Below are 57,671 nucleotides of genomic sequence, written 5' to 3' on the forward strand. Positions count from 1 at the left end.
CATAATGCTGAAGACCAATTACGAGGAGAAGCAGCAACGTTATCGTTTTTTTCTAAGGGCCAGTATCAAAACCCGATGGTGCTTCGAATTGCTTCTCTTGCTTATCAAAAAGGATTTGGCGGCCACTTTCATAATGATAATTCAATAGCGGTGTTACGTGATTTGCCCGGGGTGATCGTAGCATGCCCTTCTAATGGGGTAGCGGCGGCCAAACTATTACGAACTTGTATGCGACTTGCACACCTAGAAGGTCGAGTGGTGGTGTTTCTTGAACCAATAGCGCTTTATATGACGAAAGATTTACATGCGCCAGGCGATAATGAATGGCTTGGCTATTACCCTGCTTTGGACGAAGAAATTGCTTTAGGCGAAATAAGCGTGTATGGCAAAGGGCAAACGGTCATTTTAACTTATGGAAATGGGTATTATTTATCTCGTCAAGCTGAAAAAATTTTAAAAGAGAACTATAAAATTTCAGTAAAAATAGTTGATTTGCAATGGCTTCACCCTTTCCCTAAAGCGTCCATTTTGAAAGAACTTGTTCATGCAAAGCATGTGCTAATTGTCGATGAAGGCCGGCGTAGCGGTTCGCTTAGTGAAGGTTTAATGACCATGCTTATTGAAGAGGCTCCAACGTTGAAACTAAAACGATTAACGGGAGAAGATTCGTTTATTCCCCTTGGGAATTCGTGGCGATACTTATTACCTAGCCGCGAAGCGATTATAGCGACTGTGAGAGAATTACAGACGGACGGTACAAGGAAAAAAGACGCTGCAAAAGCTTATCCAAATTCAAGCGCCAATAGATAATTAACGTGAGTTCGACAGAAAAGTCATTTATGACTTTTGTGGCGCTAAACGAACGTTATCCCGTAAAAAAGCGAAGCTTTTTGTACAGGATCCATTAAAAATAAGCCAGTTCGATATCAGAAAAATTTGGATTTTTCTGATATCGAACTTACGTTAATTAACTGGAAAGGAGAATGTTCGTGGATGATTTACTGTTTCTTGATGAACAATTGCAAGACGATGAGCGAATGATAAGAGATAGCGTTGCGCGATTTGTTAAGAGGGACGTGATTCCTTTAATGCCCGAGGCATTTGAGCGAGCAGAATTTCCTAAAGTGCTCATTAAAAAATCCGCTGAACTTGGATTATTAGGTCTAACGTTGCCAGCAGAATATGGCGGTTCGGAAGCTTCGTATGTTGCTTATGGTTTAGTCTGTCAGGAACTTGAACGAGGCGATAGTGGTTTACGAAGCTTTGTTTCGGTACAAAGTTCACTTTGCATGTATCCTATTTTCCGCTATGGCAGTGAAGAACAGAAAAAACGCTTTTTAAAGCCTATGGCAGAGGGTGATTTGATAGGGTGTTTTGGTTTAACCGAGCCTGACTCTGGTTCTGATCCGGCCAGTATGAGGACCACGGCTGAAAAAGTCGATGGGGGGTGGCGATTAAATGGGGCAAAGATGTGGATTACCAACGCATCCATTGCTGATCTCGCTATTGTTTGGGCCAAGACGAGCGATGGGATCCGCGGTTTTATCGTTGAAAAAGAGTTTGATGGGTTTAAGCGGCATGAAATTAAATTAAAAATGTCTTTGCGGGCTTCTAAAACCGGTGAGCTGGTATTTGAAAATGTATTTGTACCCGATGAAAATCTTTTGCCTGGTAGTGATGGGCTTAAAGCAGCATTAAGTTGCTTAAGTCAAGCTCGATACGGTATTTGTTGGGGCGCTATGGGTGCTGCCATGGCTTGTTTTGATATTACACGCGATTATCTTTTAGAACGAAAACAATTCGATAAGCCGTTAGCTTCGTTTCAGTTAATACAAGAAGATCTAGCCGAAATGTACACCGAGATTGTCAAAGCTCAATGGATTAACTTACAAATTGGCCGATTAAAAGACCAAGGACGTGAAACACCAACCATGATTTCATTAGCTAAAGGGAACGCTTGCAGAGAAGCATTAAACATAGCAAGAACTTGTCGGAATTTATTGGGCGGTAATGGTATTAGCCTGGAATATCATGTTATTCGACACATGCTCAATTTGGAGTCCGTGTTTACTTATGAGGGAACGGACAATGTGCATAAGTTAGTCTTAGGTCGCCATATTACGGGAATTAATGCATTTGGATAAATTTTATCTTAAATTCTCTTGCATTTTTGAAAATGTGACATATAGTTAAAACCATGTCCCGATAGCAGACCTCGTTCTAGTTTTCGAATGGTATTTCTCGGGGGATTAATCACCATTCAACACGACAAGGATTGGACTGCTGATTTGGACAACCAAATAGAATAATTACATGGAGAAGTGAAGATGAAACAATGGAACAGTGTTATATTCCTCAAAACAAAAGGTTCTTGGACAGATACTGAGAACGTAGCCAAATGGCCTGGTGTGAACCAAATCTGGTCAACTTCGGGTGATTGGGACTGGTGCATCAAATTAGATAAAGATCATTCAACTCCAGAAAAAACCGAAGAATTCGTATCTAAACTTCGCCAAGCCGATTGGGTTGCAAACACTGAAAGCAGCTGGTGGAGAGAGGTTTACAGCAAATAATAACCATTTACTGAGGGCTTGGCTATCCAGGCCCTTTCCTACCCTTAATTTTCCCTAAAACCGTCATTGACTATACTTAAAGAGTTTAAACTAAAAGTGGAGCAACTGATGGTAAAACTTACTCCCGAACCAGATACAGAGTTAACTCCTGAAGAAAAATTATTAGAAGATTTGAAGCAAGAAGGCTCTTCCAATGACTTGCTGCATAATTCGTTTATTAGTTCTGATGAAGTAGATTCGCTAGAGGATGGTGTTCCTGGTTATGAGACCACAGGAGAAGAAGTTCTAGTGGGTGAAGGCATTCCAGGATTTGAAACCACTGGCGAAGTGAGGCCAATGGATGAGACAGAAAACCAACTGGAAGAAGAACATTTTGAAGAAGAAAGCTCTGAGGAAGAAAGCAACATTCCTAGACCATAATCCTCAATTGAGATTGTGTTCTAACCTCAAACTTGCTATTATTCGCTCCAATCGGGGCGTGGCGCAGCTTGGTAGCGTACTAGCATGGGGCGCTAGGGGTCGCAGGTTCAAATCCTGCCGTCCCGACCAGTTAAAACCTTTATAAATCAACAAATTATCTTTTTATATTTAATCCAAATTTGGGTCTTTCGGGTCTTTCCCATTTGCCTGAATCTTCAGCTTAATTGGTGTAGTCCGAGCCTTTATGATTCGGGACTGCCTCTATATACTTTCCCGTTTTGATATACTCAAAATCTTTCTTAAGTTTAATCTATTTTGACAAATTATTTTGCGGTGCTTCTCATAAGAAATGCTGAAAGTGTGCTGATGGTATTACGAATAGGAATAATTTTTAGCAAGGGAGGCTTGACTTCTCAGAGTATTATTCATAATTCCTTGGCGATGAGTGTAATTTTTTAGTGAAGTTATGTTCAGCAAGTAATAATTAGCATATTCTTTAGGACAATTGTTTGCTCTCGTTTCGAATTCCTAAGGGTTTACCTTTATTTTGAAATGGATGGTATATCAAATCTACGGACGTTGTATGTTGAAATAAATTTTTTTAAAAAAAATTATAGGGATATCATGATATTGCGTCTTTTTTGGCTAATTATTTTATTAGGGATTCATCTTAATGGGTATGCGAATGTATCTACAATCAATGAATCTACCTTACAAGGGAAATGGTATTTAAGTCCTAGTTTAGGTGCTTCTATTTTGAATGTCACCAAAGAGCATTCTCTTTCTACAGGCGAGGGATGGCCTAATGATCTTTATACCAATCACAAAATAGCTACGGCTCCCCTCGTTGCAATTTCTGGAGGATATTCTTGGTCAACCCTTCAAACGTTTCTTCCTTTTTTGATGATGGGTCTAAGTTATACTTATTACGCTCCTGCGACGGTTAAAGGAACGATTACACAATACTCCTTGCCGCAGTTTGAAAATTATAACTATCAGTATAAAGTTGAGCGTCAAACGGTATTCGCTCTATTCAAAGCAAGTTTATTTCACTATCGTCATGTTATGCCTTACTTGTCTCTAGGAGTTGGTCAAACATTTAATTCCATCAGCCGTTATAATGAGTCGCCCATCTCTTCAAGTATTGTTCCGCGATTATCTCCTTTTTTTCAAAACAATAGAAATGCTCAGCTTAGTTATATCCTGAATGCAGGAATTGATTTTGTGAAAAATCAACATACATGGTTTGGATTAGAATATCACTACGGCTATTTTGGTCATGCCCAATCTGGTTTTGGTATGAATGGTTATAGTTCAGACTATTTGAAAACGAAGTTAACAGATAATGCCCTCGCGGTTAGTATAACTTATTTTTTTAACGGCAAGTCCACAGGAGAACGCACGAAATGAAGCGCATTATTGTTTGTTTTATAGCGTGCTTTTGTGGCTTGATTCAGACTGGATTAGCAGGATCTCCCTTAGAGTTAGGAGTTAATCCGATTTATCCTAGGCTGACATCAAACACCTCGATTCCATCCATGACCTCTCTTGGTGGGGTATATTTAGTCACGTACACCGTCACCTCCAATTTACCTTTTACCATGCCAAATGGCTTTAATAATTCATACGCTGTCTCAGCCCCATATGATGAGTTTACAATCACGGACAATTGCCAAGGATTACTCTTAGCCCCTGGACAATCCTGTGAGATTTCAATTGGTTTAAATGCACAGACCACCGGTCAGAAATCTGCCACCGTCTTGTTAACTTTTGGAAAAAATACGGTTCCAATTTCAATTTTGACAGTAACGAGCTCGGCTCTTTTGAATCGTAATTGGGTAGGATTAATCGGAATTGATTATCAGCCTAATCATTATCCACAAGGAAATGCATTCAATGGTCATGATGTTTTTTATGCTGGAACGATTAATAATAGCCCCATTACGAATGTCTACGCCGAACTATCTCAACTTAAAGCGGCAGGTTTTACAACGGTTAGAAGCTATCAAACCGTAGAATACTCCTGGATTGATATAATCAACCAAGCCAATGCCTTGAATATGAAGGTAGTTTATGAAGCCGTCATTCCCCAGAATGGAAATCAAGCCAATATTACGGCGGCTGTAAATTTACTAAATCATGTTATTGACACCGTTGGGGTATCCACCTTTAAAAATACCGTGACACTCGTATTTGCTGGACATGAAAACTACAGCAATTCGGATATCAACTACTTAACCTCTGCCGTATCCCAATTGATTTCCGCTTTAAAAGCAAAAGGAATCACCAATGTAGAGGTGGGATCAGCGCTCGTGAGTGGCGATCTAGTTACCCCAAGCCCTGCAATTGCAGCAGATATGACCGCATTAGGAAATAGCTACTCGGCAGGGGCACCCTGGGCTTTTGATCCCTATCCCTTTCAATGGGGAGTGACTCCACCAAATCAAGCTGTTTCAAACCCGACTCTTATCAATTCAATTGCTTGGGATTATGCAAAAGTTAATAGCCAGGCTTTTTTTCAGGCCGACAAAAAAACGATTTTGATGGCAGAAACGGGTTGGGCAACGAGTGGAGTAGGTACCTATGCGGGATATTTTTGCGCAACTTCTATGTCTAACCCTTGTCAGCCTAGTGTTGCAAACGCTGGAACGTATCTTACAGCACTTTATGCTTATGTGAAAAACACAGGGAATAACAGTGGTGCTTTAGTGTTTGAAGCTTATGATGAGCCCGCCAAAGATCCAGTCAACGTAGATAATGCTGAAAATTTTTATGGAGTTTTTGATACGAATTGTGGCCTAAAGGATGTTTCTTTACTTCCTAATACTAGTTTTGCCATTGCTTCAAATCCTGCTTGCAAAGGATTTATTAATGCAGCGTTGTTATCTGTAGTCGGTGGCTCGGTTATAAATCAACCCCAATTTTCTGTGCAAATAACGCAAACAAATCCTGGCAGCATGGCTGATGCAAACATGACAGTTCCTGTAGCTACTATGAATAGAACCGATGCAAATATTAATCCTTGGCCATATTTTCTTGTATTCAATCAGGCGGTGGTGAGTATGACAGGGACAGGAACTGGCAATACATGTAACGTAACGGTAAGTGTTGCAGGAGGTGTTATTACAGGATTCTCTGCGGTCTCGTGTACAGGCGCCAATGTTGTGAATTGTAATGTTGGGGATTCAGCTTGTTTTCTTCCTGCTAATTTTTAGAACAAAAAATCAAATCTCTACGGGCGTCATTAAGCGATAAAGGAGTTTAAATATGACATTTAAGCTCAATTTTTCCATAATGGATTTGTATACACCTTAGTGGACAAACGAACAGGGAGGTTAGATGAGTCACGCCAAAAAAATACTTCTAGGGCTATGTATTTGCATCATTGTATGTACTTTTTTATATACCTATCTTCATTCTCAAACATCCCACTCAGCGTATTCTCCCACGAGCTTATTCATCGATGATGAAACGTTTTTTTCTAACTTAGAAATCATAAAAAACTGGCTGCCTCCCGGTGTAAAATTGCTCGCTGTGATGAAGTCAGATGCTTATGGTTATGGAATTGCAAACCTAGTTAAAGCGGTTCGTAAAGCGAATATTGAGTATTTTGGTATAGTCGATAACAAGGATATTTTGGCTTTAAGACAAGGAGGCATTCTAGGCCAGTTTGTTCGATTGCGCCAAGCAACGATTCAGGAAGTAGAAGATGTGTTGCAGCATCCGGATTTTTATGGAAAACCCCAAGAAATGATTGGTAACCTAGAATTAGCCAAAGCCATGAATAAAATTGCTATTAAATATCATCAGATAATTCCCTTTCATCTTAATTTAAACGCAGCTCATATGGGTCGTAATGGCATTGACTTATCGACTGAAGAAGGTAAAGCAGACGTCAGAAACATATTAAAGCTTAGCAATCTAAAAATAGTTGGGATTATGTCTCATTTTCCCGATCTCGAAAATCCAGATTTAACTGGAAGTAAAATGGCATTGGAAACCTTTAAAGATCAGGCTAATTGGGTTATCAACGAAGGGCAATTAAATCGAGATGATCTTATACTCCATATGGCATCTAGCTTAGGGGCTTTGAAAATTCCTGAGTCACATTTTGATATGGTAAGAATTGGAGCGATGCTTTATGGAGAGCATACCGAGATTGGCGCCCCAAAGGCACTAAACCCTATTATCAAACTTAAAACACACGTTTCTGCAAAAATGAAATATGTAAAAGGAGAAAGTGTCGGATATGGTCGAAACGTTATCTTAGAGCGGGATTCTATTTTAGCCAATATTCCCTTGGGTAAAGTTAATGGTGTTCCTTTTAATTTAAAGCAAGTCTTAATCAAAGGATTACGCTTTAATTGCGTGGGGGCTATGTCCATGAATACAACAATGATTGATATTACAGACCATGCCGATGACATTCATATAAACGACGAAGTAGTGATTGTAGGGAGGCAGTGTGGGCTTTTAGGGGAGGATGAAATTACTCCTTTAGAAATAAGAAAACTTGCCGGCATGAATAATTTTGTGATGAATAATTATTTTATTGCATTATTAAATAGCGCTAAGTAATTCACAGATTTTTTAAATGTTTTAAAAAAATCAATTTAGTAAAAACAAAAGTTGTTTCGCTCTAATTTCATTTACTTATTTGAGTAAATATTGTACACTTAGTATTAGTGGTACATGTGAAGGTACCAATACTCGAGTCCTTAAAGGATGTTATAACATGGAGGTTTTATCATGAAAGCTTTAATTCTAAGTTTAGTAAGTTGTTCTTTTTTTATAGCAAGTTTTTCAGCTTCTGCAGATAGCCTAATAACCATTACAGGAGAACCGATTTCTATACACCAGGAAGGTGATGTTTATGTTCCTGCTACTACTGTGGTTGCCGAAAAAGATTATTACTATTTTACTGTAGATGGAGCTAAAAGGGTTTGTTACCATGAAGTTCAACCAAACCTTGCGGATCTCACTGTACACCCCTTCCAAGTACGTCTTGGAGGCGATGTAGTTACATTGCAGTGCTATGACTACAGTCCACAATATTTTGTCGTTCATTAATTTAACGTTAACTTATAAGAACTGAAACCTGTCGAAACCCTTGCTCTCACAAAGAGTGGTGCGATAGGTTTCTTTATGGGCTAAATTATTTTTTAAATCGATTAAGTTTGATTCATGAACCAAGAACCCTTTAAACAGCTTACCCAATTTGGAAAGAATGCGCTTTCTGATTCACATAATCAATTAAAACAAGTTTTAAATACTCTTGAACAAGACACGACGTCTGATGCAATGCAAGTTTTAACCCTGCTATTGCAATATCGCCTCGATACCCAAGATGCCCTAATTGCTTTAATCCACTTAGATAATAGCGTGCTACATAGTTTAGGAATTGATGCACATCATTCAAGTGCGGTTAATTTGGAGAGGATACGTTTTGCTCTAGGACAAGATGATCTAAACTCGGTCTTAAAGGTGTTATGTCAATTGGTGGAGAAATTATTGAGCGCTGCAGATCGTTCAAATAAAAATCGCTCCTCCAAAGCGTTTCAATATCAATCGAATTCTAAACATAGTGGGATAACAAAGTCGTTGAATGCGGCTTTATCTTCACAAAAGCAATTCATTGCTGCAATGAATGATTTGCAGCATGCCCTGATTAAATTGACAAAACACGCTGCAATTGGCCCTCTGCTGGACCATGTGAGTGCTCTAAGAGGGCCAATTTCTCAATTTTATCAAGCTTTACAACACGGTCTTGGTTTATCACAAGAAATCTATAAAAAGATCAATAACATCTTAATGATAGATAAATCATTACGTTTGGCTTTACAACAAATTGAAGCCGTAAGCCTATCAAATCAGCCTTTGCATCAAAACCAAAGGTTATTTAAATTATCCAAGCCATTCTCATCTGAACAATTGGAGCAACGTGCAGAGAGAAAGCGGATGGGTCATTTTTTTAGATATTAGAGACATCAGCGATTATGAAAAAGAACTTATCAGATCAAATCATTCAATATGAGAAATGGCTTATAGCTAAAAAAAAGCCGGTATTAGTATTGCAACAGCTCATTGATGATGACTTTATGGAAATGGGACAAAGTGGACAGATTTATAATAAAAATGAAGTGGTCGCATGGCTTAATCGTCAAAGTCAATCGCTGCGCGAGGGGTTTCAGTTTCAAGTCAAGCAAATTTCTGAAGAGGTTTTACTCTTAACGTATCTCAGTCGCATTAAAACTCAAGGTGCTGATGAAGCAAAGCATGCGTTTCGCTCTTCAATTTGGCGAAATCAGGGTGAGCAGTGGAGAATGGTTTTTCATCAAGCAACGCCAATTCCTGCACTGACTTAATCAGTATTCAATGGCATAAGTCCGTTTGATGTGTAAGGTTTTTTCGATTTCAGCGACCGCATTTCCATCTTCATCGATGACGGTAATTAAAAAAATGGGCTCATATTTTTCTTGTTGATCAACCTGTTTTTTAATGGCTTGTACTTCTTCAGAGGTTAAAGAAAATTTGGCATACACCGTTTTTCTGCCAGGTTTCTTATAGCGAATTTTTGCAGATTTATCCCAGACAACATACCCTTTCCCCAGTTGTTTAATGAGCATCAACATATAAAAAGGGTCGGTCATGGTATATAAAGATCCTCCAAAATGAGCACCAACGTAATTTTGGTTCCAAAATCGTAGCTTCATTTCTACCAGAATAAATGAATAATCCTTTTTAAAATCCTTTACGCGTATACCCGCACCCAGGAAAGGAGGCCAAAAACGCATTAATCTTAATAGCCATTTTGCGCTCATGATAATACTCCTTTGTGGTTTTTTATCAGCATCTTATCCTTAGGCAACCATAACACTAAAAAACAACAGACTAATAAGGAGATAACTAGAATTCCGAATGCAAACTGATAATCATGAACCGAAAATAAAGGGGTGCCAAACTCTGTTTTGGCCCCGTTCCATTTATATTCTAGTGCATAACCAATCAATGGCTGGTACAGTCCTGCTCCTATTGTCACAATAAAATTTGCCATGGCTGTTGCCATGCCCGTTGCCAAGGGTGGACTCAATTCTTTAGCTATGGCAAAGACAAGAATTTGCGGTGCAGCAAAGACCCCAATTAAAAATAATAAAACATACGCCACGGAAATGGATATCCCAGGCAAATAAATCAAAATGTACGAGCTTAATAGGCAACCAATACTGCCAATAAATAAAGGAATTTTACGGCTTGTTATTTTATTTGATAAATGGCCAACAAGGGGGGAGGCGATAGCGAAGCCTAAAAAGACTAACGAAGTGGCCGAGGCAGCTTCCGCACTTAAAATATGATATTTTCTTGCGATAAAATCAACTCCCCAAAGCGAAGCGAAGACCGATATTGGCAAAAATAGGAACAAACCTACCACCCCATTTAACCAGGTATAAAATGAGCGTGATAAAAGGCCAAAACGTTGCCAAATGTTCCCCCATGAGTGATATTCTTCCGGAGTTTTGGCTAATAAAGCTTTGGGTCTTTTTTTAATGAAGAGGAATAAAAAAATGGATAAAATAAATCCAGCAAGCCCAGTTAAATAAACGGCATGCTTCCATCCAAAATCATAAACCATATAAGATAATACATTATCTGCTGTAACAGCACCGAGTGTACCAATTGTTGAAGTGAGGCCTGCAAAGAGCGCAAATCGATTCTCAGGTAACCAGATGGCGGCAAGTTTTAATGCACCCACAAAGGCAAATGCAGAGCCTATCCCCATCAGTGCTCGTGCGAAGCAACCGATGAAATAAGAATGCGTAAAAGCAAAGAGTACGGCCCCTATAGCGCAAATCAAGCAAGAAAGGGTTAGAACGTTACGCGGACTGTATTTATCCACCACGACGCCAGCGGGCAGTTGTAAAGGAGTATACGTGTAGTAGTAAAAAGCCGATAAAAGCCCAATTTGACCAGCATTAACACCATAACTGCTCATTAACGGGTGAATCATAATGCTTGGCATAATGCGCAATAAAAAATCATAAAAGTAAAAAATCGTGGCAAGTAAGCAAATGAACCATGGAACGATTGTGGTATTAAAAATTGGTGATTTAAGAGGTTTTCTTCGTATCATGTTAAATCCATTTTACCGTCAATATAAGTTGATTTCGAACCCATTCTGAACTAATATCGCCCATCTTTTTCCCCAAGTTGCTTTGCAATATCATCACGATTAACTTGATTTAGTTAGGAATAGTATGCCAATTAAAGCCTGGTTTTATTATAAACGCGGAACTCGACGTCTTAAGCAACAACTGTGGAATGAAGCTCAAGCTGATCTTGAAGAAGCACTTCGTCTCAGTCCAACCTATGTAAAAGCCCATTACAGGCTGGCGTTACTATATTTTGAAACTTGTCGTTATGATAGAGCACTTGACTCTTGTCATAAAGCAATGACGTACTTTTCAAAACCCTTACCTAAGGCGTTTGAATTAAAACGAAAAATTGACGAAAAGAAATCGAACCAAAGCAAAGAACAAGAAGCGGCTATTCAAGAGTTTGAGCAATGTAAATTTGCTCAAGGGGCTGCAAGAGTTGATGAATTAATTAAGCGTATTAAAAGTACTAATAATCAATCTAACACATTTAGGTTTAGCACGATTAATCAATCCTCTCTCAATTTACAACGTGCTCATCCTGGTGTGATTACAGCCATCGAAGTTTTGCCTAATCAACGCGTTGCCACCGCTTCAAGTAATAAAACCATTACCATTTGGCATATGAAAGGATTATATGAAGTAAGCACGCTTTTTGGACATCAAGATGAAATTCTTTCTATTTCTTCCTTGCCAAACAATAGGTTAGTAAGTCTTTCTAAAGATAATTCAGTAAAATTATGGGATTTAAGCTCAGGAGATTGTATATCGACCATTAAACTTCCTTATATGTTTGTAACTTCGTTTGGGGTACTTTCAGGAGGTCAGATCGTTACTTTTGGTTGTTCTTTTATTAAAAAACGGGAGTCAAATGGTCTTCATATTTGGGATGTAAATACTGGTGATTGCTTAGCATCCTCTTGGGCTTTCTCGTCCGATGATTCGTTATGGGTAGTTAATGGTCAAATTTTTACAGCATTCTCGAGTATTTTTACAGCATTCTCGAGTAGAGTTTCTATCTGGACTTTTAGTGAACACAATAAATTAACTCGTTCTTCTACGTTTGACATTGGGACGAGAGTTACTGAAATTTTTCAACTGCAAGAGGGAAGAGTCGCTGTGGTCGGTTGGGATAAAACCGTTATTTTGAATCCTCAAACAGCGGAAACTCTGGTAACGTTTGAGCGCCGAGGGCATGTTTACTCGATGGCTGAATTCGCAAATGTTTGGGTTTTTATAAGGGGATCTGATGCGCTCCAAGTTTGGGAGCGATCGTCTGGAAAATTAATTTTTACATTAAAAATTGCATATGGGGGTCCCATGGCTATGCTTAATTCTCGCTGTGAGTTTGTCTGTGCGATGGGAAGAGATTTATCCTTATGGGGAGCTGCCCCCGTTGCGTTCAATAAAACGGATGAAAATAGATTAATCCATGCAATTCATCAATTTCCTAATACTATTTTGGATATTGAATGGCCACCAGAGGAAGGGTATCAAAAGATTCGCAAAAAGGTAGAGCCAATACTTAGGCAGCATAGACAAGCTCAACATGATAGAAATCGCCTTGGTGGCCTTTTAAAAATAGGAAGATTTGGTTTTCTAAGAGGTCATTATAGTGATGCTAAAATGCATTTAGAAAAAGCGTTGGCGCTAGATGCTAATAATCAAGAAGCTTGGTTTCTTTTAGGACAAACGCATCAAGCGTTAGGAAACAAGACCGAAGCACTAAACGCTTATGAACATGTGCTTGAGTCAGACTCAAATTATAAACAATCCATAGAGTTTAGTTTGGCTTTAGCGCTTGAACTTGAATCTTGGGAAAAAGTTAATGCATTCGTTGTACGTCTATTAAAAATTGACCCAAAGCATCAAGAAGCCCTCAAAATGAAACCCGTAGTAGAAGGTTACATGTTGGTATTAGGAGGTTGGTATGATCTTGCTATTGGGGAGTTCGATAGACTCATTGCACGTAACGATTCGTTACGTCCATATGCCGAAAAAGGTCGTAAAAAGGCAATCGAAGGCAAAGTTTTAAAGAATATAGCGCATGAAGAAGCACACGAAAATGCTTTATTAAATGACAATTTAAAACAACTAAAAAAGCAAGTCGATGATGATTCAACTCATTTGGGGAGACTTATCCGCTCCATTGAACCGCTTGAATCCAAAGCAATTCAGCTTAAAAATGAAGAATATTTTCGATTAACCACAAGAGTTTTCATAAAACTTGCAAATAAAGAAATCGACGCTCAACAAAAATCTATTTTTTTCCGGTCCGCATTACGCAGTGTTAACATTGCGCTATCTATTAATCCGACATCACAAGCATTAGCTAAAAAAAAGGCCGAGATTGAAGAAAAAATCAAAAAATTACCAAAACACGTTAACCCACAAACTACTTCACCCAATGAAGAACAAACGTTAAGCGCTGATGATCGAGCAAGAATTGAAGCCAAGAAAGAGGAATTACGAAAAAAGAGAAGCCCTACGCCAAAACCATCAACATCCAGGAGAGCGTCGTTTGTTGTTGATTTTAGCCAGATGAATATTCTCGATACTGGCAGAACGTCAATACAAACCCGAGGCAGTGCGCTTAGTCTATTCCAGCCTGAACAAGGAGCTTGGAACTCTCAATCGGGCACGAGAGGTAGAGCGCCCAATCCTTAAATTATCTACGTTAATCCTGATACCGGAGTATTTATGTTTTCAATAGCGCACAGTCAATCTGAGGTGGCAGAAGCTCGCATGCAGCTCACTAAAGCACAAAATGAGGTCAGTCGTTTACATGAACAATTAAATCGCTTAGAAAAAAACTTACAAACCACCCAAACTAAGTTACACAAAGCCCGTACTAAATTTATCGCAAAGCGCGTAGAGCGTGAGGTAAAAGAAGGGGAACTAAAACAACAAAAGAACGAAAAAGCTAGAATATCGAATCAATTAAACCAAGCACAAGATGAATTAAGTTCGTTTGAGGATCAAAAAGCAAGTAAAAAAAACTTACTTAGCTCTTATGAAAAGCAAATCGAAGAAGCGACCCATGAAATAAAGCGTCTGGAAAATGAAATTAAGGAATGTGAACGCATTATCGATATTCCGATTCCCGAGCCAAGGCATGAACAAAAAGCATATCCTATATTTGAACCCTTTACTGGAGAACTGGCTGGGTGGAGCACGACACATGTTATCACGAATCAAGAAGAACGCACAAAAGCTCAAAAACAAAAAGAAGACGCACAAATCCGACTTCTTAAACTAAAATCAGCTAAAAACAGTGAAAGTGGTAAACAGCAGGGATTAAAATATAAACGTGATAATCTTGAGAGAGAAATTGAAGGGTTGCCTTTAAAACGAAAACAACTAGAACAACGAATTGAGCATTTAAAAGAATCACTTCAAACGCATGATGAGAAAGTGGCTGATAAAGAGACTGAACTAAGCGAATTAAAAAGTAAGGAAGAAGAATTAAACCAAGAAGTAAAAAAAGTTGAAGCAGAAGAGCAGCAACTAGAAAGCCAGATCCCACAGAAAAAACAAGCGCTATTTTCAGCCGAAAAAGCGGTTACCAGCGCAGAATTTATATTAGAACAACGGCTTATCCAACAACGAGCGGTTGAAGACATGGAGAGAAAATTTCCCAAACCCGCGGCAGCTGAGCGCCATCCCCTGAGTGAAGAGGATATTGAACGGATTGCACAAGAGGAGCTTGAACGAGAAGAATCCAAATCAGATTCCCTAGACTCTATCATCTCAAGTTTTAGAGCGTTAAGAAGCCGAGGAACAAGTCATTTTAATGAAGCAAGTAAGACAGTTAAACGTTGGCCACATCCTGCAGGGCTAAGAGCAATGGATAGCTTATATAAAGACAGAATGGGCAAGCTAAGGGAGGAATTGAATTCATTGTCCAAGTAACTTTAATCGCCCAAAAATGACGTAAAGTGCATGAAGTTTAGGGTTCAAAAGCATACTTCTCTGTGAAATTTATTTACATTTTGCCTATACTTTATAATGCAAGTGTTTCAAAGGAATGAACATGACCTCGCAGATTAGTATTAAAATGATCGCTTTATTAGCTATGCTTTGGCTCTCTTTCTTAATTTGTACTACGGCAAATGCTCATAAAGGCTACCTCTTGGTTGAGGAGATTGAACTTGCGCCATGTGATAATAACGTTGCTTATGTGTATAAAGTCTCACCCTGTCGTTATCGTTATTGGACAAAATGGAATCCGATTAATCCTTATTGCCTTAAACGATGTCTTGTGGATAGTTGGCACTACGTAATTCAGTGCGAAACTCGCTGTTCATAGGTTTTTTATTTGTATGCTTGATCAAAAATAGTGCTTATGGTTTAATTAAAGGCTATTTTTCCCTGATCTAAGTATTATTTATGAAAAAACTGAGTGTTGCTTTCCTATTTTTAACTACGTCCTGTCCGCTGTTTGCTAATCAATCCATCGAATTATCAATGACACTCTCTCCAGAAGATACCTATCAAGTTTCTTTGGATAATTTACAGGTTAATGTGCCTTATACCATTTCATGTCACGTTATCACGACTGATGATTCTTCTGCCCGCCTCTTGCTTGAGCCCCATTTACTGGCTTCAAGTGCTTATGGAAATGTTATGCTGAATAATCAATCGCTTCCTAGTAATTCGGATTATTTGCGTCGCGGCGATAATGAGTTGACGTTTCGAGTCTTGGTTGGAAAAGAAGATTTTGAAAAATATAATTCCTTCAAGTTAAGCAATCCTTTAAATACTTCTTATCAAGTATCCCAATGTGTCGCCAAAGAAGAATCACCGAAACCCCAAGTCTTACAAGAGAACCGTCCCTCAAACATCAACGGCGGTTTTTTCTTTGCTTACAATGAAACAGATTATAAGGTCACGATTGGGATTGGTAACTTTTTCCCCGAGAATTATAAAATTGAACCCCACAGCTGGAGAACAATTTGGGTTTCAACCGATAATCAAGATATTCGAATTAAACGAATTAGCGCTTAAACCCTGCAGATTGAAATTCGTCAGCTTGTAATTTGGCGGCAAGCTCTTCATCGGTTAGGGTTTGCCCCACCTCTTCTTTACTAAGTGCGGCATTTGCTTTGGCTAGGATATCATCGCGTTGACTTAATAACGTAGCAAGCTCAAGTTTATACGGTATGGATTTAGATTGTTTAGCAAAAAACTTAAGGGTTGATTTGTAAACCTTTTTTTCTTGTTGGGAAAAGATGGATTCTAGTTCTTTAAGTTGCTGCTTTTCTGAAAGTGCTTCACTGACCGGATGAAAGAAATCAGCAATGGGTTGTTGAGCTTCTAATTGACTGGATAAAGATTGGAATGTTTTTCGGAGTTGATTTCCTTTATTCCCCTGTTCGTCAAGCACTTGTACTAGCGATGCATTATAGTGGCCAAAATTACCCAGTTGATTTTTTTTCTTATGACTATAAGCACAAGTAAAATCCCCACAGGCATAGCCATCCGTCTGCGGAATTAAAGGACCTGAAAACTGAACGGTTACTTGAGAGGGTTGCAGTCCACAAGCAGTAAGCATTTGATCGGCGAATGGTTTAATAGCACGTGCCCCTATTGGACCGTAAGGATCAAATAATTCTAAACTAAAATTTTTTCCTATTTCCTTGGGTTTACTCAAATAAAATCCTCTCCAATGACCAGGACCAATCGCCATAAAAATATGCTCAATGGCTGGATTCGCTAGAGCTTGTTTTAAGCCTTCTACTACAGGTGAGATAGGGCTCATTCGATTTACTGGCGCTAATACATCAATATTTCCTTCTGATTGAGGCATAAAACGCGTGATGTCATGATCTTGCATTTGATCTCTTAGCGAGCGACGATGGATCCCAAGTTGAGAATAATGACCTTGTTGCTGATGTTGTCTTTGGATAAGCTTAGTTTCTTTCAATAATGCTTGATTAATTTCGTCAACAATCACACCGGTTGCAATATCTAAATCAGGGGCAACCTGTAGTTCAGTGATTCGTTTAAAGAATAGACCCAAAACTTTTTCGCTTTGAGAGGCAAGAGGGCAGTCTTCTGCGGCCATTTTAAGGTTAACTTTACGAATTAGTTCTTTAGCTAAAGGACTTAATTCACCACCTCTTTGAAGCAGTGTTTCTAAATTAGCGTTTATTACCCTGGGTGATAACATGTTATTCTCTTTGGATTCTTAAAAAATAGAATATGGTTATAGTTTATTAAAAAAAGATTAAGAGAAGATTAAGATACAGTCTCTACTGTCATACTAAAAACTTGCAAAGCCGATCAGTTCATTTCATGTTATCCTGATTAAAGAATTTTATTTAAAATGATTCGGTCTATGATGCATCGTTCAACACCCTTATTACTGCTGGGTTTTATGTCTGCCTTTTCGTTGCTGACGTTTGATTTATACCAGCCAGCATTACCAACAATAATTACCTATTTCAATACCTCCTACAGTCTAGGGCAGCTGACGTTTAGTTTATATTTATTCGCGTTTGGATTGGGTCAATTGATTTGGGGGCCTTTAATTGATCATTACGGTAGAAGGCTTATGCTTCCTCTAAGCATAAGCTTATTTTTATTAGCTACTGTAGTGTGTATTTTTGCACACCATATTTTTGTGCTGATTATCGCACGAGGAATACAAGGTCTATCGGCTTGTTGTGCTGGAGTGGTTTCTATTTCTACTACAAGAGATTGTGTAGACAGTACGGAACGAGCGAAGGCTATTTCTCATATCTCCATGATTGTCGCTGCGTCCCCTATTTTTGCACCCTTACTCGGTTCGGTTATTTTGCTTTATTTTCCATGGCAGGCAAATTTTGTCATGATGGGGTTGATAGGTGTGGTCTTATTGAGTTTGAGCTACTTTTTTTTAAACGAATCACCCAACTGGCATTACTCTGGTTACTCGTTGCAATGGATTAATTCATTGAAATCCTATCAGTCCATTCTAAGGCATAGGCATCTATGGATAGGAGCGAGCTCTATTTCTTTTTCTTTTTCAATGCTCATGATTGTAGTTATTAATGCGTCCTACCTATTAATCAGCCAATTACAGTATTCTCCGATGAAATTTGGAATTTTGTTTGGAATCAATGGCGCGATGCTAATTTTAGGAAATTATATTGGAATTAAGTTACGAGAATACTATTCTTTGCTTTGGAACATTCGCTTAGGCGCGCTCTTCTTACTTGGGGGAGCATCTTTAATACTTCTTGGATATCTTATTTGGGGCCTTAGTTTGTTCATGTTGGCGCCTTGTTTATTAGTGAGTTTAGGAAACAGTTTTCTAAATCCTCCAACGCTTTCGATAACCTTGGCTAAGTATGAACAAAACCCTGCTACAGCAACGGCTATTATCAATACCATTCGTATGTCGGTTTCTGCTTTATTGGCGGGATTAATTGGCAGTTTGATGGTTCATCATTTGATATTTCTGCCATTAAGCCTACTCATCTGTGCATCGATGGTGGTGTATATCAGTACGCTTTTTCAAAGCAATTAGTTCAATTCGCTTATCTTCGGTTGGGGAAAAAATTTTTCATCAAATGGTTTATTTTGATTACAAAACATGGTTTTTGCAGCCAGAGCATTCATTGTTTTAAATAAGCCATATGTGCTTAGGCCCCCAGCAACGGTGCATGTCGAAATCGTGATGGCTGCTAAACCACTTGAAAGAAGAGATGCGGCCAAAACAAGTCCAACTAAGGAAGATAGGCTGACCAATAAAGCTACTCCTATCAGGCTATAAAATAATAAAGTCTGGTATCGTGCCAATACAGAGCGGGTTTTTCTGGCTTCAATATGAAATTTAGCATTATCCATCACGCGTCCTGGGAGCGTAATTCCTATTGGTAAAATGCTTGGAACAAAAAAACCTAAGCAAAAATAGTTTAGGCTGAAAGGGGCGGAAAAGGCGCGTGGGTCAGGAATGTTGGCAAATTTCTTCAAAAACCATTGGGTTGCATCCGCGCAGTTATTTTTGGTCAATTCTGGATATACTTTACGATAGCAGTATTGGTACCACCCATCAATGATCTCCTTAGGATTTGCTTCAATCGAAAACGAATAAATCGAATTCGCACTGTTTATAAGCTTTAAGTATTTTTCTGAAGAATAAGAAAAAATGAGTTCAGGCCGTCTTCTCCAACCGTTTATTCGAAAATAAGTATAAGGATTAGAGGAAGTATTCTCTAATACAACCTCAAGATGAGAAAACAAGACGTAATGCCAGTTTAATAAATAGACATTTATAATCGCCATTATACGGTGAAATGGTAAATTTGGAATTAATGGTACCTAAAAGAATAACCATATAAAACCTAAATGGCTTATTTGTTTAAAATTTATCCAATTGCGCTATAATTTAAAAGAACATGGATTTTCAAAGGAATGAATTATGGGCACTCGTACTATTTTTAAATCATTATTTGGGTTTCCTGTCGCAGCGTTGTTAGCCGCGTTTCTTGGAACAAGTTATTCTCCTTTAGTACAAGCCAACTCTAATTTAGAGGTAACTTCTGAGCAAAAACCGGTTGAGCTAGCCTTTTGGTGGGTTCATCGTGATCGATATTACACCTACGGCGCCCCAGGTTATTATTATCGTTACTGGACGGATTGGAGACAAGTTAGCCCTCGTTGTCAAAGAAGTTGTTTGGTCAATCACCGTGGGTATGTGATTCGTTGTGTACGACGTTGCTATTGATGCGACAAGAGTCTGCTTTTATCGCGAAACTCAAGGTTGGTTTCGCGATTCTTTCTAAGGGTGCAAGCACCAGAGCATTATATTTGTTTTATATTCTCTCAAATCGTGCACTATTAAGTAATCCTTAATCTTTTCTTGTTAAACTTATTATTTTATTGTCCGTAGCCATTTTCAAAATGAAAGTAATTTTAGTTTATGCCAATTGTGTTAAGGCAGGAGCAAAAGGAGATTTTGTATTAGCGGGAAATATTGCGAGAGATCTAGCGATTGAATTACGCCATAACGGTCGGGATATCGATGTCGTTTTGACTAGCACTCTGGAAGGCATTGAGCGATTTAAAAGTCTTTATGACTCAATAGATGGGATGTTTTTATCCATTGAAGGCCTGCAAATTCAGTTGGTAGCACTCGAAGAGTTTGATGCGCATCATTATGAAGTGGTAGCTTTTATTGAAGCCAATCGCTGCAAGCATGCTCCTGCTGAGTTGATAAAAAACATTCTTTCTCCTCATAGCGAGCTTTTTATTCTGAATGCAGCGGACCGTGAAATTAGGCCTAGAGAACATTATATAGAAAATATCAACCATTTTCAGCCTGGCTTATATACTTATTTTCCTGATGTGCATATTCTTTATACCGGTCTAGGTGTAGGCCGAATTGGACTTCCAAGCATTCCTGCCTCATCCGACTTGCCCTCACTTAACGCAGAAGAAGAAGTTAAAATCCCAAAGCACCCATTCGGATTAATGTATCTTTCTGGTGATCCAGAATACTGTGGAAGCGTGATTGCGCAATATATGCAAATGACAAATCTACCAGAATACGTTTTGGTGGGAGGGTTGGTTCACAACAAAGCTAAAGTAGAAGCTACCATCATGGAACGATTATTACTTAACAACCCAGAATCGTTATGCATTACTTATCATCAAACCTTAAGCAATGTAACCATGCGCCACATGGCAGCTCAATCACATCGCGTGGTGGTATCCATGGGAGTGATGAGCACTTTAGAAGCTTTTCGCGATGATAAATTACCTTTTTATCATTTTAATTCTAATATTACGTTCGCTAAATCGTATTTATTAGCCGTGCAATCTCTTTGTAGGGCTATGGATGCTTCTGAAAATAAAATGTCGCAATTGATTTTCTCATTAGCAGGTTATTTATTTTCTATAAAACCTTTGAAACCTTCGCAATTAAATCAGCTTAGAAGCTTACTAGCCATTGAGCCTGTTTCTGAGGGATTGGTGCGAGTTAATCAACAAATACTTGAACAAGCGAACGGAAAAGTAGCACGTCATTTACTAGGTTTTATGAGTAATCCTGCCAAATCCTCAACGCATCAACAATGCATCTCAATTTGTCTTACATTACGTACGAAGGGGGAAGTCGCATTAACCTTTGATGAAGCGTTAAGACGGGCGGCTGAAAAAGGAATGATATTTGAATTAAAAGTATTACTGACAAAACTCTCAATTAATCAAATCAATAAATCCGATCGTTTAAAACGAACCGCATTGCATTATGCCGTTTTACAACAAAAACATGATTGTATCCGTCTATTAATTAAACATGGAGCTATATTAGACGTTCAAGATCACTTCAAAAAAACACCTCTAGATTACGCGATAATACAAGATGATGAACGTTCAATAGAAATACTTAGTGGCGCTAAACTTACATCTTCTGATGGTGAAAAGGACTTATCCGACTCAAGTTCAGATCCCATACTGATTGATGTGGCCAATTCTTTTCCAAATCTTTCATTGATATGATAGATAATAGAATTCGCTTACAGGAATAAGAAGCTTCGAATATGAATGTATTTTCTCACTAGATAAGTGCTAATCCCATTTCTTATAATGATGATTATTATCGTAGCCATTGCTGTTCCGCTAATACCAAAATAAATGGTTGCTGGTGGAACAAAAAGGCATAATGCCAATAATTCGGCTATATTTAATCTAAAATTAAATCGTTCATATCCTTTATAGAGTAATAAAATATTACTAAAATTAATAAGACTAGAAAGACAAATGCCGACGCTTAGAATAATTACACAATTTTGTGCGGCATCATAAGATGGGCCAAAATGGGATAACAAACTTGATGAAAAATAAATAATTATGCTCGTTAAAACAATAAAGATGGAAGCCACCGCTATATTGGTTGTATCTAATTTATGTTGCAGTAATCTAGAGCCCTCGGGTGTTTTCAGTAGAGATACCATGTGTGGTTTTACTGCTTGATACAAGTTGTTTGGTAACCACAAAACGCCGGTAATGCTTAAGGCAGCGGCATAATGCCCGACTTCTTTTTCCGAGGTTGCAAACACCTCTACAATAATTAAATCAATAATAGAAATAATCAAAAAAATCATAGCGGTTGAAATAAATGAGGCAGATTTAGGAAGCCATTCTTTATGGTATACATCAATTTTTTTTAATTGTTTAATAGCCCCCCTCATCATAAATAATATGTTTTCGTTTAGTGTGAGCGTGCTTAAGATAGCTAAAATTAAAAAAGAAACAAATAAACCGATTGTTAATGAAACATTATCTAAAGTGGTTCCCAAAAACAAAACTGCAATTGCGAAGATAACGAATTGAATGAAATAGCTAAATATGCTTGAAATCGCAACGGAAAAATAAACTTGTTCAGCACTGAGAAAATAGTTACTAATAAGTTTGACAAATGCAGCTATCGGTGCGATCCAAAATATAAATACCGCTAAATGGTAATCATCGTAATCATGAATACCAAGATAGTCTAATAAAAGTATCATGCTATTCGAAAAAAAAGCGATAAAAATACAAAGTAAAGATGTAATCCAGATTAATTTAAGATTCCAAGCAATGTAATGCTTTGCTACTTCTGTAGCGTCCGTTCGTAAGTAATTAGACAGGAATCGTTGGGAGCTAACATTCGTTCCAAATAAAATAAGACTAATTAAAATATTTAAAAATTTAATTGCAACACTAAAATCCCCATAAAGGTGAACCTCTAGATTACGAGCCAAAAATACATTAAGTCCATATTTAATGACATAACCAACTAAGCCCAATAAAAACAGAATATAAGTATATTTCAGTTCTTCTTTCATAAGAAACTGGATTGTAGACATTATGTTTTACTTTATTCTTTATTTTATTGGTTTTCAAATGGGTTGATTTTTAATGGATAAAAAATAATCAAAACAACCGTAGACAAGTGCTTAAATAATTATCAAAATAGGCGGCTTTTATTGTTATGGGTTTAAAGTTAAGTCATGAAAAGATTCGTTCCATATTTTTTTATGCTGTCTATTTGGGCTAGCATGAATGTTTGTTTTGCAGCAAACACTCATGCTGCACCATTGCCTGATGTAGAATACCAACAGCAAGTTTTATTTTATGTGAATCAGTATCGAATAAAGCATCATCGAGTACCATTAAAATTAATTCCAACGATATCAAAAACTGCAGAAACGCATAGTATCGCAATGGCAAAAAAACGCGTTCCCTTCGGGCATCAAAATTTTAATCAACGAATAAATTCCTTATACAAGCAGATTAAAAACTGCCAAGGTGGTGCGGAGAATGTAGCGTATTACAAGTATGGACCCAAGAAGCTTGTGGATGCATGGATAGCTAGTCCTGGTCATCGTAGAAATATTCTAGGAGATTATAACTTAACCGGAATTGGAATTGCTCATGATAGTAAAGGGTGGGGGTATTACACTCAACTCTTTTTGAAAAGCCCGATGGCAATCAGTTAATGAATCAAATGGACGGTAAGTATTTATTCTAAACCATGTGCCTTGTAGAGGAATCGGTTACATCAATTTCGGTTAAGTCGGTTTCAGTTGGATCCTCATCTCCTGTAGAAGCGCTGGGTAGGATCTCTCCTTGAGAGATCAGGTGTTGTAATCGCGCTGCTCTTTGTTGTTCGCCTTTTGATTTAAAAAAACGACTCATGGAATAAAGACAAGTCCCGCCAATTGCACCTGCGACCATGGTGGCTATTTGTTGAGAATTGATGCTATTGGCAGGATCATTCTCTTTGCTGATGGTAACGCCATAAGCAACACCCATTCGAATGTTGGCTATGAAGGTCAAATTTAAAAACTCTAAGGATGGGTTACATTCAAATTTAGTTTTTTCTGGTAGCGCAGTGGGAACAATATTCTCACTTATAGCAGACTTCAGATCAGGTTTGCATTCAAGCCCTGGAATTTGAAAAAATTGTATTGGGTAAGTTCTGCTCTCTTCCTTAGAGAGTGTTGACATCGGTTTATTCATACCCTCTTTGTTTTGCATCATGGTCCCATTGGATGGGTAACCGTATTCCCAATTGATGGGTCTAAAATGAAAATGAAGAACGAAGCTTGTGACACTTGCGCTGATTGCAGCTGTTGCCGGAGCGCTTACCATCCCTCGTAGAGCTTGAGTTCCATATTCTTGCCAGGATGGGGGTTGATATAATGTATCGCCTAAGACTATGTGATCTTTTTTTCCTTGAACCCATAGATGGAGCATGTTGCCAAAGATTTTTAACACCATGCCATTTGACAGGGCTATCATACTAATGAGTCGGACGTAGTCCCTAGTTAAAAAATCATTTAAACTAACGGCCGTGTTGCCAATGTATTTTTCTTCAATATGATCGTTTGTTCGAGTATACGTTTGACTCCAATCATTCAATACAGAAATGGTTGTGGAATTGGCTTCAATGCCGCCATTCCCATAATAAGTGATTCGAGCTCCGAAATCTAAGTAGTGTGAACCTGCAAAAGACATTCCTGAAAACACACTGCTTAACGTGCCAAGCGTTGATAAAAGATCGGCAGTTGTGTCAATGACATAAAGAATCGTTGATCGTATTCCCTTTTTTAGCCTATTTAATGAGTACATAGGGTTACCAATTAGTGACTAAGCTTCTTAACCAGAACAATGATGAGTTAAGGCCTGATACAGCTAACGGCGGTTGTTTCTATAGGATCATTTACTCCACTGATTAGAAACCGAAGCCTAGGATAAAAAGTTTATATCCTTCTCTAAAGCTTTAAATCCTGTTCTAAACTAAAATAACTGAAGAAAAAATACAAGAATTAATCTAATAAGTGAAAGTAACGCGTACAAATGGTTTCCAGATGACTTAATGATTCACATCGGTTCATTTCGAGAATAAATTCTGCTCTTTGCGGTAAGCCACGCGCATAATATTTGGCGAATTTTCTGGCTTGTATCACTGCAAATTTATCGCTATTTAAGAGCTTGGCAAGTTCGGTGATGTGTTCAAGAAACAACGCGCTTATTTGCGGAAATTCTGGTTTGGAAAAGGGTTGGTTAAAATATGCTGAAATCAGTTGTCCTATTAGCCAAGGTTGGCCAACGCCTGCACGAGCGATCATTACCCCAGCACAGCCTGTTGCAAACATTTTTTTCAACGAATCAATACACGCTATATCACCATTGCCAATAACTGGGATTTTAAGTTCTTGCACAAAAAATTGAATTTGATCAGTGTTGCAGGGGGTTTCATAGTGTTCAGTCCAATGGCGGCCATGGACTATTAAGTAATCCGTACCCGCTTCTTCTACGACTTTGGCGATTTCTTTATTGAATTGATCAGAACTATGACCATCGATACGAATTTTCACAGAGACTGGCACATGAGTATTGGCTTTCATGGCTTTTATGGCTTCATATAAATTCAAAGGATCCGACAAATGTTTTGAGCCTGCACCTCGGGAACGAATCTTATTGACCGGGCAGCCACAATTTAAATCGATTAAATCTGCGCCACAATCAGTGACGATCTTAGTGGCCTCGGCAATTTTATTAGGCTCTCTTCCAGACAATTGAAAGCAAACTGGGCCCTCATCTAAACTTTTGGCGACAAAGCGATGCCTATTTTTCGAGCTATTGATGAGTGTTTCACAAGAGATCATTTCGGTGAAGGTAAACGCAGGATGACCAAATTTCCAAAATAAGCGTCGAAAGGGGGCAGAGCTAATGCCAGCAAGCGGTCCTTGGATGATATTTACAGGAAAAGATCGATCTCTAAGCGTTAATTCTTTAATCAAAATGTACTCGTTGCGAATGAACAAAAAAACAATTTTAATGCAAAAAGCGCAAAATAAGAACCCTTGGGCGGGGGAGAGTGTTAGATGCCCCGGACAAGCCGTGGCAAGTAGAGGGAAAGACAAGCTGTGGCAAGTAGGGGGAAAGACAAGCCGTAGCAAGTAGTTGTCTTTTGATCACATCTTGGCCTACGCCGCGCGGCTTGACCGCGTGGTCCAGTGTTTTAGCACAGCACTCCTGGATTCCTTGGACAAGCTACGGAACATCGAGAGTAGAGCTGGACTGAGTTTTCAAAGATGGGTAGAAGACATAGGGTCAATAGGGGGTAAAGATAAGCCGAGTTGTCTTTTGATCACATCTTGGCCTACGCCGCGCGGCTTGACCGCGTGGTCCAGTGTTTTAGCACAGTACTCCTGGATTCCTTGGACAAGCTACGGAACATCGAGAGTAGAGCTGGACTGGGTTTTCAGAGATGTGTAGAAGATACAGGGTCAGTAGGGGAAAGGCAAAGACTGGCAGGAAAAATATATGCTTATTAAGCATAGCTCCATGTAAAGAGAGCATCCTAAGCGATGGAAGCTGCCGTCAAAACCCTTAAAACTCCGAACTGGGGTTTAACAAGTTGTTGGGCTTAAATGGCTATTTTTTCCTTGACGTTTGATAACATCAGCTTCTTCGCAGTGGCATAATCTTTTTTGCCACTTGCAAGCTTTGGAATTCCCTCAAGGTTAATCAACTTGTTAGGGAGCATGAGTCTTGGGATATTAGACGTTTTTAACTGTGACATAATATATTCAGGAGCTTGTTTGCCGCTGTAGATAAGCCCGATGCATTCGCCTTTTTTCGCATCAGGAAGAGAAACAGCAATGACTTCTAAGTCTGGATCATTAAACAAATGACTAAATTGCTCCTCGACTTGGCCTAGGCTAATCATTTCTCCACCAATTTTGGCAAACCTTGAATAGCGATCCACGATGGTTAAATACCCTTCTTCATCGAGTCGACCTTTGTCGCCTGTTTTGTACCAAACAATGTCTCCGTCTTGAATGAGAACGTCTTCGGTTTTTTCGACGTCGTTGAGATAACCACGCATCACTTGAGTGCCTCCAATGAGGATAAGCCCTTCTTCTCCTATGGGTAGGTCTTTTAACGTGTTCGGATCAACGATTCGAAAAGCGCTGCCAGGTAGAGCTAGGCCGACCGTTCCCGGTTTATTGCCTTGATGAATGTGCCAATCGGATGGGGAGATGACGTCTGGAAGATTGCAACTGGCAACGGGAGCCACTTCAGTTGCTCCATACCCTTCATAAATGTCATGATTGAACTTATTTTTAAATTCTTCGCGCACCGTAGGGGATAATTTTTCCGCCCCCGAAATGACTAATCGCAGTGATTTTAATAATAAAGGATGAATCTTAGGATTACGATTGTATAAGCTCAAAAAAGTCGAGGTTGCACAAAACATGGTAATTCGGTGACTGTATATTAGACGCGCAATGGCGAGAGCATTGGTTGGATCAGGATAACAAACCATGGTTAAGCCTTGGATTAAAGGCACTAAGGTTGTCATGGTTAAGCCAAAGGCATGAAATAAAGGTAACGAATTAAGCATTACATCGTCTTCTTGAATAGCAAATACGCTTGTGACTTGTTTGATGTTACTAAGCAGATTACGATGAGTTAGTTCAACTCCTTTAGGTTTACCTTCACTCCCGCTGCTAAACAAGATGGCGGCAACACTATTGACGTCTGATTGCTTGATAAAATAATGTTTCAATAAAAATGCAGGTAAGAATTTCACAGCGAGGAGATTTCTTGCAATGCTTACTTTCGCTGTTTTCTTTTTTAAATCCTCTAAGTGAACGAGATGGGTGGTGTGGACCAGATGTTTTAGATTAAATCCTTTATCGTTTAATTTATCAAGAAAAACATGAGAAGTAATGATTGTTTTAATGTTGGCCTGTTCAATGGCTGAGCGCAAGGCCTGATCACCTGCGGTATAATTTAAGTTCACAACGGTTTTACCGCGACAAAGTATCGCTAAATTTGCAATAACTCCCGCAGCACTGGCAGGTAAAATGATACCAATATTGGACTGGCCATTCATTTTAGGAGCGAGCTTTTTGGCAAAATAAATGACTGCTGCAAGCAGTTTATGAGCTGAGAATCGGCTGCCACTGGAATCAATAACAGAAATCGCATTGCCTTGGTGCTTGGCCATTCGAAACCATTCTAATTGGATGGAATCCATTTCATTGGTGAAATATTTCCAGGACTTAATCGATAGCTCACGAACGGTTTGCCGAACCTCAAGTGCGGATGCATGATTTGCCATGGGCTCGCCATAGATAACGCTCACCCGCCGATTATTCATTTTGGCTAAATCTTTATAGTGTTCTGTAGCGTAAGAAGTTTTAGCTCCCCATAAGCCATGGAGATAAAACGGAACGATAACGGCATTTGTTTCTTCTGCGGCTCGTTCAAAACCTGAATGAAAGGCTCCTACTTGACCATTTCGACTCAAACGCCCTTCAGGAAAAAGCGCAATAACTTCACCTTGATTTAATGCAGCATGGATTTCTCTCAGTGCATCTTTACTGGCTGAACTACCAATAGGGATGATCTTAAATTGCTTTAAGAGCCATTTTAAGTACCACTTTTCGTAGATTGACCGCTCCATCACAAATCGGATTGGGCGAGGACAAGCAATTTGTAATACGGCCCAATCAATAAAGCTTGTATGATTTCCTAGTAATAAAACGCCTCCTGTGGAAGGCAAATGATTTAATTGATACACGCTAACAGAGTAAAATTTAGAAACCACACAATATAATAAATACCGAATAAGTGATTGTGGCAGAGCAAACAAGGCGTAAATTGAACCAGCTAAGGCAACCGCACCTAAAGCATAAAGAAAATAAATGCTTTGCAAGCCCAATAAGCTAACTAAAGCGGTTAGGGCTAAAAAACCAAACATAACACAGGTTTGTACAAAATTATTAGCAGATAAGATCTTGCCCAATTCTTTTTTAGGGGCATTGAATTGAATTAAGGCGTTTAACGGAACAATCAACATGCCACCCCAAAATCCATAGGTTAAAAAGAGCGCAAGGATGGCAAAGGGATTAGACAGTGTGGGAAGGATAAATAGGGCAATCGCAGCACCGATGGTTGCGACGGGAATAATACCTGTTTCGATAAATCCTTTTGAAAGTTTACCTGCGTATAAAGCCCCTAAAACGATGCCTATTCCTCCGAAAGCAAGTGAACCTTGGGCAAAAACAACGCTCGTGTTGCTTATATGATCTTTCAAAAATGCACCATAGGTGGCCAATAAAACTTGATTGACACCCCAAAAAATCGCTAAACCAACGATGCAAGTCATAATAATTGGATTGTTGGTTGTTTTTTTTATGTAAGAAGCTAGATACTGACCTTTGAAATACTGTTTCGCTTTATAATTCGATTCAGGATCCGCTGCTAGCTTTTTAGGAAGTCGAAAGGTTAAGAGGCTTTCTAATAGTGAACATGCAATCAATAACAAGCCAGCAGGTGCAAAAGCCTTGAGCACTAATGAGCGCTCGGTGGCTTTAAGTAAGCTTAAGGCATTCAGGTAATGACTAAATATTAACGTGAATACAAAGGTACTGCCTAAAATGGCTGCAATGGTTAATGTTTGAACGAATGCATTGGCTTGTGAAATATGCTCTTTACCAAAGAGTTCTTTAATATAACCGTATTTTGCAGGGGAATTAATCGCACTTTGTACCGCTAAAAGAAAGGTTAACGCAAACGCTCCCCAGAAATAACCTTGATAATAACAAAACGTTATCAGAATAGTTAAAGGGATAACAGCCACCGCCGTTAGTTTTAATGTGGAGGCTTTTGGAAATTTATCAGCCAGAAAGCCTGATGGAGTAAATAATAAAATATAAGGTAATAAAATCAATCCATTTACAATGGCCGACAAAATTGTAAACCCCTCGCCACTCGTGGTTTGATAAAGGGTATCTTGCATTAGAATTTTATGGCCGATATCAACGAACGTATTTAGAAATACGACCAGCATAAAGGGATAACATCCTCGAATACTAAATAGCTTCATACTGAACTCCATGGAAGCAGGGAATTGCTATAGGAATAAACCTCTTAGCAAGAACAATCTATGTGTGCTTTCAAAAGCGGCGAAAATAACAAATAAGCCATTTTCTGTCACGTGTTAATTGCGGGTATCTTAATACAACTGAGCATATTCATTGTGCAAGAATTGAATTTTTGGCTCATAATTACCTATATATAAATCAAGATGATAGCAAAGTACCCATGTTTTCTAAGCCCAAGACGTTTTATAGATTTGCTAATCCCCCTCTATGGCCAAATGGTTTTACCGTTTTGGAAATGCTTATCGTGCTTGGTTTATTATCCACACTGATTTTTATAGCCGTTGAGGCTTATGATACTTCTCGCCAAAAAGCCAATATTGAACAAGCAATCTCAGACATTAAGGATATGGAAATTGCTATTGAAAACTACTACATGGAAAATGGTTATAAATATCCTCCTGATTTAGCCGCAGTCGGTATGCAAAATCGCAAAGACCCTTGGGGGAATTCTTATCATTATTTAAACATCGCAGCGTTACCAGATAAAGGTGCTGATCCTCAAGCCAGGAAAGATCAAAACTTATTCCCTCTAAACTCGGATTTTGATTTATACAGTATGGGAGAGGACGGCAAAACAAAAATTTCGCTGACTGAAAGTGAGAGCAAGGATGATGTTATTCGAGCAAATAATGGTAGTTTTATCGGGCTGGGTTCAGATTATTAAGCAAGGCGACCTATGAAGATAGATTGGAACTTTTTTCAAAGCAAGGTGGCGCGCCGTGTTTTTTTGTTATTCATTCTTTCTGCTTTGATCCCGGTTATTTTTTTGGCCATCTTTCAAATAACCCAAATCTCTCGCCAGTTGAATGAAACAAGTCAACAACATGTTCGACAAAGTGTTAAAACCATCGGAATGGACTTAATTGGCCGTTTATTCCATCTGGAAAATCAAATTAGTCTTTTGGGAAAAGCAATTATCGCACTTCCTCAGGATGATTATGTAACACAATCAGAACAATTATCAGGCTTGGCACCCGATTTTGTGTCTTTAACCTTAATGGATAAGGAAAAAACGTCTCTTGTTTTAAAAGGAAAAAAGCTTGTGCTACCTATGGATATGAAAGCGCTATCCGTTGGCCAAACGGCGATTGCCGTGCGCCCTCCTCAAACAGGGGGTTCAGGAAGTCATGTCATGATGATCCATCGATTAGATCCTCATCGATATTTATTGGGAAGAGTAAAAAACATTTGGATGTTTGATATTCATAGCAATGCGCTGTTTTGGGTGATTGGCCCTAAAAATCAACTCATTTATACCAATACAGCTTCTTCTGTTCCAGAAAACGTATTTAGCTTAAAAATGAAGCAAGATTCAGATGTCTTTCCATGGCAAACGCAACAAGAAGAATATTTTGTTGGTTATTGGAGCCTTTTTTTAAAACAGCGCCTAAAAAGCGAAAACTGGACCGTAGTTTTGGCTGAGCCTATGGCAAGTGTTTTATCTCAAGCTAAAAGTTTATATTCTATTTTTATACCAACCGTGTTGGTGGCAATATTTTTAACGATGTTTTTAACCCAAGCACAAATCCGGCGCGTATTAACCCCATTAGAAAAATTAAGGAAAGCGACAAAGCGAATTGCAAAAAGAGATTTCACAACGCCTGTCAACGTGACGAGTCATGATGAATTCGAAGAATTGGGCGAGGCGTTTAATGCCATGGCCTCGCAATTAAATCGCCAGTTTAAAACCCTGTCTATTTTATCGATGCTTGATAAAAGTATTTTAACAAACAAAGACGGCGAGGCCATTTTAAATATCATTTTTGATCGTTTAAAAGAAGCAGTGAACTATGATGTTTTAGTGCTTGGGATGATCCGTCATGAGGACAAAACCCGAATATCTTTAACCATAGATGATGCTGATCGCCTCCAAATCGAGATAGCAGAAACTGAATTATCAAAACAAGACCTTCTCCTATTACAACAAAATCAAGATAGAGCAATCGATTTAAAAAAGGACGGACTTCCTGATTATCTAGCAAGTTTAACCCATCATCGAATGAACTATTTTATATTATTTCCCATTCTTCATCGGGGTATCCCTACGGCCATTATGGGCATGGGGTTTAAAGAAAAAGAAACCCTGAAAGAATTTAACACCAATGAGCTGCGAGATATTTTTTATCGGGCATCCATCGCATTCACTCATGCAGAATGGGAAGAACAATTGTATCGGCAAGCGCATTATGATGATTTAACCCACTTACCCAACCGATTAATGTTGCGCGATGCGATGAACGATGCACTAGAGCGCGCCGTTAAAGAAGAGACCTATTGTGTTTTGATGTTCTTAGATTTAGATAATTTTAAAGACGTGAATGATACATTAGGTCATAGCATAGGAGATCGTTTTTTAGCCTTAGTCGCCAAACGAATGCACCAGCAACTAGGAAATCAAGGGCTATTAGCTCGGATTGGGGGGGATGAATTCACCATACTTCTTTCTGACATACCCAGTGTTCATATCGCAAAAAAACAAGCAGAGGAAGTTGCCGAGCGATTATTAAAGGCATTTGATGAACCTTTTTTATTAGAAGATATGGAGTATTTTGCAACCGCAAGTATTGGTATTGCAATTTATCCAAAAGACTGCAAAACAAGCGACGAACTTCTGAAGTATGCCGATATGTCGATGTATTTGGCGAAAGCTCGCGGAAAAAATGATTATGAATTTTTCTCCAGTGAATTAGAGGTAGAAGTCATTGAGCGAAATGAGCTCTTACAAGAATTGCATAGTGCTTTGCAAGAAAAACAATTTTTAATTTATTACCAGCCAAAGATTGACTCTTTGAATAATACGCTAATTGGGGCTGAAGCCTTAATTCGCTGGCAACATCCGACAAGAGGGCTATTATTGCCTGATTTATTTCTCAATTTAGCCGAAGAATCCAATTTAATTTTTGCTATAGGTGATCTGGTGATCAAAAATACGTGCCAACAATTAAAAGATTGGCAAAACGAAGGCTACCTAATTCCACCGATTGCAATCAATATTGCAGCGAGGCAATTTAGCCAAAAAGATCTAAGCCAACGAATTGCAAGCGTTATTAAAAAATCTGGCGTCAATCCGACTTTCATTGAGTTTGAAGTCACTGAAAGTGCTTTTATCGAAAATTTCGATGAAACCGTCGTTATATTAAACCAATTAAAAGAGCTTGGTTGTAAGTTGACCATCGATGATTTTGGAACAGGTTATTCGTCGATGCATTATTTAATGAAGCTTCCAGTGGATACGATGAAAATCGATCGTATTTTCATTCATGGTATCCCTCAGAATGAGAAAAATATCAGCATCATTAAAGCGATTAAAACGTTAGCGCTTAATCTAGGTATGCAGGTTGTGGCAGAAGGAATTGAAACGAAAGAACAATCCGATTTATTAAAGGATTTAGGATGTGAATATCAGCAAGGCTATTATTTTAGTCGCCCACTTTCGCCGGATGAATTTGCTCGAAATTACTTGAAGAAGATAGGAAAAAAATAAATCCCGCAGACGCTTTATGCAGGATTTATTGAGTCAGAAGTTACCAAGGTACGCCGCTACAACAGCTGGTTCCTTGGTAATTAAATACGTAATTGCTTCCACCACATAAATTGCTGCATCCACCCCATCCGCATCCGGTTAGTTGAATGCTCGTTAATATTATAAAAAAAGAAAGAAGGATTGTTTTTTTCATAGCCTAGTCCTTGGCGTGTTATCTTACAAATAATATTACAACAAGATTTAAAAAAATACAAAAAGAATAAATAATATTCTGTTTATTGGTCGTGGATGTCTTGTATTCGCATTGAAAAATGATGGAACCCAATCTTGGCAAGAGTCAATTATTAAGCTAAACTTTTATTGTGCATTGCAATAAAAATGGATAAAAAAATGGCAAATAAACGTTTGAAAAAGGATGCCAATCTCTTTACGTTTTCTGAAAAAATTCAGGTCCTTGAAGACCATTTTAATACCTCTATGACAAGGCTAAGCAAAGGGATGAAAACCTTTGAAAACGCCATGCTCCAAGAAGATAAGGCAAAAAGAGCTGAATTTTTAGACCGTATTTTTCATGCCCAACTCGGTCAAATGACAACAGGCTTATCACCCGCTGCAATTTTAATCGCTTATACAGACTGGTGGGCTCATACTGTAATTGCACCAAACCGCTGTTTACAATTGATGGAAAGTGCTTTTGATAAAATGATTGATTTTTATCAAAATTTGATTGAATACGCTGCGAATAAAAACACAAACTGTTTCGATACAGAAGATAAACGTTTTCATGAACGATTTAAAGATGAAGGATGGCACGAATGGCCATACTGTGCCGTTGCAAATGGTTTCATGCTTTGGGAAGACTGGTGGCAAGAAGCTTCTCAAATTCGAGGGGTAGCAAAAGATCATCGTGAATTGATCTCGTTTTTTCGTTATCAATGGCTTAATGCACTTTCTCCAGAAAATAATCCAATTCTAAACCCAGTCGTTTTAGAAAAGACGCTGGAAACTTCTGGGAAAAATTTAATCGATGGCTGGCAAAATGCTCAGGAAGATTTTTGGCGTCATCTTAAAGGAGATCGACCCGTCGGGGCGGAAGAATTTGTAGTTGGGAAAGATATAGCGGTGACTCAAGGAAAAGTGGTTTATCGCAATGATTTGATTGAATTAATTCAATATGCTCCCCAAACCGAAACGGTTTATCCAGAGCCTGTTTTAATTATTCCAGCCTGGATTATGAAGTATTATATTTTGGATTTATCGCCCCATAATTCAATGGTTAATTATTTGGTCAAACAAGGGCATACTGTCTTTATGATCTCTTGGAAAAATCCAGATGCAAGTTATCGAAATTACGGGATGCAAGACTATTTAAAAAAGGGTGTTTTAGAAGCCATCAATGCTACTCAAAGTATTACTGGTCAAAAGAATATTCATGCTACAGGTTATTGCATTGGGGGCACGTTGCTATCCATGGCCGCATCTTACATGGCGCGACACTATGATGATCGCTTAAAAACCGTTACTCTTTTCGCCGCCCAAACCGATTTTGAGGAGGCAGGAGAGCTCATGACGTTTATTGATGAAAATCAGCTTTCTTATCTTGAGGATATTATGTTTTCGCAAGGGTATTTAAGGGGCGATCAAATGTCTGCTACCTTTGAGCTACTACGGCCTAAAGAATTAATTTGGTCTAAAGCGGTACAAAGGTACTTACTCGGTGAGCGGCCACCCTTAAATGATTTAATGGCATGGAATTCGGATACCACACGACTGCCCTACAAGATGCAAAAAGAATATCTGCGCAATTTTCATTTAAACAATGACTTAGCCGAAGGCGATTATCTAATTGATGGTGAACCGGTGGCATTAGAAGACATTAAGTCGCCCTTGTTTGTCGTTTCCACGGAAAAAGATCATATTGCACCTTGGAAATCAGTTTATAAAATTCATCTTTATGCTAATGGCTCTGAAATTACCTTCGTTCTTGCTAACCGAGGACATAATGGGGGAATTGTTTCTGAGCCTGGCCATAAAGGTCGAAGCTATCGCATAGGAAAATCCGCAGCCAATGCACCTTACATTGCTCCAGAAAAGTGGCATCATGAGCATAAAAGCCATAAAGGCTCTTGGTGGCCTAAATGGCATCGTTGGTTAGCGAAACATTCTGGAAAGAAAATTGCTCCGCCAGGTATTGGTGCTCCAGAAAAAGGGTTTCAAATTTTAGAGGATGCTCCTGGCCATTATGTATTGGAGAAATGAGTTTACTCTTCTAATACAGCATCCATGATGATTTTGGCATTCATTAATTTAGAGACTGGGCAACCGTTTTTTGCGTTTTCAGCTGCTTTATCAAATGTGGCATGCGTGGCATTTGGCACTCGAGCGGTGACGGATAAATGAATACTAGGGATCTCAAAGCCGTCTTCAGATTTCTCAAGCGTTACCGTGGCTTTAGTTTTTATATAGTCTGCGACTAAATCAAACGTTGCCAACTGGCCAGATAAGGCCATTGAAAAGCATCCTGCATGGGCTGCTGCAATAAGTTCTTCTGGGTTGGTATTTTTACCTTCTTCAAATCGATCTTTAAACGAATAAACTGTTTCCGAAAGAATTTTGCTATCGGTTGTTAATTGACCCTTTCCATCTTTCAGCCCACCTTCCCATATAGCCGTTGCACTTCGTTTCATTTGGTTCTCCATTATGAGTATGTTCTTGAAGATTAGACTATTTTTTAAAAAAATGTATAGGAATGTTACCATCTAAAGCATAGAAGCGGCTGCAGGACTTGATAGAATGGGTATATAATAGCTAGATTCGTTACCCAAGACTTTGAAAAACATGCAAGATTTCTCCAATAAAAATATTGTGTTAGGTGTTTGCGGTGGCATCGCTGCTTACAAATCTGTTTATCTTGTGCGCGAGTTAACCCGATTAGGCGCAAATGTTCGCGTTGTTATGACCGATTCCGCGCAAGAATTTATTACGCCTATGACCATGCAAGCGGTGTCTGGCCATGAAGTTCGCACCACTTTGTTTGACTCCCAAGCTGAACGAGCTATGGGGCACATTGAATTGGCTCGCTGGGCTGATTATTTAGTCATTGCACCGCTATCTGCCAATTGCATGGCGAAATTAGCTATTGGTTTGGCCGATGACTTACTCTCAACGCTTTACTTGGTAACGGAAACGCCGGTTATCATTTGCCCGGCTATGAATCGTAGCATGTGGGCTCATCCAGCGACAAAAACACACTGTGAAACGCTTGTAAAGCGGGGAGTGGTCGTAGTGGGTCCTGAGGAAGGCATGCAAGCTTGTGGTGAACAAGGTTATGGTCGCATGAGTGAGGTTGCAGACATGATTGATGCATTACGCCTTATCGAGGTGAAGCCATGGTTAAAGGGTAAAGAAGTATTGATTACCGCAGGTCCTACCCGAGAAGCCATTGATCCAGTACGCTATTTGAGCAATAGGAGCTCAGGGAAGATGGGTTATGCGTTAGCTAAAGCCCTCTACAGGGCTGGTGCGAATGTAACGCTTATTAGTGGCCCAACGGTTTTAAAAAAGCCTGAAGGAGTTTTTCTTGTTCCTGTTGAAACCGCCGAAGAGATGCTTAATGCAGTAAAGCGTTTTTTAAAAAAAGGAGCTATTTTTATTGGAGCGGCAGCAGTGGCTGATTATCACATAAAGACGGTGTCTGAAGAAAAAATTAAAAAAAATAACCAAAAATCGTTAACGCTCGAACTAAAAGAAAATCCAGATATTTTATCCTTTGCCGTTCAAAGTGGTAAGCCTTCTTTCGTGGTGGGATTTGCAGCTGAAACTTCTCATATTATTGAATATGCTCACAATAAGTTGATAAAGAAAAAACTCGATTTAATCATTGCCAATGAAGTGGGTAAAAATAAAGGATTTGACGAAGATGTAAATCAAGTTTCCGTGATTTCAAAAGAAAACCAAGTGGATCTCGCTTCCAATCATAAAGTTCGATTGGCAGGCCAAATTGTTGCAATCATTGCCTCAACCCTTCAAAATAGTAGCAAACTAAAGGGTTAATTTGGTATTACCACATATCCACCGCTCTGAGCATTCAGAGAAAATGCGACAAGAATACATTAATGAAATTGTACTGGTTATTTAAGGAAAAAGATGGAAAAAGCAATCCAATTAAAAATTCTCGATCCTCGTCTGGGGGATCAGTTTCCTTTGCCCTCTTATGCAACGCCTGGTTCTGCAGGTCTAGATTTAAGGGTTTGCCTTAATGAGCCTTTACAAATTGCTGGGGGTGAGACCGTTTTATTACCCACGGGTTTAGCAATTTATATAGCTGATCCCAATTTGGCGGCGGTGATTTTACCGCGCTCTGGCTTAGGTCATAAACACGGGATTGTCCTAGGTAATTTAGTTGGTTTGATTGATTCTGATTATCAAGGGGAACTTAAAATCTCTTGTTGGAATCGCACGAAAGAACATTTTACTGTGAATCCAGGGGATCGTATTGCTCAACTTGTTTTTTTACCCGTAGTGCAAGCGGATTTTACTATCGTTGAATCCTTTGATGAGAGCGCACGAGGTGTTGGCGGATTTGGCAGCTCGGGGAGGCAATAAGTGAACCATCGTTCTTATCAGCAAAAGCCTGTCTCCCGCAGTGTGTTTAGAGCGTATGATATTCGCGGCATTATTGGTGAACGCCTGGATGAAGATGCTTTTTATAGTATTGGTAAGGCGATTAGTTGTCGTTTGCAGGGTTTAAACCGCACCGGTCTTTTTTTAGGTCGTGATGGTCGTTTAACGAGTGATTCATTGGCGAAAGCATTAACCCAGGGATTACTAGATAGCGGTATGAATGTGTTTGATTTAGGCGTTGTTGCAACGCCTATGATGTATTTTGCGACTCATATTCATGAAATGGATTGTGGACTAATGGTTACAGGTAGTCACAATCCAGCTGATTATAACGGCATTAAAATGGTTTTAGCCGGCAAGACACTCTTAAATTCAGATATTGATCATCTCTATGAGTTAAATCAAACGTTGAGATCCATTGAAGGCCAAGGGCAATGCCATTCGTTTGAGATTACTTCTGATTATATCCAGCGTATTGTTGCGGATATCAAATTGCAAAGGCCTTTAAAAGTTGTTATTGATAGTGGTAATGGTATGGCAGGCCCTATTGCTCCATTAATTCTTAAGCAGTTAGGCTGTGATGTGATTGAAATGTATTGTGATGTTGATGGTCGATTTCCTAACCACCATCCTGATCCAACCATTGAATCGAATTTAATTGATTTAAAAGCGGCAGTCCTTCAGCATAATGCTGATATCGGCTTGGCATTTGATGGGGATGCCGATCGTTTGGGCGTGATTACCAATAAAGGTGAGCTCATTTGGCCTGATCGTTTAATGATGCTCTATGCCAAAGATGTGTTAAGTCGGAATCCTGGCGCATCGGTCGTGTTTGATGTGAAATGTTCTAGCCATCTTATGCAATTTATAGAGCAAGCAGGAGGCGTTGCACGCATGTGCCCAACTGGACATTCTATTGTGAAATCCGTTATGCGAGAAGAAAACGCGGTGCTTGCAGGTGAGATGAGTGGCCATCTCTTTTTTAAAGAGCGATGGTATGGTTTTGATGATGCCATTTACAGTGCTTGCCGTCTTTTAGAAATTTTAAGTCATTCGACGAAATCTGTTAGTGATCAATTCAAGGATATTCCAAACAGCGTAAATACTCCTGAAATTAAAATCCCTATTTCGGATGAACTTAAGTTTTTATTTATGCAGCGTCTTAGTGAGCAAGCAAAATTTCCTGATGCGCGCTTAATTGCAATCGATGGCTTAAGAGTGGAGTTTACCCATGGCTGGGGTCTTATTCGAGCTTCAAATACAACTCCTTGTCTTGTGGCCCGCTTTGAGGCACAAGATGAATTAAGTTTGGCAAGCATTCAATCTTTATTTAAAGCCGAGCTTCATGCTCTAGATAGTAGTTTGGATATTCCTTTTTAAAATATCAGTTTGGAGTTTAAACTAAATAATCTCAAAGGATCATAATTCTCGATGTCTATTCGAATAATTTCATTTTTTTGTCTGATTGTATTGGCAACGAAATTATTCGCAGTACGGTCGTTAACCGGTACATGGGATGGAATGACGTTTACTTTTGATGAAAATAAGCCTTTTTTTTATTATCTTGAAGCGGAAGGGCGTTTTTACAATCGTTCAGAAGTGGATGCAGCATTAGCTCGGGTTGCTGTAGGACATACTATAAAGCATTTCAAGCTTTGGTTAGGATATGATTATTTTCAATCATTGGATAGTAGAAGAAGAACGATTCAAGCAGTATGGCAACAACTATTCATTACTTTAGTGAACTCCAATTCTTTAGAGTGGACATATTATTCTCGTTTTGAAGAACGTTTTTTTTCATTAGAACCTGGTACGGCCTATCGAAATCGAAACCAAAGCACGCTTATTCTAAAAAACTTTTTTCCAAATCAGATCTCTCCTCTGTTGACAGGCGAGCTATTTGTAAATGTAAATCACCCTACCTGGGTCTCTAGAAAAACAATCAGCCAAACGAGATATTTCATCGGAGTGCAAAAGCCAATCACTGAATCGGTCATGCTGGCATTGGGATATTTGAATGTCAATGTGTTTCGAAACCATGAAACGGTCCGTGAAAACATAGCGCGGATCCGGTTTGCTGTAAACTTTGAGTGAGCCTTTCTACGGTGGGTTTAAGGTATGTTGGGCAACGTATAGCATGATGCTCAACGGTTCATTATCTTGTTTTCGTCCCGTGATTTTTTCCTGTCGTATGAGGTTTAAATTCAATTCCTTACAAAGGGAATGAATATAATCAGAACTATGGCTAAAGCGCGCTGACGGTTGTAATTTCCAAGCCTTATCATCGGAAATCTCTGAACTAAACACAAATAACCCATTGGGAGTGAGTCGCTTGCAAAGTGCAGAAAAAAACGGTTTTAAATCGCCAAAATAGGGTACGAGATCCGCTGCCACAGCTAAATCAAAGTGTTTTCGTGTGGTTTCTAAAAATGTGATCACATCGGATTCAATTAACTCATCATACAATCCTTTTTCTTTAGCTTGCACAAGCATTTTGGTTGACAGGTCAACGCCAGTTAAATGCTGGCTAATTTCTCGTAGAACCACGCCACTTAACCCAGTTCCACAACCTAAATCTAAAGTATCTTGCACTTGAATGACAGGCAATTGATGCAAGATTTTTGCAATATGCTCTGGGAGTGCATAATTTAAAACGCCTTTCATATGTTGATCGTAATAAAGTGCATAATTATTAAATAAATTGCTGATGTATTCGAGGCTCACGGAGGTTTCTGTCTCATCTTGATTGAGAGCATGAAGCATAAATTTCGTTGCAGAATCATTGGGCTTAACTTTGAGTGCTTTATTTAAATATTTAATGGCTTCTTCTCGCTCTTCCAATCGGATATAAATTGCTGCCAGGTTGTTAAGCGCTGCAAAATGATTGGGTTCAAGGAATAATAATTTTTCAAAGAGATTTAAAGCCTCTGGTAAATGACCCAAAGCCATTTGGGCAACACCACTATTATAAAGATACTCGATATGATTTGGGTCTTTCTTCAATAATACATCGTAATGCATGAGGGCATTTTCAAATCGGTCGTAGTGCATGAAGGTCGCGGCTAAATTATTGCGCGCTTCAGTGTGGTCATTATCATACGCTAAGGCTTTGGTGAAATAATCAATCGCGCCTTGTCCTTGATCTTCTTTTAATGCAATCACACCAAGATTAGTCAAGGCTTCAACGTGCTCGTTATTGAGTCTAAGAACTTCTTGAAATGCATTTTTTGCGGCTTCTAGCTGATTATTATTTAAGTACAAAACGCCGAGATAAAAATGAGCTTCCAAATGGTCAGGATTTAATGCCAAAACGTTTTTAAACTGAGTTTCAGCGGCCTTTAAATTTTTAAGCTGCAATAGCAACAAGCCAAGATTATGATGTATGGGTGCAGAATCGGGTTGAGCGTGGATGGCTTTATGATAGTATTGCAAGGCTTTTTGATGCTCGCCTTGGATGGCATACACTGCGGCGAGATTATTGTGTGCTTGAGCATAGCTAGGATTAAGATCAATCGCGGCTTGATAGGCTTCAATAGCGCGCTCATATTCTTTAGAATATTTGTAGGCATTCGCTAGATTATTATACAAACTCGCTTCTTTAGGCTTAATTTCTATCGCTTGATTAAAATAATAAATCGCTTGTTTCATATCGCCAAGTTGTGCGTAACAAAGCCCCATAAAATGCAGCGCATCGGCGTAGTTGGGCTTTATCCTCAAGACTTCCTGATATAATTTAATCGCCTCAGCCAGTTGATTTTGCTGTTGTTTTTTATAGGCTTCATCGAATAATTGGTGATGGTTTTTTTTCATTTGATAAACGTCGTTACTGATAATCAAGCATTCCTTGCAACAATGCATTTAACGCCTGTGCCCGATGACTAATTTGATTTTTTATGTCTTTTGAAAGTTCTGCAACCGTTGCCCCATAGCTAGGTAAGAAAAAAATGGGATCGTATCCAAACCCACTAGAGCCTTTCGGCTCATCCAAGATGACTCCTTCAAGTTTTCCTGTAGCAACGATAGGAGTTGGATCATCTGCATGTTCTACTAATACCATAGCACAATAAAAGTAAGCCTGGCGTTCGTACTCTGGAACGTGTTTTAACTTATTCAGCAGCATTTGGACATTATCCTCATCGCTTGCATTAGGACCAGCGAAGCGTGCTGAGTATATACCAGGCTCCCCATTAAGCGCGGGTACTACTAATCCGGAATCATCAGCTAAAGAGGGTTTGCCTGTTTGACGGCTGGCATGTCGCGCTTTGAGAATTGCGTTTTCGATAAAACTTAATCCAGTTTCTTCGGCCTCTGAAATGCCTAAGGAGTGCTGAGGAATACACTGAATAGGCGCCAACAACGCTTCTAATTCTTTAATTTTTCCAGAATTGTTCGTGGCAAGAATAATTTCTTTCATATGAGCCTCTTTTTTTAATTTGATTGTACCGTTATTTAATCTTTCCTGCCTTAGTAAAGGTGAGTTCTATAAGTCATAAATGACTTTTCTGTCGAACTTACGTTAGATAGATTGAGAGCGATTAAGTTTTTGTAACTCTAGGATAGCTTTGGTGCTGCTTATTCTTCCATTCGCTAAATCGTCATAAATTTGATCGGCTATTCTTCGTCGTTGCAGGCCTTTATAGATATCGAACACCCTCGTTATTGCAGATTTTAATGCCGCTCGCCAATGTGTTTTTGACTCAGTTTGGATTTGTTGTTTAATTTCATTCATGGAGTGTTCAAGCCTAGCTAAAATCGCTGTAATTTTCATTTGATACCATTCCTTTTGAGCAATAGGTCTTTCTTTCAAATTTTTTAAAGTGCCGTGAACGTACTCGTCGCAAAGCAGGTTAAACTCATCAAACTCACTTAATATGTCTAGACCCTCTTTAATTAAGGCTGCATTTTTTTGCTTCGTTTTTTCACACGCCTCATAGCACGTTTCCCACGTCAGCCAATCTCTCACCACTTCAAGCCCAGGTCCTTTTATATTTTGAATTCCAACAATCGTATTTTTATAGCCGGGCGGAGTTAATTGCTGAATTTCAAAATGAATGTAATCTCCGCTGGCATCCAAGCGCTCAATGATGAAAATCTTATTAAAAAACCATTCGCGCATAAGGTTTTTAAACGTTTGGTTTAAAGTTTTATGCTCGCTTTTATTGGCATGGTTTACTTTATCTAGAAATGATTCAAATTGGTGATAATGATTTAAGTTTCGTTGATGCGTTTTTAAAATGGCATCATGCCAAGGCTTAAAATCCGATTCGTTTAGTACCTGGCTTAATTGCTCTATAGAATCCCATGATTTGAGAAATATGGTATACTTGGCGTTAGGATTTATCCCGTTTAACATGGCTTGTAGTCGTTTTTTTACCGTTTCTTTTTCATAAGCGATGCGCATTCTTTTGGCGTATTGAATCGCGTATTCTTCAGCGGATTGGGTCGTCTTATCTGGCCATAAATTGATATTTGATTCATAATCGTTCCAAGCTTTATCAAGATATCCTTGTAAGCCACGAATATTGGATCCTACTAAGATATGTTGATCAACGTTTAAATCTTCAACTATCATTTCAGCAAAAACTTGCGAGCGATTGACCCTGTCCGCGCGGTTATTCACTAAGGTTGTTAACCATTCATCCGGGTGTTGGTAAGGATCGTGTTGATGAAGATTTAATTTCTCCCAACTCTTTAAACAGCCATACCGCTCATTTGCAGACATGGCATTCACAAAGATTAAAGTGCGCGAATCCATTGGAGCCGGTGGAAAGACTTTGAAAGCACCAATATCTGGATGCAGACGATCGGTAAAGGCTTTTAATGCAAACGAGGGTTCAATACCAAGAATTTCTCCCAGTTTAAGAACCAAAGCAACATTGACAGGATGTTCTTCATAAGGAAAGCGTTCGAGAATGTCGGGTGTTACGAAGCCTGCATTTATCCAGTCCACGGTAATTAAATCGGTATTTAATTGTTTCGCGCCTTCAGCCAGTATGGGCAACATTTCTTGTTCGCTGGTAATGAGTTTCGAGCCTGGGTTAATGAAATAGGTCATGGATTCGGCAACATTAATGCCCGCTGGTCCTTGAATATCTTCATGGTCTGGATAAGTATTCGTAATAGTTGAGAGATCATCTTTGGTCCATTGTCGCTGCAAAATTTCGATATACGTCGGAGTGAGACCCATGCATTCCCAGAGAAAAATATCAACATCCATTTTTCTGGCGAGGGTTAAGAGTTTGACTTGCTCCCAAATGGAGGCTTTTTCGTAAGGACGAAACAGGTTAAATTCATGGGTTCGGCTTAGAACGGAGCCATGTAAAAACATGGCTTCCGATCCCGTTGTTTTACTCAGCACATTGTATCCTAAGGCGCTAAGCATTGCGGCTTTCATTCGCTCAACGCCAGATTTACCACGCGTACCATACCCCCCAATGATTAAAGGAATATTTTTTCGAAAGCGATGGACTCGCCAGTTCGTATAAAAAAGGCGCCCAATAAAGTAAGTTAAAACTACTAAAGAAAAGAGAAATAATTCGGTGAGCGTATTGCTGTAGGCTGTAAAAAAATAGTTTTGAAACTCATCCCATTGATTCAGTATGGGAGTAAAAGATACTCCGGTGAAAAAACGGGTGACGGTTTCGTCTGATGATTTTCCCTTATACGCTTTAAACTTGATTTTAAATCCCAAAAGTCGAAAAGCTGCTAAATAACGCTTCGGTCCAAAAGAGCTCGATTCTTGCCAATTTCTGAAACGAGCGAATTGCGAAAATTTAAGATTCAATTGCCATGCTGCCCAAAGGCGTTTTAATGGATTTTTAGGCGGTCTAATTTCCGTAATGCCTTCGCTGGTGAAGAGTTTAATTAGTTTGTCCTGCTCCAGACTGCTTAAAATATCATCCATTAAAGGCAAATAAGGACGATAGCCGCCTTCTTCATCAATGACTAAAGGTTCACCTGGTACGTTAGTTTTAGTAACTTCAGCAAGAATAGCAGAAGGCGCTCGAATCGTTCCTCTGGAGATTCGAGCACTCGTGTAGGGAAATCCTTGCCGCTTATTAGACGAGGGGTGAGATAATTCATACAACAATCGCCAAAGACGAAATCCAAATAAAGACCCTCGAGTTAATTTAATACGAAATCGTCTAGGTTCTAAATAGAGTCCAAAATCGGTTATAGACATCACGGCCATGACTCGTCCGAGAAGATCAAGGTCCGTTTCTTTGAGTAAGGATTTGGGAAGCGTTGTTGTTTGGCCTGGCTTAAGCTTCTCAATAATATTTTTTAATCGCTCTCCAAGTACTTGCGCTCCCTGGCACTGTTGATACCAAAGAACTTCCATGGCTTGTGCAGCCCAACGACGTAGTTTGATAGATTGAGCCTCTAAGTGCTTTTTGTTTAGGCAAGGATTAAACTGGTCGAACCAAGTTTGAGCGGAATCAGAAGTTACTTTGATTAAGCGCTCATGAGCGTTCACAATGACTTTAAATGTGACTCTCAGTACAAATTCGTCTTCTTCACGACTAAAAACATTTTTGAGTAGCCTTACCAAGGGGGAAAATAAGTCTCGATTCGATACCAAGTCTAAACTATTAAAAATCGCCATGGCACGAACCGTAGCCATGTCGTCCTTTAAAGCAAGTTGATTTAAAAGTCTGATAAGGATCTCATTGGGCAATTGAGTATAATGTTTTGCCAAGGTTTGTCGCACATAAGGGCTTTTATCCTTTAACACTACAGGGATTAATTCATTGAGTGTTTCACCAGAAGCATTGCGACACAAAAGACTCACGGCATGACTACGAACAAAAAAGTCATCCCCTGCGTTAGGATGGTTAAGACGCTTGCCAATTAAATCCAATAACGCTTTAGGTGAGCTGTATTCTATCAAACTCATGGCCTCACATTGAACCCAAGTGCCTTTCTCAGGATCAAATGCAGCCCGCAAAATTGAAAACCGCATGGCGTGTGAGATAAATGTTTCACGGTAAGAAGAGGGCAAACAGGCCATAATGTTTTTAATGGCTTGTAATGCATTCACCACAACACGTTCATTCCCATCATATCTTAATAACGTACTAAGTGTTTCACTCAAATTTACTTCTGGCCAATGGTTGGCGAATTTTTTTTCGTGGAGCGATTGCAAAAGCGCTTTGGTGAGTGGTTCTAATCTTTGTAGGCAAAGAATGATTTGTAGCTCTAGTTTGGAGCGTTGTTTTTTATAACGCTCCACCATGGCTTCTTTATCCAGCCATCGCCCTAAGGCTTGGCGATCGTTTTTAAGATCTTTATCTGAAGCGCCTAGTTTTCGAGAAAAATTTAAGAGTAATAATTTTTTTTCTTCATCCGTCACCGCTTTTTGGTAAAGCAATTCAAATTGATCATGTGTACGACTTAGGATAGTGATTTTGTTTAAAGAGGTTTTGATCTGAGTGATAAAAAAGCTCAGTAAACTTGAATCCCAGTTTATTAATTGTCGTTCATCCGAGGGTAATTGGCTGAGTCGCTTGTTTTCCTTTTTTAAGAATGCCTCAATCATGGGTTGAAGCCTTTGCTTATCGATTTTAGATAAATAAGGACTCTTAGAGTGTTCCATTCGTTCCATGAGTTCTTTTTGCATCGGTTCAATCCACTTTAATTGTATTGTTTGGCCAACTTGGAATTTCTCGCTGGCGTATGTCTCTAAACTGAAAGGGTTCGGGAGCAAAGTCTCGGAAACCTCGGCCGTTGCTGTTTCGCCAAGTGAATACCAGAAATCCCGTGGTAGCGGGAGCATCGATGTCTTGTTGAATCTGAAATTTTATTTCATACCAATTTAAACTATCGCACCATTTTTGCCAAAGAAGATCAAATCCATAGGTTCTTCTTAAAAAATCTTCAGGATAATATTTGGCGTATTGATATGAGAAACCGGCTTGAAATGGTCCAAGAAGCTGCTGCCAACCGAGATTTATTTTGCTGTATAAAATATTCAGTTTTTCATTATTGGCAACATCACCACCAGCATAGGCTATCGAGTCAAGCCATGGCCTATGGTACAAGGTATCAGAAAATTCAAAAATTTGACGGTGATCGGAGGTATAGGTTGTGAAAATATCTTGATCAATGGTTCGCAAATCATAATCTTCTGTGCTGTCTAAACTCATGCCGCGAAATAAGGCAGAAAAGCGGGGGATGTGGAAGGTTTTAGGGGTAAAATCTCGTTTTTGATGTATGGAGCCAATCCAGGTGGTTGACCATTCTTGTTTGCCATCTAAAGGGATCCACTTATTACCATCCGGGTTTTGGAAAAAGGCATCACCATAAAGCGTCATGTTTACCGGAAGCCAGTTTGGACGAAATTGAATCCGCTCAACGAGACCCAACGTTGCACCGCCATAACGACGAATATGCTCTTTCATGGTGCTCGTGAAATAGGTGTTCAAGTGCTCATTGTAAATATGATAGGACAATTTGGGCTCTAAAAATTCCTCGAGATCAAGATCACTGACGTCTCGCTCCAACACATTTTTGCGTTTAATTTCTCCTAATGAATAACTCCAGGTGCCATCTTCTTGTCCACCTAACTTAAGTCCATCATGTAAATACACTTCTTTAGGAGACTTGGGGGTGGGCAATGTATCATACGGCGGTAAAACAGGTTGATAAGACACTTCGTTATAGCGAGGAGCGGCGGTTTTGACTCGTTGGTATTCTATCCGTTGCGATACTCGAAATAAGCCTTCAGCTCGATTGCGCGAAGGCAATAAATCCAGTGTATGTTCTCCTGCAGGAACGAAATGATAACGGGTTATGAATTGGTGCTCACGCTTTTCATCAATGCGAATGAGCACAGGACCTACCATTTTAAATTGTACCGGTTGTTTGGTCGTAGCAATATAATAAATCTCTTCAAACTGTTTAAATACCGGCTTCAGTCCATTCTCTTCAAAATCAAGGATAAGGTATTGATTAAAAACAGGATTTACGATCTCAACTTTGAGTAAATGCTCACCACTGGGTACATAAATGCATACTTTTGTTCTGACTTGGTTCGGGGTAAACGTGATTTGTTTTGGTTTTTGGTTATCAAGCTGATATTGAACGGTCATAGACGCTGGTGAAAGAAAAGGAACATCAGCTACTCGCATCAGGATGCCTAAGTGCACTTTTTTTTGCGATTTAAGCGTATAAACTAATCGGCCTTCCGCTGTTAAAACAAATTCTCTCTCGGAGAGTGCTGGAGTTAATGCTTTTCTAACCCGCATCAATTGTCCCTCAGGTCGCCAATGTGTTTGTTTAAAATATCGAACGCCTGCGCTGTTATCGATATTCGTAAACAAAAGCCATTGCAAATGTCGAGTTAATCGTGCTTTAAGGGGTTGTAATTCAGGAAATTCAGGGTAGGTATAAAATAACATCTCTCCTTTCGCTAAAGCTTCAGCACGTTGGTCTTGATTATGCTCAGCTAACCAGAGCAACCTATTCATTTTTTGGATGATGGCTTCTTTTTTTTGCTCCGTTAACTTACTGGGTTCAGGCTTGGTATTTACGTAAGTTGCGGATGAAGTGGATGAAAAAAAAATAAAGGCGCTCAAGACGATAACGTAGATCGCTAAATTGTAGACGTATCTTTTGATTAGCTTCGACATCGTTCTTTGCATAAAGAAATTGCGGTCTTTTGTTGCGTACACTCGGATTTATTTTTAATCGCAGTGATACAGTGATAAAAAAAACAGGGATTCCTAGCCTCGTTTCGTTCAATTAAGCCACCTTGAAGTGCCGCCTGTCTAGTTGCTGAGTTTAAAATAGGTAAAATCGGAATGGGGATTTCTGGGCGCAGCAAATAGGGCCGTAATAAGAAAGAAAGCGCGCCTGCACCTGCTTTGATAGTATGAGGACCCGGTCCTAGCTCAAATTCTATAAAAAACCGCTGCCCAGCTACGCCATTGGGCTTGCCTATTATTTTAATGGCTTCTGAAGGGAAGTTGTTGGTAATGGCATAAGGTTGCACCGTTTTGTTTTCATAAATGTAAAACCAACCATCAAGTGGTTTATACGAGAGGTTTTGATGCATGGGTCGAATTTCAAGACGTACTTTAACTGGGCCAATAATATGCATTTTAACAGGACGATTTTTTGTGCCTTCATAGGCTTGTGAGTAGAGATCCCGTTCAATGCTATAAAGCGTGTATCCGTTGGCATAATCTTGAATAATGCTGTCTTCGTTTTTCCATAGATAATCACTGGGTTGATTTGCTTGCCAGTATTCCCATGCTCTCACGCCCTGCTCTCTTAGTTTAGGATCAAAAGAATTAATTTGTTGTCTTATTGCACAGCCTTCAAGCAGCTTTTCTTTCCAAGGTTTGCCTAAAGACCCCGCCGCTGTAAAAAGCGCTAGTGCTTCTTTAAACTTTGTTTGTTCCATTCGTCGTAAGGCATGCCAAAATTGCTGCTCTTGAAAGGTCGGGAGTTTGCGAGCGAGTTGTGAATAAAGCCCCCACCAGCGACTTTGATAGGCGGCTCTTAACAACACCGGAGTAGGTTGTAGGGGTTCTGGTAAGGTTAACCCAACCATCAGGGCGAGATGGGGTTCATTTTCAGCAAGCAAGGCTTCAATCAGTTGCTTTGCTACCCCAATCTCTGGTTTTATCATCATCATGGCCGCGGTTAAGGTCGAAATTTCTTCGATAGCATGTTGTTGTTTATAGAGTTCTAAAAGTTTCTGGTAGGCCCAAATTCTGATGGAAGCGTCACCATATAAGAGATAACTTCGTAGCTTGGTTTCCGCAAGATAATGCTCTCCCAAATGATATAAGGCTTCGATCTCATGACGCTTCGCCATATTTTGAATATTTCCTGAGCCTTGCTGTGATAACTTACTCCATAGTTCGAGTGCGGGCAGCCATTCTAAACGGCGCTCAAATTGCTGAGCTTGTTGCCTTTGTTGTGCTATTTCCTTTGGGCTGAATGTGGACGGTTTGATTGGCTTATCCTTGGAATTTCGGATACGGATTGGTGCGGAAAACTGTTTATAACGAGACTGAATAAACTGTATGAGAGGCAGCCAATGGTTTTGTAGGGTTTTTTCAGCTGCTGGCAAGTCACTGGCATGGGGAATGCGTAAATGGTTTTGTAATAAGCGAATAATCGGCACTCCAGGAGGTAATTGAGAAATTGCAGCCCAATAACTGGTTTCAGATAAGACAAAAGGATCCGATGCACGGTATTGTATAGCTAAAGAAACTGGTTTTTTATCATCCGCTTTCCAAGCCTTTACCACTTGGACTCCCATCGGTAAAGTCAATTCCAAAGTATTCGCTAAAATTAAGGGCCCAGGAGTTTTCCATTGACTAAAAGGGCCGCTTAAAGTTGGGCATGAGTGCTCTTTTTTAAGCTGAGCGAGCATTTCCTTGCCGGCTTGTCCTTGAATTAAAGCATATTCATGCCATGGCAATTCGGGATTGCATGTGACGTGCATTGGAATGGGCTTTTGATTATTGAATTGGATAAAAAATAAAGCTCCTGGTGTTGTACGAGCGGGATCTACAACCACCCGTAGGGGTATCGGAGCAGGCCGTTTAGATAGATAGTAGCGATGTTTTAAAGACTCTTGTTCTGCTTTTGCCGTAGGTAAGCCAACAAACTCTGCACTAGAGATTCTTTCCAGTAAGGCATTTAAAAATTGTTCTGCTGCAACCAGCCCTTTTCCTTGAAAACCAAAATTATGTAAGGGTTTTGGAAGAAACCAGGCAAAGTATTGGGAGGTGCGCGGGTTTTTATTAGTCGGGTTGACTGTGCGATAGAATGTATGATACCCAAACAATTCATCAGCTACTTCTTGAATAAGTGGGTAGTTTTGATGAAGTGCTGCATATCGTTGCATCACCATAACGCCTAGAATACCCCCTGCTTTTCTGGCATTGTCTCGAATGATGCGTTGGGCGACGAGTTCCGTTTTGGCAGGTAGTGTGTTTGGATGTGCAATTATGTTTTTAATATATGAAGCGTTCATGTCCCATAAGTCAGGTCTTGATTGGTTGATGAGATTGCTGGCTGCAGTTGGTGGGCAGCGAGGTCCATTTAAGGCAGGAAATAGATAATCTGGATTTTGTTGTTTAAGCAGACGGCCAATTAATCGTACCGAGGATTGCAATTCTAAAGTATGATTTCCAGAAGGAATGTCTAAAAAACCTCGTTCAAGTCGACCAACTACTTCAAATTGCCCATTTATTTTAACAGGCCAACTGGTTTCTTCCGATGTGACGAATTCTAATGTCTTGAAAGGCTTATTATCCAGTTTGGTTTTGAGATGATAAGTTTGTACCAAACTTGATTCAAACGGTGGATAGGCCATCCGATTTTCAAACGCAAGCCTTGCCGGGCCTTTAATGGAAAGTGATTGCTCAACGCCTGGTTCTAAAAGCCAGTAGGGTTGTTGCCCACCGTCAATTTCTCGTCCCATGAACACTTTTTTAGAACACAAAGGAATTAGATTGCGATAAGGAGCAATTTCTGGGAGGTATTCATAGCGAGAGGCAAACAAGCCAATTTGAAGCGCCGTTTTTTTCTTTATCGGTCGGGAAATAATAAAAAGTTTTGGTTTGTACCAGGCCGAAGAGCTGACGAGAGAGTGCTTATCAGTGCTTGGAATTAGCTGAATCTTGGCATACAGTCCACTGCCATTGGAGGTATCGACTGCCAAATCGGAATTTGAAAGGCTTTGGCAGGGGCTAAACACACGTAATCGGCTTTGCTCTGACACACGCACTTTAACAGACTGACCAGGATGCAAGGTGACAAGATGCATGCCAAGTTTTGGAGAATAAATGGGTTTTGTACCCGATACCCACGCGGGTGGCCCCTCGATGTTATCCCAGCGTAAAGGGGTTTCATAAGCTGATAATAGAACACTTTGAAGATTATCGAGCTCGGGATAGGCTCCTTGACAAAAAAATAATCCACCTATTACACAAATCCCAACCAGTATGGCTTTGTTCATTCTTCTAAGCAGTCCATAAGCTGTATTAATAAAGCAGGGTTATCCATTAACGCTTTTCGAAAACCATAACTTAATTCGAGATGAATTAAACCGGGGTGTCTTAATGACTGAAGCATTTTACCAATGGTATTTTTGGCTCCTCCCAGCTCAAATATATCGATAAAACTAATATAGACGTGGTGATCCACCGTTTTTTTCATGCAGTGCGCTATCTTTTGAACGGCTTTAGAAGGATAAGTAGTGCCACTGCTGATAATAATATTTGCATGTTTTCCCGCTTCACTCAATCGTTTGGATTGTGAAAAGCCATGGAGTTGAATTAATGTACGAGAAGGGTAAGCTTTAGCAAAGGCACGGCTAAAAGCCATTAAAAAACTATCTTGGTGACGAACGACATCTAGTTTTTTCCTGGATAGAGTATTCCAGGAAGCCGCTGAAAAACTGCCCTCAGTAAATAATTTCAAAGCGATTTCGCGAGTTAGTCTATCATGAAAGCTATGGGGAGCTTGTAGGGTATTGCCTTTTAAATCCATCCGAAATAAATAAAAACCTCGTCCTTCTTTGCGATCTTTTTTTTCACGAATTAAAAGAAAACGTTCTCCTGTTTCATCGAACGCTTCTACTTCAAACCCCAATTTATTCCAATTTTGCTTGAGTTTATTGTTTTGCTTTCCCTGAAACAGTTGCAAAAATAAGGCCTCACTTTGGCGAAGTTCCTCTTGGTTTGGGTTTACGTAAGCGCCTCCCTGACTTGCTTCGAGTAAAATAGGATACATTGTTTCATAGACATTCGCACAGGAATAAGAGGTATAGAGTGCGCCTACTAAAAGGATAAGATTAAAGAGGAGTTTAGGTTTAATATAATTTAACATCACGTACCTGTGGTTCGATAAAGACTCGTTTTTTACCCGAATCTTTGGGTAATAAGCGTGATAACAGCACGTAACCAGGCTCCCCTTCTAATAACGTAACTCGAACTTTGTAGACGCCTGGTTTGACATCTTCTCCTAAGGGTATCGTAAGCAAGCGCCCCTTATCTACCGTTTGAGTCGGAGTATTTAATACGGGTACTTTTGCTTGTAAATTGGGCTCAATATCAAATACTCGGTTCAATAAGCTCCAAGAACGCAAAGGGCCTTTATGTTCTTGCGGTGCTTCGATTTCAACGGCAACTTTGCTGCGTTTGGTTGTTCCATAGGGAACATAATATCGCAGCGATAATGTTTCTTCACCAAGGCTAAGTTTTTCATAATGAAACTCCAACGCCTGTCTTCCTAAATAGTTCACTAAGCGCTTCAAAAGATTTCCTTTTGAGGTGGAGGTATGGTTCATAAAAAATGAAGCATTATCGTAACTGCTAATTTCAAAGGTGTGTTTACCTTGACTTAATGGGGGCAATAAGATTTCACCCGATTGGCCAGTTAGTAGACCCTTATAATGCAACTTCCCGTCTACCTTGAGCTTAAAAGGCATCGAATTAATTTTTTTTCTAACGTAGGCTAAGCGAGGATCTACACTTGGTTTATGCTGAAATCCCCGAAGCGTTAATGAAAAAATCGTATTTGATGGAACAGCCTGAAAGACATTAGCTAACGCTTCCTCGCGAAGTGCTACGTAATCATCAATGGGAGTTAATATCAAGCGACCAAACCAATTGCCTAGAGGGTGGAAATCTTCCCAGAAATAATTTTGGACAAGAACCGCCCAGTTCACCTCCGGAGGCTCAGGTTGGGTTGTTAATAAAACAGATTGATTGTTTAAAAGCAATTGAGCTTTGGCAATTGGATTTAAAGAAAACCAGGCCGGTTGTCTTAAATCAGGTTCATCTAAAAAATAATATGCCTCAGGTACTTTTATGCTACGAGGCATATGATAAGGTCTGTTATATGCCCGAAGAAGTACTGGGTTATGAGATGAAAAACGAACTTCAGCTACTTCGGGTTGCATCACAAAAAAGTAACTAACGGGTGAAGATACTCGCGTTTGAACTGGTTCTTTTGCCACGCGCTCATATTGCGATAACCATTCATTTTCCTCAGCAGGGTTAATGGTTAAAGACCCCATTTTGATGGTGTTTCCATGCTTATCAATTAATGCGTAATCCACTTGGCTCTGATAAAACGAGGCGGTTTCATCAGGTAATAACAAACGAAAATCAATACGAAATAAGGTTGGGTGATGGTGGATGTGATTAATACGATAGCTCACCGGTTCATTAAGTCGGCTTACAAAGGTTCGTAAATAAAGAGGTTCTGGTGTGATTTCTATTGGTTTAGCGCCGAGCTCATAGGCACGTACTACCAGTTGACCCGCTGCCATAATGGTCAGTTGTCCTTGGGAAAAATGATGTTCCCATTGAATGGGCTTTCCCTCCCAATTTAAGGTAAATTGTTGAAACTCAAATGCAGTTCTATCTTGCCAACGAATTAAAATTTGGCTGTTTAAGGGAGGTGGATTGTCTAAATTAGCTGGCTCAAATTCAAGCCGAATAGCATTTTTGCCTTTGGGTAATGGAATCACGCCATGAACAATTTGATCCACAAACACACCTTTCGGTAAAACTGGCGGCGTTATTTCATCTAACGACGCCTGTTCAATGGTGTATAAATTACGTGCTATATAATCAGTGTCCTTGATTCCACTCGGGGCTATTGGTCGAAACGTCTCACTGATGAGATTTCGCACCGCTGCCTCGCTGAGAAGGTGTGGAGGAAAAAGGCTTCCTTTTGCTATTTTTTCCTTTTGCTCTTGATTTAATCGATACCAACGGATGGGGTACTCGTAATCAGGAACCGTGCGTCTCGCATAAACTCGAATACTAACTTTATGAATAATAGGGGATTTGTCTAATAAGCGAATTCGAAGCGATTTAACATCCGGCATATGTTTAAAGTTTAAATGGATTAATTTTCCCGCTGAAGGAATAAATTTAGACGATAAATAAAAGGATGAGGTCACAGGTTTTTCAAATCTTGGATCCTGATAATATTTTACTGTGGCTTTAAAATGATGTACGTCGCGTTCAATTACCTGGCCATTTTGTCCAATCAATTGATATTCAATTGCATAAGGCCAATTGTCTTCTGGCATAATATCCAGGGTAGAAGGGAGGTCGGCATTGGTGACTAATTTTACAGACAAAGTTTTTGGCGGTAATTCGAACTCTAACCATCCTTTCGGTTTTAGGGTATAAACAATACTCGGTTCAGCTTCTTTCAGTCTTGTTTGAGTGATTGGATTTTCAGGTTTGGTCTCTAGGGTAAAAAACCAACCTGTTGCTATTATTAATAGAACCAGTATTAAAAATAACCCTTTCTTCATGATTCATGTTCCAAAATGAGCCATGCCGCTCGGGTTTCAATGTATTCATTCACTACGCGACGAGGCAATATGTTTGCATTAATTCGAATAGACAAACTCGGATCGGGGGCCGCTAAATGAGCGATTATTCGTAAGCGATGCTTATCATCAAAAACGAGAAGGTACGGTTGTGTGCTATTTGCATCGATTAAACGCTTAAATTGAAATTCAGGCCAGGATTTAACCATGGATTGCAAAATTAAAATATCTTGTAGAGTCATGTAGCGCTTAATCTCTTCTTTTAAAGTCTCAGGGACTTCATCTGAATTACCGCGTTTTACCGAGTTCAAATAAGAATAGAGTGCAGCATTTACAGTTGGGATATTAGCTGCTTTAAACTTTGCTTCATGAAAGAGATTATCTTCAGGGGTTCGAAAATGCGTTTTAACAATAGGCGACAACCAGACTATGGCTAATTGCTTGTTTTTCAATTGTTCAAAATAGCGCGTAATATACGACCCACTTGCCTCGTAACCTGCGGTTCCCTTAGAACCACCCACCATTTTTAGAGTTAATCCCATTTGCTTGATGGCCCGAATTAGTTGCTTATCAAAGGTTGAAAATTGTTCAGGACGTGTGGCGCCATCGTCAAATGAAAGAAGCACATCTTCTTCAGGTGCAGGGTATTTGGGATGAAAACCAAAAGCACGACTTTGAATCAGCATATAAGGTTTATCCCCAGTCTCTCGCAAGAATGTTTGAGTGATCTGATTTATAAAATTTTGGCGATTCACGTATCGTAACAGATCCGAGCTTTTGTCAAGATTGGTGTAAGGATGAGCTCCAGCATACAATAAGACTCTGGCATTTAATAATTCAAAGAGTGCTACACCATATTCAAAACTATTGATTTCAAAAAGGGGACGCGGTATTTGTACGAGATAGGGGTTATAATGATTCAAACGAATGATAAATGAACCACCATAATGTCTTTCTTTTGAATTTGGTATTTCGCGGATAAGTAAATAATGTTCGTCTACTTCTTTATGATGGTAATGGGTTATTTGATAACCCATGGCATAGGCATGAGCGTTGATAATCTTTAATTTGTCCAAAATGGGTTGAGTCCATGCCCATGGCTTATGCGATGAAAGTGCTTGCAAAGGAGATACTACTTCTTCATCAAAATATAATAATTCAGAAAGACTTGGCGCTTTATATAAGTTAGTCCCTTTATCCGCCAAATGGTTTTCTTTATGTATTTTTTCTAATAAATAGCCTTCAAGTCGTTGATTAGAAGAAAGCGTTTTTAACGAAAACTTAGGTGAAATGAGCGCGCTTAATAAACGATTAGCTCTGTTTGCGGGAAAGACAATTTCTGCGAATCCTTGTGTGGTTTCATCCCATTGCAAGTTCGCTTCGTTACTTTTTTCCCATTCAATCTCCATGGAGCCTGCCAATTGTTTTAGTATTCTTAAATTTAAAAGAGAGGGCAACGTGTCTTTGATGAATATGTGGATTTGAGCTTGTTGGTTATTTTGAGCTCGAATTTGAATCACGTTTTCATGAGCGGCTACTTTATGAAATGCTTGATATAGCGTTAATGGATTGGCTAAAACATCCGCATTGGGGCTGGCATTCTTGGTCATAGGCCTTCCAGATACCGCAAATGATTTGGCATTGAAAAGCGCATAGAGTTCTGCACCCAAATCATAGGTATTTTCTTCACTTAAAGGTCTCGGAACTTCAATTAGCCCATAACTTGGAGCCTGAGTGTCGATAACATAAAGACCCCATCCATTCATGGGAGGGATTTCTTCTAATAAAAAATAACGATTTTCTATGCGATTGAGTTGATAATGAATTTGGCTTAATTGTTTTTGAGCCTGTTTCAGGATCGGGCTATCTTCAGTCGACTTTAACGAGAGAAGCGTCTTAACCGCTTCAGTAAAGAGTCTTCTTTCTTGTAATGTGGGCTGTTTAAACGTTCCCATTAATTTATTCTGGTACAACTGAACTTTTGCAGTTCTCAAGGCTTCTTCTAACGAAGCTTTTTGGGGCAACGTAAGAATGTTAGGGGCAGCAAAATCAAGTGCTTCTGCTTTAGTCGTAAATTGTGGTATGAAGGTTAAACTGTAGCCAATGATACTGGCGATGAATATTGAAATAATGGAGGTTTGTAAGGTACTTAGCGTCAAA

General features: G+C 39.3%; 42 protein-coding genes and 1 tRNA gene (2 of these 43 only partly in view). 26 read left to right on the plus strand and 17 right to left on the minus strand.

The genetic code is table 11. The features are described 5' to 3' along the window. The 11 genes from E1O41_RS05800 to E1O41_RS05850 all read left to right on the plus strand — a co-directional run. Positions 1 to 810: the final stretch of a thiamine pyrophosphate-dependent enzyme gene (locus E1O41_RS05800; protein WP_131776454.1), read on the plus strand. 1,443 nt of this gene lie to the left of the window's left edge; the window shows 810 of its 2,253 coding nt (coding positions 1,444-2,253); the start codon falls outside the window, past its left edge; the stop codon is at positions 808 to 810. A gap of 179 nt (positions 811 to 989) precedes the next feature. Beyond that, a complete protein-coding gene (locus E1O41_RS05805) occupies positions 990 to 2,144 on the plus strand; it encodes an acyl-CoA dehydrogenase family protein (RefSeq protein WP_131776380.1) in 1,155 nt (384 codons plus the stop codon). Between the two features lie 183 nt (positions 2,145 to 2,327). Further along, positions 2,328 to 2,573 carry a hypothetical protein gene (locus E1O41_RS05810; RefSeq protein ID WP_131776381.1) on the plus strand — a complete coding sequence of 82 codons (246 nt, stop codon included), beginning with the start codon at positions 2,328 to 2,330 and terminating at the stop codon, positions 2,571 to 2,573. 108 nt (positions 2,574 to 2,681) lie between these two features. Then, entirely contained in the window at positions 2,682 to 2,993 is a 312-nt protein-coding gene (locus E1O41_RS05815; protein WP_131776382.1) for a hypothetical protein, read from the plus strand. A gap of 52 nt (positions 2,994 to 3,045) precedes the next feature. After that, positions 3,046 to 3,122, plus strand: a tRNA-Pro gene (locus tag E1O41_RS05820). Positions 3,123 to 3,617: 495 nt separating this feature from the next. After that, complete coding sequence (locus E1O41_RS05825) at positions 3,618 to 4,403, plus strand: hypothetical protein (protein WP_131776383.1); 786 nt, start codon at positions 3,618 to 3,620, stop codon at positions 4,401 to 4,403. Next, complete coding sequence (locus E1O41_RS05830; protein WP_131776384.1) at positions 4,400 to 6,208, plus strand: hypothetical protein; 1,809 nt, start codon at positions 4,400 to 4,402, stop codon at positions 6,206 to 6,208. The genes E1O41_RS05825 and E1O41_RS05830 overlap by 4 nt, the downstream gene beginning before the upstream one ends. Positions 6,209 to 6,332: 124 nt before the next feature. Next, positions 6,333 to 7,571: an alanine racemase gene (alr, locus tag E1O41_RS05835; RefSeq protein ID WP_131776385.1), complete on the plus strand. Its 1,239-nt coding sequence runs from the start codon at positions 6,333 to 6,335 to the stop codon at positions 7,569 to 7,571. A 171-nt stretch (positions 7,572 to 7,742) separates the two neighbouring features. Beyond that, positions 7,743 to 8,063 carry a hypothetical protein gene (locus tag E1O41_RS05840; RefSeq protein ID WP_131776386.1) on the plus strand — a complete coding sequence of 107 codons (321 nt, stop codon included), beginning with the start codon at positions 7,743 to 7,745 and terminating at the stop codon, positions 8,061 to 8,063. Positions 8,064 to 8,177: 114 nt separating this feature from the next. Continuing rightward, positions 8,178 to 8,975 carry a hypothetical protein gene (locus E1O41_RS05845; protein ID WP_131776387.1) on the plus strand — a complete coding sequence of 266 codons (798 nt, stop codon included), beginning with the start codon at positions 8,178 to 8,180 and terminating at the stop codon, positions 8,973 to 8,975. Between the two features lie 14 nt (positions 8,976 to 8,989). Beyond that, positions 8,990 to 9,358 (plus strand): nuclear transport factor 2 family protein, encoded by a 369-nt coding sequence (locus E1O41_RS05850; RefSeq protein WP_131776388.1) that lies wholly within the window; start codon positions 8,990 to 8,992, stop codon positions 9,356 to 9,358. On the opposite strand, the gene E1O41_RS05855 is transcribed toward E1O41_RS05850, so the two are convergent. Beyond that, on the minus strand, positions 9,359 to 9,814 hold the full coding sequence (locus tag E1O41_RS05855) for a DUF4442 domain-containing protein (RefSeq protein WP_165481123.1): 456 nt from the start codon (positions 9,812 to 9,814) through the stop codon (positions 9,359 to 9,361). Next, positions 9,811 to 11,121, minus strand: coding sequence for an MFS transporter (locus E1O41_RS05860; protein WP_131776389.1), 1,311 nt, complete (start codon positions 11,119 to 11,121; stop codon positions 9,811 to 9,813). The genes E1O41_RS05855 and E1O41_RS05860 overlap by 4 nt, the downstream gene beginning before the upstream one ends. A 124-nt stretch (positions 11,122 to 11,245) precedes the next feature. Between E1O41_RS05860 and E1O41_RS05865 the strand changes: the two genes are divergently transcribed. The 4 genes from E1O41_RS05865 (at position 11,246) to E1O41_RS05880 (ending at position 16,150) form a co-directional block, all read left to right on the plus strand. Next, complete coding sequence (locus E1O41_RS05865) at positions 11,246 to 13,810, plus strand: tetratricopeptide repeat protein (RefSeq protein ID WP_131776390.1); 2,565 nt, start codon at positions 11,246 to 11,248, stop codon at positions 13,808 to 13,810. Between the two features lie 33 nt (positions 13,811 to 13,843). After that, the gene (locus E1O41_RS05870; protein WP_131776391.1) at positions 13,844 to 15,055 is read left to right on the plus strand and encodes a coiled-coil domain-containing protein; all 1,212 of its coding nucleotides are present in this window, start codon (positions 13,844 to 13,846) and stop codon (positions 15,053 to 15,055) included. Between the two features lie 121 nt (positions 15,056 to 15,176). Continuing rightward, complete coding sequence (locus tag E1O41_RS05875; protein ID WP_131776392.1) at positions 15,177 to 15,452, plus strand: hypothetical protein; 276 nt, start codon at positions 15,177 to 15,179, stop codon at positions 15,450 to 15,452. A gap of 80 nt (positions 15,453 to 15,532) precedes the next feature. Beyond that, positions 15,533 to 16,150, plus strand: a complete 618-nt coding sequence (locus tag E1O41_RS05880; RefSeq protein WP_131776393.1) for a hypothetical protein — start codon at positions 15,533 to 15,535, stop codon at positions 16,148 to 16,150. On the opposite strand, the gene E1O41_RS05885 is transcribed toward E1O41_RS05880, so the two are convergent. Beyond that, on the minus strand, positions 16,140 to 17,315 hold the full coding sequence (locus tag E1O41_RS05885; RefSeq protein WP_131776394.1) for a hypothetical protein: 1,176 nt from the start codon (positions 17,313 to 17,315) through the stop codon (positions 16,140 to 16,142). The two genes, E1O41_RS05880 and E1O41_RS05885, sit on opposite strands and share 11 nt — an antisense overlap. A gap of 168 nt (positions 17,316 to 17,483) precedes the next feature. On the opposite strand from E1O41_RS05885, the gene E1O41_RS05890 reads away from it, so the two are divergent. Next, on the plus strand, positions 17,484 to 18,656 hold the full coding sequence (locus tag E1O41_RS05890; protein WP_229669365.1) for a multidrug effflux MFS transporter: 1,173 nt from the start codon (positions 17,484 to 17,486) through the stop codon (positions 18,654 to 18,656). Here the strand turns inward: E1O41_RS05890 and E1O41_RS05895 are convergent. After that, entirely contained in the window at positions 18,653 to 19,414 is a 762-nt protein-coding gene (locus E1O41_RS05895; RefSeq protein ID WP_131776396.1) for a hypothetical protein, read from the minus strand. The genes E1O41_RS05890 and E1O41_RS05895 overlap by 4 nt on opposite strands. Positions 19,415 to 19,550: 136 nt before the next feature. On the opposite strand from E1O41_RS05895, the gene E1O41_RS05900 reads away from it, so the two are divergent. Further along, a complete protein-coding gene (locus E1O41_RS05900; protein WP_131776397.1) occupies positions 19,551 to 19,856 on the plus strand; it encodes a hypothetical protein in 306 nt (101 codons plus the stop codon). Between the two features lie 176 nt (positions 19,857 to 20,032). Continuing rightward, on the plus strand, positions 20,033 to 21,631 hold the full coding sequence (gene ankY, locus E1O41_RS05905; RefSeq protein ID WP_131776398.1) for a Dot/Icm T4SS effector AnkY/LegA9: 1,599 nt from the start codon (positions 20,033 to 20,035) through the stop codon (positions 21,629 to 21,631). A gap of 17 nt (positions 21,632 to 21,648) precedes the next feature. Here the strand turns inward: ankY and E1O41_RS05910 are convergent, their stop codons facing one another. Further along, the gene (locus E1O41_RS05910; protein WP_131776399.1) at positions 21,649 to 22,980 is read right to left on the minus strand and encodes a lipopolysaccharide biosynthesis protein; all 1,332 of its coding nucleotides are present in this window, start codon (positions 22,978 to 22,980) and stop codon (positions 21,649 to 21,651) included. A 144-nt stretch (positions 22,981 to 23,124) separates the two neighbouring features. Here E1O41_RS05910 and E1O41_RS05915 point away from each other — a divergent pair, with 144 nt between their 5' ends. Next, a complete protein-coding gene (locus E1O41_RS05915; protein WP_229669364.1) occupies positions 23,125 to 23,613 on the plus strand; it encodes a CAP domain-containing protein in 489 nt (162 codons plus the stop codon). 28 nt (positions 23,614 to 23,641) lie between these two features. Here the strand turns inward: E1O41_RS05915 and E1O41_RS05920 are convergent, their stop codons facing one another. From E1O41_RS05920 to E1O41_RS05930, 3 genes are all read right to left on the minus strand, one after another. After that, positions 23,642 to 24,748: a hypothetical protein gene (locus E1O41_RS05920; RefSeq protein ID WP_131776400.1), complete on the minus strand. Its 1,107-nt coding sequence runs from the start codon at positions 24,746 to 24,748 to the stop codon at positions 23,642 to 23,644. A 197-nt stretch (positions 24,749 to 24,945) separates the two neighbouring features. After that, positions 24,946 to 25,923, minus strand: a complete 978-nt coding sequence (locus tag E1O41_RS05925) for a tRNA dihydrouridine synthase (RefSeq protein ID WP_165481124.1) — start codon at positions 25,921 to 25,923, stop codon at positions 24,946 to 24,948. Between the two features lie 629 nt (positions 25,924 to 26,552). After that, positions 26,553 to 30,026, minus strand: coding sequence for an acyl-[ACP]--phospholipid O-acyltransferase (locus E1O41_RS05930; RefSeq protein ID WP_165481125.1), 3,474 nt, complete (start codon positions 30,024 to 30,026; stop codon positions 26,553 to 26,555). Positions 30,027 to 30,328: 302 nt separating this feature from the next. Between E1O41_RS05930 and E1O41_RS05935 the strand changes: the two genes are divergently transcribed. The 3 genes from E1O41_RS05935 to E1O41_RS05945 all read left to right on the plus strand — a co-directional run bounded on the left by E1O41_RS05935 (position 30,329) and on the right by E1O41_RS05945 (position 35,827). Further along, a complete protein-coding gene (locus tag E1O41_RS05935) occupies positions 30,329 to 30,748 on the plus strand; it encodes a prepilin-type cleavage/methylation domain-containing protein (protein ID WP_165481126.1) in 420 nt (139 codons plus the stop codon). A 12-nt stretch (positions 30,749 to 30,760) separates the two neighbouring features. Beyond that, positions 30,761 to 33,568 (plus strand): EAL domain-containing protein, encoded by a 2,808-nt coding sequence (locus E1O41_RS05940; protein WP_131776404.1) that lies wholly within the window; start codon positions 30,761 to 30,763, stop codon positions 33,566 to 33,568. Positions 33,569 to 33,958: 390 nt separating this feature from the next. Then, complete coding sequence (locus E1O41_RS05945) at positions 33,959 to 35,827, plus strand: PHA/PHB synthase family protein (RefSeq protein ID WP_229669363.1); 1,869 nt, start codon at positions 33,959 to 33,961, stop codon at positions 35,825 to 35,827. A gap of 2 nt (positions 35,828 to 35,829) precedes the next feature. Here E1O41_RS05945 and E1O41_RS05950 read toward each other — a convergent pair whose 3' ends face one another. Continuing rightward, positions 35,830 to 36,255, minus strand: coding sequence for an OsmC family protein (locus E1O41_RS05950; protein ID WP_131776405.1), 426 nt, complete (start codon positions 36,253 to 36,255; stop codon positions 35,830 to 35,832). A 151-nt stretch (positions 36,256 to 36,406) separates the two neighbouring features. Here E1O41_RS05950 and coaBC point away from each other — a divergent pair, with 151 nt between their 5' ends. From coaBC to E1O41_RS05970, 4 genes are all read left to right on the plus strand, one after another. Continuing rightward, a complete protein-coding gene (coaBC, locus tag E1O41_RS05955) occupies positions 36,407 to 37,621 on the plus strand; it encodes a bifunctional phosphopantothenoylcysteine decarboxylase/phosphopantothenate--cysteine ligase CoaBC (protein ID WP_131776406.1) in 1,215 nt (404 codons plus the stop codon). Between the two features lie 93 nt (positions 37,622 to 37,714). After that, positions 37,715 to 38,173 carry a dUTP diphosphatase gene (gene dut / locus E1O41_RS05960; protein WP_131776407.1) on the plus strand — a complete coding sequence of 153 codons (459 nt, stop codon included), beginning with the start codon at positions 37,715 to 37,717 and terminating at the stop codon, positions 38,171 to 38,173. Then, entirely contained in the window at positions 38,174 to 39,571 is a 1,398-nt protein-coding gene (locus E1O41_RS05965) for a phosphomannomutase/phosphoglucomutase (RefSeq protein ID WP_131776408.1), read from the plus strand. Positions 39,572 to 39,622: 51 nt separating this feature from the next. Further along, a complete protein-coding gene (locus tag E1O41_RS05970) occupies positions 39,623 to 40,285 on the plus strand; it encodes a DUF2490 domain-containing protein (RefSeq protein ID WP_131776409.1) in 663 nt (220 codons plus the stop codon). Between the two features lie 6 nt (positions 40,286 to 40,291). Here the strand turns inward: E1O41_RS05970 and E1O41_RS05975 are convergent, their stop codons facing one another. From E1O41_RS05975 to E1O41_RS06005, 8 genes are all read right to left on the minus strand, one after another. Beyond that, positions 40,292 to 42,001: a tetratricopeptide repeat protein gene (locus tag E1O41_RS05975; RefSeq protein WP_131776410.1), complete on the minus strand. Its 1,710-nt coding sequence runs from the start codon at positions 41,999 to 42,001 to the stop codon at positions 40,292 to 40,294. A 13-nt stretch (positions 42,002 to 42,014) separates the two neighbouring features. Continuing rightward, positions 42,015 to 42,605, minus strand: coding sequence for an RdgB/HAM1 family non-canonical purine NTP pyrophosphatase (rdgB, locus tag E1O41_RS05980; protein ID WP_131776411.1), 591 nt, complete (start codon positions 42,603 to 42,605; stop codon positions 42,015 to 42,017). A 102-nt stretch (positions 42,606 to 42,707) separates the two neighbouring features. Further along, on the minus strand, positions 42,708 to 46,811 hold the full coding sequence (locus tag E1O41_RS05985; protein ID WP_165481127.1) for a HEAT repeat domain-containing protein: 4,104 nt from the start codon (positions 46,809 to 46,811) through the stop codon (positions 42,708 to 42,710). A 4-nt stretch (positions 46,812 to 46,815) separates the two neighbouring features. After that, positions 46,816 to 48,768, minus strand: a complete 1,953-nt coding sequence (locus E1O41_RS11740) for a hypothetical protein (protein WP_207384509.1) — start codon at positions 48,766 to 48,768, stop codon at positions 46,816 to 46,818. A 41-nt stretch (positions 48,769 to 48,809) separates the two neighbouring features. Then, positions 48,810 to 52,172: a hypothetical protein gene (locus E1O41_RS05990; RefSeq protein ID WP_131776413.1), complete on the minus strand. Its 3,363-nt coding sequence runs from the start codon at positions 52,170 to 52,172 to the stop codon at positions 48,810 to 48,812. Further along, on the minus strand, positions 52,169 to 53,044 hold the full coding sequence (locus E1O41_RS05995; protein WP_131776414.1) for a hypothetical protein: 876 nt from the start codon (positions 53,042 to 53,044) through the stop codon (positions 52,169 to 52,171). The genes E1O41_RS05990 and E1O41_RS05995 overlap by 4 nt, the downstream gene beginning before the upstream one ends. Further along, positions 53,028 to 55,493 carry a hypothetical protein gene (locus E1O41_RS06000; RefSeq protein WP_131776415.1) on the minus strand — a complete coding sequence of 822 codons (2,466 nt, stop codon included), beginning with the start codon at positions 55,491 to 55,493 and terminating at the stop codon, positions 53,028 to 53,030. The genes E1O41_RS05995 and E1O41_RS06000 overlap by 17 nt, the downstream gene beginning before the upstream one ends. Continuing rightward, a protein-coding gene (locus tag E1O41_RS06005) for a poly-gamma-glutamate biosynthesis protein PgsC/CapC (RefSeq protein WP_131776416.1) crosses the window boundary here: on the minus strand, positions 55,490 to 57,671 show its 3' portion. It continues 998 nt past the right edge of the window; the window shows 2,182 of its 3,180 coding nt (coding positions 999-3,180); its start codon lies off the right edge, out of view — the gene reads right to left on this strand; the stop codon is at positions 55,490 to 55,492. The genes E1O41_RS06000 and E1O41_RS06005 overlap by 4 nt, the downstream gene beginning before the upstream one ends.

The organism is Legionella impletisoli (assembly GCF_900639875.1).
GTDB classification, from domain to species: Bacteria; Pseudomonadota; Gammaproteobacteria; order Legionellales; family Legionellaceae; genus Legionella_A; species Legionella_A impletisoli.

Excerpts from the sequence above, each read along its gene's own strand:
- E1O41_RS05810 (WP_131776381.1), top strand. The coding sequence starts at position 2,328 with ATGAAACAATGGAACAGTGTTATATTCCTCAAAACAAAAGGTTCTTGG.
- E1O41_RS05815 (WP_131776382.1), top strand. The coding sequence starts at position 2,682 with ATGGTAAAACTTACTCCCGAACCAGATACAGAGTTAACTCCTGAAGAA.
- E1O41_RS05825 (WP_131776383.1), top strand. The coding sequence starts at position 3,618 with ATGATATTGCGTCTTTTTTGGCTAATTATTTTATTAGGGATTCATCTT.
- E1O41_RS05830 (WP_131776384.1), top strand. The coding sequence starts at position 4,400 with ATGAAGCGCATTATTGTTTGTTTTATAGCGTGCTTTTGTGGCTTGATT.
- alr (WP_131776385.1), top strand. The coding sequence starts at position 6,333 with ATGAGTCACGCCAAAAAAATACTTCTAGGGCTATGTATTTGCATCATT.
- E1O41_RS05840 (WP_131776386.1), top strand. The coding sequence starts at position 7,743 with ATGAAAGCTTTAATTCTAAGTTTAGTAAGTTGTTCTTTTTTTATAGCA.
- E1O41_RS05845 (WP_131776387.1), top strand. The coding sequence starts at position 8,178 with ATGAACCAAGAACCCTTTAAACAGCTTACCCAATTTGGAAAGAATGCG.
- E1O41_RS05850 (WP_131776388.1), top strand. The coding sequence starts at position 8,990 with ATGAAAAAGAACTTATCAGATCAAATCATTCAATATGAGAAATGGCTT.
- E1O41_RS05855 (WP_165481123.1), bottom strand. The coding sequence starts at position 9,814 with ATGAGCGCAAAATGGCTATTAAGATTAATGCGTTTTTGGCCTCCTTTC.
- E1O41_RS05860 (WP_131776389.1), bottom strand. The coding sequence starts at position 11,121 with ATGATACGAAGAAAACCTCTTAAATCACCAATTTTTAATACCACAATC.
- E1O41_RS05865 (WP_131776390.1), top strand. The coding sequence starts at position 11,246 with ATGCCAATTAAAGCCTGGTTTTATTATAAACGCGGAACTCGACGTCTT.
- E1O41_RS05870 (WP_131776391.1), top strand. The coding sequence starts at position 13,844 with ATGTTTTCAATAGCGCACAGTCAATCTGAGGTGGCAGAAGCTCGCATG.
- E1O41_RS05875 (WP_131776392.1), top strand. The coding sequence starts at position 15,177 with ATGACCTCGCAGATTAGTATTAAAATGATCGCTTTATTAGCTATGCTT.
- E1O41_RS05880 (WP_131776393.1), top strand. The coding sequence starts at position 15,533 with ATGAAAAAACTGAGTGTTGCTTTCCTATTTTTAACTACGTCCTGTCCG.
- E1O41_RS05885 (WP_131776394.1), bottom strand. The coding sequence starts at position 17,315 with ATGTTATCACCCAGGGTAATAAACGCTAATTTAGAAACACTGCTTCAA.
- E1O41_RS05890 (WP_229669365.1), top strand. The coding sequence starts at position 17,484 with ATGATGCATCGTTCAACACCCTTATTACTGCTGGGTTTTATGTCTGCC.
- E1O41_RS05895 (WP_131776396.1), bottom strand. The coding sequence starts at position 19,414 with ATGGCGATTATAAATGTCTATTTATTAAACTGGCATTACGTCTTGTTT.
- E1O41_RS05900 (WP_131776397.1), top strand. The coding sequence starts at position 19,551 with ATGGGCACTCGTACTATTTTTAAATCATTATTTGGGTTTCCTGTCGCA.
- ankY (WP_131776398.1), top strand. The coding sequence starts at position 20,033 with ATGAAAGTAATTTTAGTTTATGCCAATTGTGTTAAGGCAGGAGCAAAA.
- E1O41_RS05910 (WP_131776399.1), bottom strand. The coding sequence starts at position 22,980 with ATGTCTACAATCCAGTTTCTTATGAAAGAAGAACTGAAATATACTTAT.
- E1O41_RS05915 (WP_229669364.1), top strand. The coding sequence starts at position 23,125 with ATGAAAAGATTCGTTCCATATTTTTTTATGCTGTCTATTTGGGCTAGC.
- E1O41_RS05920 (WP_131776400.1), bottom strand. The coding sequence starts at position 24,748 with ATGTACTCATTAAATAGGCTAAAAAAGGGAATACGATCAACGATTCTT.
- E1O41_RS05930 (WP_165481125.1), bottom strand. The coding sequence starts at position 30,026 with ATGAAGCTATTTAGTATTCGAGGATGTTATCCCTTTATGCTGGTCGTA.
- E1O41_RS05940 (WP_131776404.1), top strand. The coding sequence starts at position 30,761 with ATGAAGATAGATTGGAACTTTTTTCAAAGCAAGGTGGCGCGCCGTGTT.
- E1O41_RS05945 (WP_229669363.1), top strand. The coding sequence starts at position 33,959 with ATGGCAAATAAACGTTTGAAAAAGGATGCCAATCTCTTTACGTTTTCT.
- E1O41_RS05950 (WP_131776405.1), bottom strand. The coding sequence starts at position 36,255 with ATGAAACGAAGTGCAACGGCTATATGGGAAGGTGGGCTGAAAGATGGA.
- coaBC (WP_131776406.1), top strand. The coding sequence starts at position 36,407 with ATGCAAGATTTCTCCAATAAAAATATTGTGTTAGGTGTTTGCGGTGGC.
- dut (WP_131776407.1), top strand. The coding sequence starts at position 37,715 with ATGGAAAAAGCAATCCAATTAAAAATTCTCGATCCTCGTCTGGGGGAT.
- E1O41_RS05970 (WP_131776409.1), top strand. The coding sequence starts at position 39,623 with ATGTCTATTCGAATAATTTCATTTTTTTGTCTGATTGTATTGGCAACG.
- E1O41_RS05975 (WP_131776410.1), bottom strand. The coding sequence starts at position 42,001 with ATGAAAAAAAACCATCACCAATTATTCGATGAAGCCTATAAAAAACAA.
- rdgB (WP_131776411.1), bottom strand. The coding sequence starts at position 42,605 with ATGAAAGAAATTATTCTTGCCACGAACAATTCTGGAAAAATTAAAGAA.
- E1O41_RS05985 (WP_165481127.1), bottom strand. The coding sequence starts at position 46,811 with ATGCAAAAAGAACTCATGGAACGAATGGAACACTCTAAGAGTCCTTAT.
- E1O41_RS05990 (WP_131776413.1), bottom strand. The coding sequence starts at position 52,172 with ATGAACAAAGCCATACTGGTTGGGATTTGTGTAATAGGTGGATTATTT.
- E1O41_RS05995 (WP_131776414.1), bottom strand. The coding sequence starts at position 53,044 with ATGTTAAATTATATTAAACCTAAACTCCTCTTTAATCTTATCCTTTTA.
- E1O41_RS06000 (WP_131776415.1), bottom strand. The coding sequence starts at position 55,493 with ATGAAGAAAGGGTTATTTTTAATACTGGTTCTATTAATAATAGCAACA.